Source organism: Bartonella propinqua (genome assembly GCF_047263965.1).
Classification (GTDB): domain Bacteria; phylum Pseudomonadota; class Alphaproteobacteria; order Rhizobiales; family Rhizobiaceae; genus Bartonella.
The window spans coordinates 1-57,671 of sequence record NZ_JBLEBK010000004.1 but is presented as its reverse complement, the minus strand read 5'-3'; the positions used below and the strand labels follow the sequence as shown (position 1 = coordinate 57,671).

The window sequence follows — 57,671 nt, the reverse complement described above, 5'->3', positions numbered from 1 at the left end:
TTGATGAAATGGAATGAGAAACCGTGGATATGGAATGAAGGTTATAGTGCGAATGATGTACATAATTTTCACATTGTCGTAATTAACTATGGTATTAAGCGCAATATTCTCCGTCTTATCGCCGCACACGGTGCGCGTATAACCATCATGCCAGCAGATGCAACTGCAGAAGAAATTCTGGCAAAAAATCCTGATGGTATTTTTCTTTCCAATGGACCAGGAGACCCAGCCGCAACAGCTAATTATGCTGTTCCAACTATTAAAGCGCTCATTGAAAGTAATATACCGATTTTTGGCATATGTCTCGGACACCAGCTTCTAGCTCTTGCTGTAGGAGCCAAAACCATAAAAATGCATCAAGGACATCATGGTGCCAACCATCCTGTTAAAGATATTACCACTGGAAAGGTTGAAATTGTATCAATGAATCACGGTTTTACTGTAGAAACAGCATCTTTGCCGCAATATGTTGAAGAAACACATATTTCCCTCTTTGATAACTCAAATTGCGGTATACGAATTATTGAAAAACCAGTTTTTTCTGTTCAATACCATCCTGAAGCTTCCCCTGGACCACAAGACAGTCACTATTTATTTCAACGTTTTTGCAATCTCATTATGGATTATAAAAAAATAGCTTAGTTGAATAATTTTATCTTTTGAATTTTTCTCAAAAAATCGCTTTTTGTGCACAAACATATTATTTTGTAACAGAGTCGCTCATTCTTTTTATAAAATTATAAGCTTTATTTGTTTTTTGAATTATTTGAGAAAATGTTTTCACCACTTGAAACATTAAGAAGCTAACAAGCCCATAAGACAACTCTCAATGCTCCATATCAATGTCCGAAATAATAAACTCCCACAATTAGTACAAAAGATATCTGATACAAATTTCAAAATGGTAGTTTACTTAATTTATTGCTAAGATAAATCATGAACAGTATTTCAAAAAGTATATACACTTGCGTGCATTATTATAAAATATCACGACCAATTTTGTTGACTATACTCAACCCTTCTTACAATGTCAGCATTTTCAAAAAACTTAGCCAAATTTCAAATATAATGCACAATATCAGAAAATATAAATTATAGAGTTTTAAAGAAACTTCCCTCCTTCCAATATACGAGCACACTTTATAATCAAAGGATGTGTCATCAAAAAAACTTACAATTACAAACAATGAAACAAGCCTGCAAAAAAGATATATCATATAGGTTCTTGATACCACACATTACGTTAATGTTAGCAAAGATTATATTCCACGATGTTTTTTACAATTGATATTGTTACGATAAACGAACCACATCCATCATTTATTTTTAATTTTTAAATATTCAATTTCCCTTTTAATGAACATGCCATTACAATATCATCACCAAAGAAACCACATGAAGAATTTTTACAACTTCAAATAACAAATATCACAACAATGGAAGGCACATCATATTCACAATCGCAATATAAAAAGCATATTCTTATTCAAAAATTTCATTTATCGTAAATAATAGCTTATGTATCTATGTGTCGCTCACCAACTTTTATCTTCTATTGTATGAAAAAAGCATGAATAAAGATATTTTATAAATTACTTTCTTTGTATATTAACCTATAAAGCTATTTTAGCCTCAAAATTTAAACATTCTATCTGCCACAATCACGCACGGATATTTGTCACAGGGAAAAACCATGCCAAAACGCACAGATATAAAATCTATCCTTATTATCGGAGCAGGACCTATCGTTATTGGTCAGGCATGTGAATTTGACTACTCCGGCACACAAGCCTGTAAAGCATTAAAAGAAGAAGGATATCGAATTATTCTGGTCAACTCCAATCCTGCCACAATTATGACAGACCCAGATTTAGCTGATGCAACTTATATTGAACCCATCACTCCTGAAATAGTTGCCCAAATTATTGCCCATGAACGCCCTGATGCTCTCTTACCAACTATGGGAGGACAAACAGCACTCAATACCGCTTTATCATTAAAGCGTATGGGAATTTTAGATCGCTACCATGTTGAGATGATAGGCGCAAATGCCGATGCTATTGATAAAGCTGAAGATCGTGCATTATTCCGCAAAGCAATGGAAAACATTGGTTTAGAAACACCGCGTTCCATGTTAGCCAACGCAACTGAACTCAAAGAAGAAAATCGCCAACTACATGCAAAAAAACGCGATAAACTTAAAGCGCAATTTTCTGGTAATGCACTTGATCAAGCACTGGAAGAACTTGAGAACGATTGGCGCCATACTGAAGCTGACCGTAAACAGCATTATATAGCACATGCTACCGCAAAAGCAGTGCAAGCTCTTGATATTGTGGGGCTCCCAGCCATTATCCGCCCTTCATTTACGCTTGGTGGTACAGGTGGTGGAATTGCTTACAACCGCTCTGAATTTTATGAAATCATTGAACGCGGTCTTGAAGCTTCACCTACAACAGAAGTTTTGATTGAAGAAAGTGTTTTGGGATGGAAAGAATATGAAATGGAAGTTGTTCGTGATAAAAACGACAATTGTATCATCATTTGTTCCATTGAAAATATTGATCCCATGGGTATTCATACTGGCGATTCCATCACCGTAGCTCCCGCCCTCACCTTAACTGATAAAGAATATCAACGTATGCGTAACGCCTCGATAGCTGTACTGCGTGAAATTGGCGTTGAAACTGGGGGCTCTAATGTACAATTTGCTGTCAACCCAGAAAATGGTCGCTTAATTGTTATTGAAATGAATCCGCGTGTTTCCCGCTCTTCAGCACTTGCATCAAAAGCAACAGGTTTTCCCATTGCTAAGGTAGCAGCAAAACTCGCGGTCGGCTACACACTCGATGAGTTAAAAAATGATATTACGGGTGGTGCAACACCAGCATCATTTGAGCCATCGATCGACTATATTGTTACCAAAATTCCTCGCTTTGCCTTTGAAAAATTTCCTGGTTCATCACCTGTTTTAACCACTGCGATGAAATCTGTAGGAGAAGTCATGGCAATTGGTCGCACTTTTCAAGAATCGCTGCAAAAAGCGCTCCGTGGACTTGAAACGGGTCTTACCGGTCTTGATGAAATTATCATTCCCGAACACGCTGAAGGCGATGAAAAAAATTCTATCCGCTCTGCCATTGCAATACCAAGTCCTGACCGTCTACGCTACATCTCTCAGGCAATGCGTATGGGAATGCCTTTAAATGAAATTCACCAAATTAGCAAAATTGATCCATGGTTTTTGGAACAAATAGCCTCCATCATTGAAATGGAACAACGCATCCGCACTTATGGACTGCCCCAAGATGCAGACAATTTACGCATGTTAAAAGCTATGGGCTTTTCGGATGCACGATTAGCCACCCTCACGAAACAAGATCCCGATGATATTGCTGCTTTGCGTAAATCGCTTAATGTCCAGCACACTTTTAAACGTATTGATACTTGTGCTGCTGAATTTTCTTCACCTACAGCGTATATGTATTCAACATATGAAACCCCCTTTGCAGGCGTGGAACACTCAGAAGCACAAATTTCTAAACGAAAAAAGATTGCTATTTTAGGTGGGGGACCAAATCGCATCGGGCAAGGTATTGAGTTTGACTATTGCTGCTGCCATGCTGCTTTTGCCCTGCGTGATGCGGGCTTTGAAGCTATCATGATTAACTGTAATCCTGAAACAGTCTCGACTGACTATGATACATCTGATCGTCTTTATTTTGAATCTTTAACAACAGAAGATGTTTTAGCTGTTTTAGAAACAGAGCAGCAAAAGGGTGAATTGGTTGGAGTGATTGTTCAATTTGGTGGACAGACACCACTAAAATTGGCAAGTACACTAGAAAAACATAACATCCCCATCTTAGGAACCTCACCCGACGCCATCGATTTAGCAGAAGATAGAGACCGCTTTCAAAAATTGCTGTTTAAACTGAATTTAACACAACCAAAAAATGGTATTGCCCATTCGGTTGAACAAGCGCGCCTCATCGCTCATGAATTGGGTTTTCCATTAGTTGTACGCCCTTCTTATGTTTTAGGAGGACGTGCTATGCAAATTATCCGTGATGAGCGTAGCTTGCAAAACTATTTGCTTGAGACAGTTCCTGAATTAATTTCAGAAGAGATCAAAGCCCGTTACCCCAACGATAAAATGGGGCAGATCAATACATTGCTTGGTAAAAATCCACTTTTATTTGATACCTATCTAACAGAAGCGATTGAAGTTGATGTTGACTGTTTATGTGATGGAGAAGAAACGCTGGTCGTTGGCATTATGGAGCACATTGAAGAAGCAGGTATCCATTCTGGTGATTCAGCATGTTCTTTACCAGTACACACACTTTCACATAAATTAGTGACTGAATTAGAGCGTCAAACCAAAGCGTTAGCAAAAGCGCTTTATGTTCGTGGCTTTATGAATGTGCAATATGCCATTAAAGATGACACAATTTATGTCTTAGAGGTCAACCCTCGCGCTTCGCGTACTGTCCCATTCGTTGCAAAGACAATCGGTCGTCCCATTGCTAAAATGGCTGCACGTATTATGGCAGGAGAAACGCTCCAAAGCACTCTTCAAGCTTATGGTGGATTACCTTCTCAGCAACAAAAACAACGTATCGCTGTCAAGGAAGCTGTCTTTCCTTTTGCTCGCTTTTCAGGTGTCGACACACTTCTTGGTCCAGAAATGCGTTCAACTGGTGAAGTAATGGGGCTTGATTATGAATTTGCACTTGCTTTTGCGAAAGCACAGCTTGGAGCTGGCGTTGAACTTCCAAAGGAGGGCACTTTGTTCGTTTCGGTGAGAGATGAAGACAAAAAGCATATCTTAATTCCCGTCAAACGTTTAATCGAGCTTGGCTTTTCTGTTTTAGCAACCAGCGGAACACAAAAATTTCTTTTTGAACATAATGTTAATGCAAAAAAAATTAATAAAGTACTAGAAGGACATCCTCATATTGAGGATGCCATTCGTAATCGGCAAATTCAATTAATTTTTAATACAACCAATACTGCCAGCGCCATCTCAGACTCTAAATCATTACGTCATGCAGCACTTATGCAAAAAGTTCCCTACTACACAACAATGGCTGGTGCCAAATCCGCAGTACAAGCCATAGAAGCACTCAAAAAAAATTACCTTGAAGTGCGCTCACTGCAAAGCTATTTCACTTAAAGTGTTTTTTATACCACAAAACATGCCATTTTCTCTATTTTTTATCAGTTTTTGCTTTGTATAAAAAACATTATGTAGAAAAATATAGATTAAAGCTTGCTTTTTATCCTCAAAACCTTTACACACAACCCTTGTCGAACTTTCGGTTATGTGACTTTCTTTTCCGTGCGATTTGCACTTCTGACAAGACTTCTCCCACCTAATTTCGATCTAAAATCATATTGAAGGCTTTTAGCTTCAGTATACGATAATTGTATATTCTAAGGAGTTTCCTATGTCTACAGGAACAGTTAAGTGGTTTAACACAACAAAAGGTTTTGGATTTATTCAGCCTAGTGATGGAAGTGCAGATGTATTCGTACACATTTCCGCCGTTGAGCGTTCTGGTTTAAGTAACCTGCAAGAAGGGCAAAAAGTTTCTTATGACGTTCTTCAAGATCGTCGTTCAGGAAAATTTGCTGCAGATAACCTCGCAGCCCTTTAATCTTTAAACTTTACTACATTTCATTAAGAAATCTTTGCCTTATCTTTCTAGGTAAGGTTTTTTTTATGGAAGAATCGTTTAACCTTGTAACGGCTTTCTACTTTGCACAAATATTAAGATTCTTCTTTTTCTCTAAAATCTTGCGTAATTATCAAAGAGTGCTTCCTTGTAAAAGACTAAAAAAAAAGATATAAAATCTATATCTGAAGCAAAGTTTCCTAAGAGTTTTTCTGCATTTTCATTGCATACAACGTAATCTCTTATAAAATATCTTCAAATCAATAATCATTTGCTTATGTCGTATAAGGATTAAAATTATGGATTTTATTGCCGATAGGCTTTCTCTGATTAAACCTTCCGCAACAATTGCTGTTTCTCAAAAAGCACGTAATTTGAAAGCATTAGGTCGTGATGTCATTGCTTTAAGCGCTGGAGAACCAGATTTTGATACACCAAACAACATCAAAAATGCTGCCATTGAAGCTATTCAACGTGGAGAAACAAAATACACGCCCATATCTGGTATTCCAGAATTACGCCAAGCGATTGCCGCAAAATTTAAAAGAGAAAACAATCTCATTTATCAACCAGAACAAATCATTGTTGGTACTGGTGGCAAACAAATTCTCTTTAATGCACTGATGGCAACTTTGAATAAAGGAGATGAAGTCATCATTCCATCCCCTTATTGGGTTAGTTATCCAGAAATGGTTACCCTAAACGATGGTACACCTGTCTTTGTGGAAACCAAATCTGAATTTTCTTACAAACTGCAACCACAAGATCTAGAATCTGCCATCACACACAATACAAAATGGTTCATTTTTAACTCTCCTTCAAATCCATCAGGTGCTGCTTATACGCATGATGAATTGAAAAAGTTAACAGATGTCTTAGTGAAATATCCCCATGTACATGTTCTCACCGACGATATATATGAACATCTAACATATGAAAATTTTACTTTTGTTACTCCAGCTCAGGTAGAACCAAAACTTTACGATCGCACACTTACAATGAATGGTGTTTCCAAAGCTTATGCCATGACTGGTTGGCGAATTGGCTATGCAGGTGGACCACAGCAATTAGTGAAAGCCATGGATATCATTCAAGGTCAACAAACATCTGGTACAAGCTCTATTTCACAGTGGGCAGCCGTTGAAGCACTTAATGGCCCACAAGATTTTATCACGCAAAATAAAAGCATTTTCCAAGCACGCCGTGATCTCGTCGTTTCTATGCTAAACAAAGCTCCTGGCATTCACTGTCCAACACCAGAAGGCGCCTTCTATGTTTATCCTTCCTGTGCAAAGTGTATTGGGAAAAAAACTCCCGAAGGTAAAGTGATCGCTAATGATGAAGATTTTGTAATAGCGCTTCTAGAAACAGAATCTGTTGCTGTAGTGCATGGATCCGCTTTTGGGCTTGGACCAGCATTTCGTATTTCTTATGCAACATCAGAAAAATTGCTTGAAGAAGCTTGCTTACGTATCCAGCGCTTTTGCAGTAGTTTACTCTAAAGCTCTCAGCGTTATCCATTGTTACAGTTTTGGTGGAGTGGTCAATTTTTCATAAGATCTTTGGTAATTGAATCGTCGCGCAAAAATAAATGGATTCTATAAAAAATTTATATCAATAAAGCTACTGGGAGCAAAATATATACCCCGATATAAAGAAATAATCCCTTTTGAACTGTTACAGTCATGTTAAATTATTATTACCTAAAAACAGTTACATAGCGAGTAAATCCTACACTTATCAATTAAATTTGCGACGCTAAAATTCTGGTGCCCATAAATATATTTATTATACGCTCAGCAAAACCTTTTTTATTTTACAGCGACTATATTATGGTTAAATTCTCTCCCCAAGCTTCCTTCTCATTGAGCTTTAATACTCGTAAAAAATAGTTGAACATCCATAAAATTTCTGAAATTTCTTCTCATGCCTTTTCAAAATATCTCAATTTTTAGGCATTATTTTAATAAGTAAAAAAAAAGCCGGACATCTTGTCCGGCAAATTTAGAAAAGTGCCAGAGAAAAAATCAATCTGGCAGACTTTCATAAGGGAACACTCAAGAAAATGCAATGGGAGGCAACATAATCAAGAGATAATACTTTATGTCACTTCATATAGAAAAATACAATAAAAACTTAAACATATCTGCTATGCAATAAACACATAACTTCAAAATACTTCATCATTAAAAAGACCATTTACGAGCTTTTAGAAAAATATAATCTCGAAAAGCATTTAGCTTTGCCAAATTTTTTAAAGCATCAGGATAACAAAAAAAGGTATCAAAGGAAGGAATATCAACCATATCAGGGAAAAGACGTACGAATTGCTTATCATTATTTACAATATAATCAGGCAGCACTGCAATACCAAGATCATGCATAACCGCATTCTTAATTGAAATAATATTATTGATTTGTAGTACTGGAACGCGCAAAGATCCATCACTTCTTCCAGCCTTTTCCAACCAATTTAAACCAGATAAATAAAGTGGAACAGGTTTACCAAATGAAATAATGCGATGAGCATCTAATTCAGATAATTTTTTTGGCTTTCCATAATTTGCAATATAATTTTCTGAAGCGTACACATGCATATGAACTGTAAACAACCTCTTTTGTATCAAATCAGGCTGTTGAGGCTTATGTAAACGAACAGCACAATCTGCATGACGCATCGTCAAATCAAGTTCTTTGTCATCAAGCAAGAGTTGAATCTGCATATCTGGATAAAGACTAAGAAATTCAGGCATACACTCCGCAAGCCATCCCGCCCCCATGCCGAAGGTTGATGTAACACGCAAATGCCCCATTGGTTTTTCACTGCTTTCACTCAACTGCGAGCGTGCATTTTCCAATTTCATCAAAACATCATATGTTGCGCGATAAAGAATTTCGCCCTGCTCTGTTAAAATTAAGCCACGTGCATGGCGCTGAAACAGAGACACACCTACATCCTGCTCTAAAGCTGAAACTTGCCTTGAAATCGCTGATTGGGATAAACGGAGCTTTTGCGCTGCACGCGTAAAAGAGCCTGCTTCCGCTGCAGCATGAAAAACCCTCAACTTATCCCAATCTAATGATGGTGTCACAATTTAGCCTCTAATTTTATTTTTTCTTACAGATGTTTATTTTTAAGTGTTTGTGTCTGTAAATCTAAAAACCGTTCTGCTTCCAGTGCTGCCATACACCCTCTTCCTGCAGCTGTGACAGCTTGGCGAAATGTATTATCTGTTACATCCCCTGCAGCAAAAACCCCAGAAATACTTGTCGCTGTTGAGTCGGGTGCCGTCCATAAATAGCCGCCCTCCTTCTGTTTTAGCTGTCCTTCAAACAAAGAGACTGCAGGATCATGTCCGATGGCAATAAATACGCCATCCGCATCCACCGTCATCTTTTGACCAGTTTTCACATTTTGAAGACGTACACCTTTTACAATAGCCCCCATCGACGCCTGAGCTGGCAAACCAACAATTTCTTCTACTACATGATCCCAAATAACGCGTACATTACCGCACGAAAACAGTCTATCCTGTAAAATTTTTTCTGCCCGAAAATGATCCCGCCGATGAACCACGCTTACAGTTTTAGCCAAATGCGATAAATAAAGAGCTTCTTCAACGGCTGTATTTCCACCCCCCACAACAACCACATCCTTATCACGATAAAAAAATCCATCACACGTAGCACAAGCAGAAACACCACCACCCATAAATGCCTGTTCACTCTCCAAGCCAAGCCAGCGAGCCTGTGCTCCTGTTGCAATAATCAGTGCATCACAACAATATTGTGTTCCAGAATCCCCATATAAAACAAAAGGACGCTTTGATAAATCAGCCTTTATAATAATATCATAGATAATTTTCGTGCCCATATATTCAGACTGTTTTGCCATTTGTTCCATCAACCATGGCCCTTGAATTGGATCAGAAAAACCTGGATAATTTTCAACATCAGTTGTAATCGTCAACTGCCCTCCCTGCTGCAATCCAGTAACCAGAACCGGTTCGAGCATTGCTCTCGCCGCATAGATTGCCGCTGTATAACCAGCCGGTCCTGAGCCAATAATAAACAGGCGAATACGCGATTGTACCATAAGATTCCTTTCATTTTTTGTCTCTTAATTATTTTATAGACTATAATGAAACTTTGCCTTTAAAAAAACATTTTTCAACAGCTTAAATTATAGTGTATACGTATTTTTTTAGTTGCGCTAGAAGTGCAGATTCTCAATTTATTAGGATATACTAAATATAAAAATTAGGTTTTACCCTATAGGTATAAAAGCGTAAATTCTCACAGATAAAAAACTGTAACAAAATAAAAAAGAGATAGGAAGTCATCATTTTTCAATTCATTATCAATGTCTGTGCGCGCTTTGCATTAATTATGGGATTAGCAATGCTTTTGCCAATTTTTGTGGATCTGCGCGATAACAACCATGAGGGGACGGGCTTTCTCTATTCTTGTGCTATCACCACTATGTTAGCAACGCTGATTCTTTTGGCAACCAGAGGTGCTACCTGTCGTTTTTCAGCACGACTTGGTTTTACGCTCACTGTTTGCCTTTGGTTAACAGGAAGCGTAGTGGGTGCTCTTCCTCTTTATCTTTCCGCTCTCCCAATTTCTTTAGCAGGAGCAATTTTTGAATCTGTCTCTGGAATTACAACCACAGGCTCTACAGTCATCACTGGTCTTGATCATTTATCGCGAAGTATTTTGTTATGGCGTTCTATCATGTGCTGGATTGGAGGTATTGGCTTTATTGGTCTAGCTCTATTGCTTTTGCCTTCACTGCGTGTTGGGGGAGTCCAGCTTTTTCATATGGAATCATCAGATAAATCTGAAAAAATATTACCCCGCATCAACCAAATCGCCAATGGAATTATCATAGCCTATGTCGGACTAACGCTTGCTTGCATGCTCTCCTATTTTGCTTCTGGCATGACCTTATTTGACTCGATCAATCATGCGATGAGCACAATAGCAACAGCTGGATTCTCAACTCATGATGCCTCTTTTGGCTATTTTTCTGATAAACCAGCCATCTTAATTGTTGCAACAACCTTCATGTTACTCTCTGCCCTACCCTTTGTGCTTTACGTTAAATTAGTGCTTCCTGGTCGCTCAAAACGCTTTATTGATTCGCAAGTAATTGTTTTTCTCAATATTGTTTTTCTCTTTAGCTTTGCTTTAGCAGCATGGCTGCGATTTCATGATCATCGTCCCTTCTACGAAATTTTTCTTGATGTGATTTTTCATCTTTCATCTATCATTACCACCACTGGCTATAGTGCTGAAGATTATCAGCTTTGGGGATCTTTTGCGCTTGGGATTTTTTTCATTGTTTCTTTTACAGGCGGATGTGCTGGTTCTACCTCTGGCGGTATGAAAGTCAATCGCTTAATTATTCTTTGGCGTATTGCACAAACAAGTATAGCAAAGCTGCTTTCTCCTAATGTAGTTGTAAAAACACGTTACGATCATTCAATTATATCAGATGATGTTGCTAAAGCAGTTTTGCTCTTTGCATGTCTTTATATGTTCTGTCTTCTCATCGGCACCGCACTGTTGCTCACAACTGGTCTTGACTTTACTTCTGCCTTTACAGGCGTCTTAACCGCTCTTTCAAATATTGGTCCAGGTTTTGGAGAAATTATTGGTCCTGTTGGCAATTTCTCTACAATTAATGATAGTGCCTTATGGATTTTGAGTTTTTTGATGCTAGCAGGACGTCTTGAAATTATAACTATATTTGTACTTTTTATCCCCGCCTTCTGGCGTGAGCAATTTTAATATTTATAACAATAAGAAATTTAAAAAAGAAAAAGTGAACAATATATATTCCATCTTAATTCAACTGACAGAAGAATTTTTAAAAATCTTCAAAAAAACAATAACGTCAACGATATAAAATTGGCACAAAAAATGAAAATTCTGCATCCTTTTTCTTGAACGCATCAACCATTTAAGATGAGTATAATTCATCAAAGAGTATCACATATCACTCAAAAATTTTTACACAGATCAAAAATTTTATAACACTCTATTTGACAAAATCTTTTCCTCATCAAAAAGGACACTGCCCTCATATAAACAGCACAAAATATCTAAATACACCTATAAATAATTATTGATTGATAAAACATAGATGACTTCTAATAAAGATAGTCCTGATATTAAGCTTTATCATTGAAAATACGTTGCTGCTTCCGACATTGGATCAATACGAACAGCTTTAACACTTCCCTTCATTAAAGGAGTGCTCCTCTGCGTTTTTTAAAAAAGCGTTATTATAGTAAAAAAATAACAAACACATGCTATTTGTCATCACAATACATTACTTTAAAAGTAAAAATTCCAATTTTTCTATAAAATATTTTAATAAATTTAATTTATTTCTTTATCACATCAACAAAATTTTTAAATTTTACGAAACAATATTTTCTTACACTGCAGCTCAATTGAATATTTATTTAGAAATATCTACTTTAAGATAGCTTATTTTACCTGTTTCTTAAAAAGGATTGAGAACATATTTAAAGCGTTTCTTCTGTAATCCCTTTTGTAAACATTGTTTCATAAATATTCCCAATTGCAGCTGCCTCTTTTTCCAGAAAAAAGTGAGTACGAACATGGGCTAAAGCTTTTTCCCCTGCCACCAACGTTTTTTCTAAATCGGCAAGATAAGGCTCAATCGCCGTAGTTAAAGCCAGCACATCTCCTGCTTTGACAACTGTTCCTGTTCCTTCTCCCACTAATTCTTTATAGGCTCCCGCATCACTGGTTACCACAGCGGTCTGAGATGCCATTGCCTCCAATGGTGTTAAACCAAAACCTTCTGTACGAGAAGGTGCCACATAAAGCGATAGACGACGATACCACAGAGGTGTATCCTGTATCTCACCAAGAAAAATAATACGATCGGTTAAGCCAGATTCAGCAATTTTTTTGCGCATTTCTTTTTCAAAATTATAATGCTGCACTGTAGTGCGACCAGCAATAATTGCTGTCCAGTCAGGATAACGTGGCAACAATGCTATCATTGCATCTACAAATAAATCAGTGCCCTTTGAATAACGCACGCGCCCAAAACACCCCACCGCATATTTTCCAGAAAATTTAGACGAAGAAAAACAGTCATCAATAGTCTTTGGTGGTGAAAAACGCTGAACATCCACTCCATGCATGATAACCTCATGAGGCACCTCTAAATAGGTTCCCGTATACACACTGGTCGCAATAACTTGGTTCATACGACGAATTAACCATTTAGTAAAAGACTTATGATGACGTTGAGATGCCGATGTGAAAATGAGCTTAAGCTTCATTCGCAAAATATCGCGCAAAAAAATCCCACACAGCATCTCAATATTGCGCCGAGCATGCCAAATACGAAATGGTTTACCTGCGGGACTTTTCCAAAGTCCGAAAATATCCTTAAAAGCAAGGGCTGGCAAATTTTTTGGCAACCCCACTCCAAAAGTAGATATAGCTACGCCCTGCTTTCGCTGCAACGGAATAAGCTGGATAATCGTAGATGTTACTCCTGAAGAGCGCTTTTTAAAGTGAGGCGCAATAACATCAGTCTGTTTCAAAGATACACGCATAACAAATAAGAGCGTTCACTTCCTCTAGTGAATAATATTTTTCTCACATATCTTTTTATTAAATATACTGAACCTTAATAATTTCATAGTTATGCGCACCACCTGGTGCGTTGACTTCAATTACATCACCTTCTTGCTTGCCAATAAGTGCACGCGCAATAGGTGAAGAAATAGAGATTTTACCAGTTTTTACATCAGCCTCTTGATCGCCAACGATCTGATAAACCTTTTTTTCTTCAGTATCCTCATCCAAAAGCTTGATAGTGGCTCCAAATTTAATTTTATCCCCTGAAAGACGTGCAACATTAATAACTTCCGCCCGCGCAATATAATCTTCAAGCTCATTTATCCGCCCTTCATTATGACTTTGCGCCTCTTTAGCAGCCTGATATTCAGCATTTTCGGATAAATCACCATGTGCCCGAGCTTCAGAAATTGCTTCAATAATGCGAGGACGTTCCTGTTGTTGGCGCCAACGCAGTTCCTCCTTAAGATTTTCAAAACCAGCTGTAGTCATCGGAAATTTTTCCATAGTCCGTCCCTTTCTGTTATACGGAAGGCTGAATAAAAATACAAAAAACGGCTTCCAAAATGACTTTTGGAATCCGAAAACCACAATCTTCTTTATTATATAGTACAGTATACCTGTTTTCCATATAAAAATAAAAAATGGCACAAAACACTTAATCTATTATAAACTACTCCAACATTACAAACCTTAAAATCTTTAACTGAACTCCTGTAATTAGGAATATATGTATAAAAGGAGCAATTGTATTGTTTTCTGTTTTATCATAACCTAAAGCTTGTCTAAGAATAGAAGAGAGGCTTGTATAAGGATAAAAGAAGAAAAAAATCTTCTAAAAAATCTTTTGGAAAAAAATGAAAATATTGGTAATTTTTTTTGTACTTGGCACTCTTTTTTTGACCACGGCAGTAGCTGAAAATGCAAATGTTGTTGTCACAAAAAACCTCAATTTGAGAACAGGACCAAGCACACAGTATGCAATTTGCGGTTTAATCCCTGCAGGGCAACTGATATCTGTCCAAATTTGTAAAGGGAATTGGTGCCACATCAAATATAACGATCAAAAAGGCTGGGTATCCTCTCGTTATCTTTCATTTAAAAATGGAAATGATCTTTATCGCACATATACAGTGCTTTCAACCATAAGTTATAGCTATTATCCGTAGCAATCGTGGTGGATATTACGACAAGTGCATTTTATAAATTATCATCGATGCAAAAAACGATAAACACAAACAACTGCAGTTATCATCACACTCAAAATGTCAAAAGAAACTCTCTCAGAAATTAATCAAATACCCAAAATTAACCAAGCATTCTATGAGATATCAAGAAAGCCGAGAACAAACTACTAAGTAATGCTTTGCTGTTATCTTAATCAAATTGTAAAATTTGGTATTATCTTCAAGCAAAAACACAAGCACTTTTATATCAAAGGATGTAACGATGAAAAATGGTGTCACAGCAACAGTGGAAGCTTTGTCTGCACTCATTGCCTCAGGCAATCCTCTTTTTAAAAACGGCGCATTATGGACACCCCATCGTCCTGTTCGTCCTGAAAAATCTGAAGGTGGCATTCCATTTCAACTCGAAACACCCTTTGAACCTGCCGGAGATCAACCTCAAGCAATTAAAACTTTGGTTGAAGGGATTGAAAAAAATGAGCGTACCCAAGTACTTTTGGGTGTTACTGGCTCAGGCAAAACCTATACAATGGCCAAAATCATTGAAAAAACACAACGCCCAGCTCTGATTTTAGCACCGAATAAGACTCTAGCAGCACAGCTTTACGGAGAATTTAAAAGCTTTTTTCCTTACAATACCGTCGAATATTTTGTTTCTTATTACGACTATTATCAGCCAGAAGCCTATGTTGCACGTTCCGACACTTATATTGAAAAAGAATCCTCTATTAATGAACAAATTGATCGTATGCGCCATGCCGCAACACGTGCTGTACTTGAACGTGATGACGTCATTATCGTTGCATCTGTATCTTGTATCTACGGGATTGGCTCCGTGGAAACTTATACAGCCATGACCTTTCAAATACAAAAAGGTGATAGGCTCAATCAACGACAATTACTGGCTGATTTAGTTGCTCAACAATACCGTAGACAAGACATCAACTTTGTCCGTGGCTCCTTTCGTGTCCGAGGAGATATCATTGAAATTTTCCCTGCTCACCTTGAAGATCGCGCTTGGCGTCTTTCATTATTTGGCGATGAAGTAGAAACAATCACTGAATTTGATCCTCTAACGGGGCAAAAAACAAGTGACCTTCAATCTATTAAAATTTATGCCAACTCACACTACGTCACACCGCGACCAACATTAAACCAAGCAATGAAGTCAATAAAAATGGAATTAGTGCAACGCCTTGACGAGTTAAATGCAGCTGGACGTCTTTTAGAAGCACAACGTTTAGAGCAGCGTACAACTTTTGATTTGGAAATGTTAGAAACAACTGGATCATGTCAAGGAATCGAAAACTATTCACGCTATTTAACAGGACGAAAGCCTGGTGAACCGCCACCAACCTTGTTTGAATATATTCCAAACAATGCTCTTGTTTTTATCGATGAAAGCCATGTCACCATTCCTCAAATTGGTGGCATGTATAGAGGTGACTTTAGACGAAAAGCTACTTTAGCAGAATATGGATTTCGCCTACCTTCCTGTATGGATAATCGTCCTTTACGTTTTGAAGAATGGGATGCTATGCGTCCACAAACTATTGCTGTCTCTGCAACGCCTGGACGCTGGGAAATAGAACAATCTCATGGCATTTTTGCTGAACAAATTATTCGCCCAACAGGGCTTATTGACCCACAAACAGAAATTCGCCCAGCCAGCACTCAAGTCGATGATGTTGTGAATGAAATTCGTAAAACAATTCAAAAAGGCTACCGTACATTGGTGACTGTCCTGACCAAGCGTATGGCTGAAGATTTAACTGAATATCTCCACGAACAAGGTATTCGCGTACGCTATATGCATTCTGACATTGATACATTAGAACGTATTGAAATTCTTCGTGATTTGCGACTTGGCATCTTTGATGTCTTAATTGGTATCAACCTACTTCGAGAAGGTTTAGATATTCCAGAATGCGGTTTTGTTGCCATTTTAGATGCCGATAAAGAGGGATTTTTGCGCTCCGAAACCTCGCTTATACAAACAATTGGACGAGCAGCACGTAACGTAGATGGTCGAGTTATTCTTTATGCAGATATCATCACTGGCTCCATAAAACGAGCTTTGCAAGAGACACAAAGGCGTCGACAAAAACAAATAGCTTACAATAAAGAGCACCATATCACACCGACCAGTATCAAAAAAAATATCGGCGATATTCTTAATTCAGGAAATGAAAATGATCATAATCACACAAATGTTCCTGATTTTATTACGAAAAATAATATGGTTGGAAAAAATTTGGCATCCCATATTCAACATCTCGAAAAATTAATGCATGAAGCAGCCGCTGACCTTAACTTTGAAGAAGCCGCACGATTTCGTGATGAAATGAAACAGCTACAGAAAATAGAATTAACAATCACCGACAATCCTGTAACGCCATAGAAAATAATTCATCTCATAAATCGCCTCTTTTCGCTAAAATAGCCAACAATATGTAAAAATATTATTCAATGTAAAATTTTGCTTTTCTCATAAAAAATAAGGAACTATAATGGGACATTCTAAATTAACGTGAGTAGAATATATTTATTGAAAATAGATCTTCGTTTTAATTTTATTTTGTAATTTAGCTCAACCAAATAGCTCTTTATTCGTTTTGTCAAAATGAAGTCTAAAATCGTTCAGGCTGTATTCAGTTTAGTACGTATAAGATGCAGACAATATTTATAAAAGGAGTGTCGCTATGAGAAAATTTACTGAATTAACAGTGCTATCTGCGATATCAGCGGTAGCTATCTTTGTGCCATTAAATGCAACCTTTGCAGGCACAACATCAACTTTTGATGAGCGCTTTACAAGCAGCACAATAACCAGTCCTTCTTTCGGTAATGGTCAACAAATACAAACACACACACGTCGTGAACGCCACCATACGCGTCGTGAACAAAAAACACATCATTATACTCATGTAGAACGCAACCATCATACACACAAGCATTACGTAGAACGTAACGATTCAGGAGATACTTTAGCGGCTGGCATTCTCGGCCTTGCAGCAGGTGCAATTCTTGGCAATGTCCTCAAACAGCCTGAACAACCGCAAGTTATTTATCAAACAGCTCCACAAAGCCAAGTAGTGTATCAAGAAGTTCCACAAACTCAAATAATTTATGAGGTTCAGCCAGGAACAGTATATCAAAATGCTCAACAGCTAGGAGCAGCTGACTGGCTTCGGTATTGCAAAGCAAAATATCGCTCATTTAACCCTAAAACGGGAACTTATCGAGGACATGATGGCAAGGATCACTTTTGTTATGCTCCGTTAACTTCTGCTCCATCCCGTTAAAGAAGTCTTAAGCGACGCAAAGGAAAAGCTCTAGGTTAATTTTTTTGTTTGTTTATCTGTTAATTGATTCCTTGAAGAAAAGGGTTCCACTGACGCTCATAACCTATTTGGCTTCCTGGACCATGACCACAGATAAAACCAACGTCATCACCTAAGGGGAGAATTTTGTCCTCAAGAGATTTCATCAACTTTTCATGAGAGCAAAATGGAAGATCTGTACGTCCAATGGAACCACGAAAAAGTACATCACCCAATAAGGCGAAGCGTTCCTTTTCATTAAAGTAAATGACATGACCAGGGGAGTGCCCTGGTGTGTGAAGAACATTAAAGACATGTTCAGAAAAATGAACGCTATCGCCATCTTCCAACCATTGATCAGGAACACATATGCGCGTTTCAGCTATGCCATAGATTTTTGCACTTTCATTCACAGCATCCATCACAGGCTTATCATCACGATGTGAACCAATAATTTTAACACCCAACGCTTCTTTAGCTTGCATTGCAGCTCCTACATGATCAATATGACCATGTGTTATCCAAATAGCTTCAATGATAATACCTATCTTTTGGATCATCCCCTGAATTTGAAGCCAATCACCACCTGGATCAACTAAGACGCCTGTTTTACATTCATCATCAAAAAGCAGAGTACAGTTTTGTTGGAAAGGCGTAACGGGGATAATATGTGCACTAAGATTTCCCATAATATCCTTTTCAAAATTAAATTTTCAATCTTATAAATAAAGCTACCCAACTCCTTATAGAGTAAGATAGCCTGCTCGACAGCTTTATGCAACTTATGTAAACTTGAATTGTATGTAAACTGAATTTTATCAAGGTTTTGAAGAATGACCAATCAAGTTCAAGTTTTGCGTGATGACGCGCCTCACCTTCTTGTGATTGATGATGACACCCGCATTCGCGATCTTTTATTTCAATTTCTCGTTAAGAATGGATTTCGTGTTTCAGTCTCTGCCAATGCTGATGAAGCAAGGCGGCAACTTGCCAACTTAGATTTTGACCTTCTTATAGTAGACGTGATGATGCCTGGTGAAAATGGCATTAATCTTACCCACTCATTGCGTCAAACAAAAGATGTTCCCATTTTCATGCTCACAGCTTTATCAGAAACAGACAATCGTATCCATGGATTAGAAGCTGGTGCAGATGACTATCTTGCCAAACCGTTTGACCCTCGTGAACTTCTACTTCGCATCAACGCCATTTTACGACGTGGCTTCTCACCCAACCAGTCCAAAATAGAACAGATTGTCTTTGGACCTTATATGTTTTCAATTTCACGGCGCGAGCTCAAAAAAGGGAAAGAAATTATTAAATTAACAGATAAAGAACAAGAAATGATGGTCATTTTTGCTGAAAATGCAGGCAATACAGTTCCGCGCCATAAGTTTGCAGCCGATGATAGTAACATAGGTGAACGTGCCATTGATGTACAAATCAACCGTCTACGCCGTAAGATCGAAAAAAATCCAGCACTTCCCATATGGCTCCAAACTGTGCGAGGAATAGGGTATAAACTCCTCATTGAATAGGCGTATAATGACCAAACCCTTAAGAAAATTTGTCCTATGGCTCACGAGAAAGATGCCTAAACGGCTTTATGCCCGCTCTTTGATTATCATTATCGCTCCTATGGTTCTTCTACAAACAGTGATTGGCTACGTTTTTATGGAACGCCATTGGCAAATGGTCACCGAGCGTCTTTCAACCACTGTTGTTCATGATATTTCTGCCATTATTGATATCATTGAAACATATCCACAACGAGATAACTACGAAGATATCAAGCGTATTGCACAACAGCGCATGAAATTAAATATTTCTATCTTGCCACCTGCTCCCCTTCCCCATCCTGGACCTAAACCATTTTTTGCAATCCTTGATTATTTCTTAAGTGAAGAAATCACCCGTCAAATTAACCGTCCCTTCTGGATTGATACAGTGGGCGATTCTGATCTTATTGAAATTCGTATCCGCCTTGATGATAATATTTTACGTGTTTTTGCTATGCGCAGCCAAGCTTATGCTTCCAATACTGGTATTTTTCTAAGCTGGATGGTAGGAACCGCTCTTGTTTTATTGCTGATAGCAATTTACTTTTTGCGTAACCAAATCAAACCAATTCAACAATTGGCAGAAGCTGCGGAAAGTTTTGGACGTGGTCGCCCTTTACCAGAAGGATTTCAACCACAAGGAGCTGATGAAATCCGTCGCGCTGGCATCGCTTTTTTGCGTATGCGTGAACGTATTGAGCGCCAAATTGAACAACGCACCATGATGCTCTCAGGTGTGAGTCATGATTTAAGAACCATTCTCACACGTTTTAAGCTGCAACTAGCGTTAGCAAATACTGATTTTGACACCAGCTTGCTAGAGCAAGATGTTAACGATATGCAAAATATGCTAGAAGATTATCTTGCTTTTGCACGTGGCGAAGGCAGCGAAAGTATTAAAACCTTTGACTTAACTGCCCTTATGCAAAAATTTTCTGCCGACGCTCATCTTCACAAGCGTCAATTTTTCTACACCATCGAAGGTCCTACACAAATACAAGCACGTCCCCATGCCTTTACCCGCTTGATTAGCAATCTTGTATCAAACGCGTTTTATCACGCCAACACCGTTAAGCTGACAGCCATATCCCAACAAGAATCTTTCATAATAACTATTGACGACGATGGGCCTGGCATTCATAAAAACATGCGGACAGAAGTATTTAAACCATTCTTTAGGCTTGATAAAGCGCGAAACCAAGATGCGAGCGGAACAGGACTTGGTCTTTCTATTGCCCAAGATATAGCGCGCAGCCATGGAGGCAATATCCAATTAGATGATAGCCCCTTAGGGGGATTACGCGCCATTATTGATATCCCCTTATAAAAATAATTTTTAAATAAATTTTTTGAGTAATTTAGGCATTCCCAACGGTTTCAAACAAAGTGTATTGCAGCGCCTTATAAGCACTTTCACCAGCCCAAGCAACCATTTGAAATGCTGCATAATGGCTTTCACAGACTTTAAGCGCATGTACTAACAATGTTTCAACTTGTACATGCGATGGATGCACCCCACCAGCCAACAGAAGTCCCTGTCGATAAATGACCGTATTATCGCTCTGCCAATAATCAAAATGCCCCAACAATAATTTTTCATTAATTGCTAACAACAAGCGATGTATTTCTGTTGTCTGAGCATTTTTGATAAAAAGGTCAAATGCACAAGACAAATGAAGAGCTTCCTGCGCTTCCATCCATGAAAAAGCAAGACGATAATTTGCCCGCGTTCCTTCCACACAAACACTAATTTCATCTTCTGCACTCCGCTCAAAAGACCAATCATATTTACAAGCAATCCGTTCGATAAAATCAACAGGATGCTCCTCTCTTTCTGTGACGCAAAATGCAAGCTCCATCATTAGCCCTCAATAATATGAACAACGTTATTAAAAAAACATAAAGCGCCAAAACCGTAACAACATTTTGCTACAATCAAAGCCTTTACATCAAACAAATACACATTAAAAACATCAACAGTACACAGTACCGAGAAACACATAACGCTTCCTACGGCAACAAACTTGATAACAATAAAACGAATCATCAAGTTTTTTCAGTGTATTGATACAATTTCATAGCGCCAGCCCCCCTGATTCAAAAAAAAATTTTTTTTATAAAAAGCAGATGAACAATTTTCTCTAACAGATTCAGGATTAAGCATTTTTCAGTTTTAAACATTACATTGAAAAATTGGGGATATTTTTTCCAAGGTTATAATTTTTTACGGAAATCATTTTATTTTTTTGACGTCTGCGTTTTTTCTAAATCATCAAGACGTTTCTTCAAATCAGCATTGTCAGCATGTACCTTCAACACCATCTCCTTAAACGCTTCAAACTCTTCACGTGAAACGAGGTCAAGTTTATTTGCTATTTTTTCAGCCTGTAAACGAACAGCTGTTCCAGCTTCGCGTCGTATACCTTGTGCAACATCGGCTGCATCTGTTGCTAATTTTGCTAATTCATCAAGAATACGGTTCGATCCATTACGCATGTGATTTTCCTTTATTTTTAGTTATTAACCCACGCACTATAGCGTATTTTCATAACATTTAGATATCGTATTTGTTCCCTCTGCTCTATAGATTTTACGTTACTATACAGACCTTATCGGAGTCATTTTACACACCCTTTACCACCATAAATTTTTATCACTCAACAGTAAAAACCTATTAACTCTCCTGACTTGACCATTGTGCATTCATCTGTCATTTCTAACCATCACATAAACCTTACAAATGTAAAGCCCGTGCCCATGAACTCTTGTCCTGCCATTGCTTTTCCTACTTTTCTCGATCCTGTAATTGTTCATTTAGGTCCCATATCTCTCCATTGGTACGGACTTGGTTACGTTGTAGGCATTCTTTTTTCTTGGTGGTATGCGCAAAAATTATTAAAAGAACAATCCCTATGGTATGCCAACAAACCTCCTATGGATAAAGAACAAATAGGAGATTTTGTTGCTTGGTCTGCCATCAGTATCATTGTTGGTGGTCGCTTAGGACAAGTGCTTGTATGGGATCCTGCTTATTACTTTAGCCACCCCAGTGCCATCATTGCAGTATGGAACGGAGGGATGTCTTTTCATGGCGGGCTCATTGGTATCACCATTGCAATGATCTGGTTTGCACATAAAAACAATATTAATATACGAGCAATGTTTGATATAATTGCTGCAGGTGCTCCTATTGGTATCGGCATTGTGCGAATATGCAACTTCATTAATCAAGAATTATGGGGTAAGATGACTTTTGTACCTTGGGCTGTTTGCTTTCCCCAAGATCCCCAATATTTACCACGCCATCCCAGCCAACTTTACGAAGCGCTTATGGAAGGATTTCTTCTCTTCATCATCCTGTTCATGCTTATTTTTGCTTTTAAAGCATTAAAACATTCTGGCGCTGTAGCAGGAACATTTATTACAAGCTATGCAATAGCACGGAGCATTGCAGAAGTTTACCGTGTTCCTCAAGAAGACCCAGAATGGTTTTCTGCTCTTTTTCATTCCACTGGATTTACCTATGGCATGGCATTATCTTTTCCTATGTTTCTTTTTGGTATTTATCTCCTTCTCCAAGCTTTTAGATGTAAATCTGGAAAATAATGACTACCCTCAAAGAGAAAATTAAAGAAATTATTGCCCTCAATGGTTCAATCACTGTCAGTCAATATATGACGTTGGCACTCACAGATCCTCAATTCGGCTATTATCAAACACAAACACCCTTTGGGCACGCTGGTGATTTTATCACCGCACCCGAAGTGAGCCAATTATTTGGAGAAATGATTGGTATTTGGATCCTCGCAAGCTGGAAAGCTCAGAATTGTCCTCATCCTTTCATTCTCGCTGAAATAGGTCCAGGACGCGGAACTCTTATGGACGATATTTTGCGTACCATTCAAAAATTATGCACAACAGCATTCAATGCCGCTGAAATTTTTCTTATTGAAATAAGCCAACGGCTTGCAAAAGAACAAAAAAAACGTCTTTCATCTTATCAAAAACAAATCCATAGCATTGAAAATTTTGATCAACTCCCCTCAGGACATCTTTTTTTAATTGCCAATGAATTTCTCGATACACTTCCCATCAATCAATATATTAAAATCAATGGAGAATGGAGAGAACGTCGTATTACAGTGAATCCAGATGGGGACTTCATGTTTATTTCTGGTTCTCATAAACTTCCTTCTTCTTGCTTACAACCCTACTATTCTGAAATACCCGATGGAACAATTTTTGAGCATGCACCCTTACGGCATCAATTGATGCAACAAATCAGTAACCGCTTAATACAAATGAGTGGTTCTGCTTTACTCATTGATTATGGTGCTTCTGATCTTGCATTCGGTGATACACTGCAAGCTGTCTCAAAACATAGATTTCGTGATATTTTTGATGCTCCTGGTGAACATGATTTGACATCACATGTTAATTTTTCTTTTTTAAAAACAATAGCCCTTGAACAAGGCTGTTTTGCCGAAATTCTAGAACAAGGAGATTTTCTTTTTAAAATGGGTCTTCTGGAACGTGCAAAACAGCTTGGAGCCAACAAAAGTGCTGCACTGCAAGGTAAGATCTGCCAAGATATCGAACGATTAGCTGGATCAGATCAAATGGGAAAACTTTTTAAAGTCTTGCATGTGAGTGATAAAAATATATCACTCCCTCCTCAATTTTGACTGCCAATAATAACACTTATATATTGACAAATATTGGCATCTTACACACCATTCCTACTTTAAAAATAATCATAAAAGGAACTTTGATGAAGCCTGTCCCTACGCCTATTCTTGCAAAAGATCTTTCTGCTTTACACACACATGGAATAAAACATGGCTTTTTTACACGTCAAGGCGGTGTTTCAAAAAACCTTTATCACAGCCTTAATGTCGGGCAAAGCTCAAATGATCACCCTGAACATATTGCACAAAACCGCACTTTAATTGCCAATTATTTTGGTGTTGAAGTACAAAATTTAGTCACACTCCATCAAATACATTCCTGTGAAGTCGTTGTTGTTGACAAAGCTTTTATCGGTAAACCTCCTAAAGCTGACGCTCTTGTTACAACCACACAAGATTTAGTAATCGGCATTCTTACAGCAGATTGTGGACCAGTTTTACTTTCTGATCCGCAAGCAGGCGTTATCGCCGCCGCGCATGCTGGCTGGCGAGGCAGCTTAAGTGGCATTATGGAAAAAACAATTTCTGTTATGGAAAAACAAGGCGCCAAACGACATTCAATAACAGCGGTTCTTGGACCTTGTATTGGTGTTTGCCACTATGAAGTAACAAGCGAATTTTATGACCAATTTGTTGATTCTCATAGCAAATTCCAAAAATATTTTTTAAAAACAGATAAAGTAAATCACTTTAACTTCAACCTATGGGCGTTTATTATGGATCAACTAAAAGAAGCAGGAGTTCATGCTTCTTGTCTAGAACTTTGCACTTACCAAGATGAACAACGCTTTTTTTCTTATCGCCGTGCAATGCACCGTAATGAATCTGATTACGGACGACAAATTTCTGCTATTATGTTGAAAAATGAAAAACTTTTTTGCCTTACAAAGAATACCAAAACTGCAAAATAAAACCTTTCATCCCAATAAAAAGTAAACCCATTTGCACTTTTGCTTTTTCACGCAATGAGCTCTTCACTAATAAAACATGGCAATTTTGATGTTTGATTGGAGTATTTAATGGCAAAATATATCTTTCAACGTACTTTTCTCATTTACCTCAAACTAAGGCATAAAAAATATTAAAGCTATCCTTTTATAAAAAATTGCAAAAAAAGCTCAACCAATACGTGCTCATTCCCTTACTGTTCCCAAATTTTTCTCACAAAATAACAAACAATTTCAAAAAAAGAAAAGAAAGTATCCCCTTCTTTAACGATGATGAATAAAATTGTAATATTGTGGTAATTGTTTCCTTGCAATCTGGCGATAAAAAGTTAAAAACCGTGTCACATTCTACTGTGATTATTTAGAGGTTCTACTATGAAACTTTTCTGTGGCAATTCTAACCCACGTCTTGCTGAAGATGTTGCAAATTATTTAAATATTCCCTTAGGTAAAGCAACAGTGAAACGCTTTGCTGATCAGGAAATTTTTGTAGAATTACATGAAAATGTCCGTGGACAAGATGTGTTTGTTTTGCAATCTTCATCCTATCCTGCAAATGATCATTTGATGGAATTACTCATCATGATTGATGCTCTTCGTCGTTCTTCGGCACGTCGGATCACAGCTGTTATTCCCTATTTTGGTTACGCCCGCCAAGACCGTAAACCTGGACCACGTACCCCTATTTCTGCAAAACTTGTTGCTAACCTAATTACTGAAGCAGGCGCTCATCGGGTTTTGACATTGGATCTTCATGCAGGACAAATCCAAGGTTTTTTTGATATTCCAACAGATAATCTTTATGCTGTTCCAGTCATTTCTCGCGATGTTAAAATGCATTATTCTCTTGAAAATGTTATTGTTGTTTCACCTGATGTTGGTGGCGTAGTGCGCGCACGCTCCTTAGCAAAACGCTTGAACAGTTTACTGGCTATTGTTGATAAACGTCGCGAACGCCCTGGAGAATCAGAAGTTATGAATATCATTGGAGATGTATCTGGAAAAGACTGTCTTTTGTTTGATGATATTGTTGATTCAGGTGGAACCCTCTGCAATGCAGCAAGTGCTCTGCTTAAACACGGTGCGAATAGCGTCACAGCTTACATCACACACGGTGTTCTTTCTGGAAATGCTATCGAACGCATTACCAACTCAGAAATGAAAGAATTGGTTATCACTGACTCAATTATGTCAACAAAAGCAATTGAAAACGCACATAATATCCGCGTTTTGCCAATTGCCGACTTAATTGGAGAAGCAATTGCAAGAACAGCAGCAGAACAATCTGTCTCAAGCTTATTTGGTTAAACTGGTACCTTTGGATCTCCTGGTGCTGTTTCTACACCAAGCTCAGGGAAAGCTATAGTGCGTTGACCGCTAAAATGAGTATGAATAACAACAAGTCCGCGCTCTTCGAAATAGGTTAAAAGTCGACGTGCACGGCTTAAGGAATGGGTTCCGTAAAGACGTGCCAAAAGTGCATCTGACGGACATGGTTTTCCAGTAAGCGCTGCCTGTGCCACATTCAAAAAAACACCTTGGACGTCATCTTCTAAACTTTCCGATATATGTAAAATGCGTTTCCAGCTTTCACTTGCAGCAGTCTCATCGTCAACAGCAGCCTGAGCGATAGCTAATTTACGCCGAAATTGCGAAAGATTAAAAGAAACTCCTGATATACCGTGAATACGGCAACGAACCAAAAAATCTTGATAAAGCACCGCTGTTGAACGATAAGCAGCCTCAGGGTCATCGATAATTTCACGAATAATATGTTCTGCCTGTATGTTATGATTCACAACAGAAAGTTCAGGAAATAAACTGAGCTTTTCTTCTAATAATTCTTGTTTTTCTTGCACAGCTTTTTCTAACATTTCATGAACTGATTTTTCCTTCACAGGTTCTCGAGAATGTTTAAATGGAACTAACATTTCTTCTGGCGAAGCAGTAAAAACGAGTTCTTTGACATCCTCTCTTTCCGTCGGAAGCGGCATAAGTTTTGGACTAGAAGAGCGCGCCAATGTTTCAACAGGACCAATGATGATGGGTAAGGAACGTCGTGATAAAGCGGGCCCTAAAGCTATAAAATGGCCCCGCTCAAGATCTCTAAACATTTCTGCTTGACGGCGCTCTATCCCCAGAAGATCCGCAGCACGAACCATATCAATATCTAAGAAAGTTCGTCCTATTAAAAAATTTGAAGCTTCCGCAGCTACATTTTTTGCAAGCTTAGCCAAACGCTGTGTAGCAATGACACCAGCAAGCCCGCGTTTTCGCCCTCGGCACATAAGGTTGGTCATCGCACTGAGCGAAATTTTACGTGCTTCATCAGAAACCTCTCCCGCAGCAGCTGGGGCAAATAATTGTGCTTCATCAACCACAACAAGCATAGGATACCAATAATCGCGCTCCACATCAAACAATGCACCAAGAAAAGCACCAACAGCACGCATCTGTTGTTCATTATCCAAACCTTCAAGATTAAACACCACAGAAACCCGATGTTGGCGAACTCGGTAGGCAATACGTGCCAATTCTTGTTCACTGCATTGCGCCTCAACAACAACATGACCAAATTTATCTGCCAAAGTTACAAAATCACCCTCTGGATCAATTACACAATGCTGCACCCATGAAGCACTTTGTTCAAGCAAACGTCGAAGAAGATGTGATTTTCCTGAACCAGAATTCCCTTGCACAAGCAAACGTGTTGCCAATAATTCTTCAAGATCAACGAGCGCTGGCATCGCTTTACGCAAAGCACTAGTTTCCGACATCTCCCCCAAGACGATCTCAACTTTCATAATGCCTCCAGCCTCCAATTTTAAATATATTAGCGAATATTTACTGCTTCTCCATCTGTATTATACTTGTAACATTTCCTCTTTCTTAACGGTAAAAATCATGGACTTTTCCCACAACTCTTGCATCTTCAAAAGGTTTGAATTATAGAACAAACTTCTGCGTAGACACCCTTGGAGGCAACGCAGAATGGAGCAATCGCTACTTTACAGCGCATATCTTCATATTCATGCAAAAACTGTTGTTGGTTTTTGGTGAATCTCCAATTATGTAAATAAGGACTTAAATCATGAGCAAAAGCTACACTCTTAAGGCCGAAATACGCGAGCGGGTTGGTAAGGGGTCCTCCCGTGAACTGCGCCGTAACGGTCTCATCCCAGCTGTCATTTATGGTGACAAACAACCCCCTTTAGCAATTGCAGTTTCCTATAAAGAAATTTTCCATAAAATTCATGCTGGTGGTTTTCGTACCACCACTGCAACTATTACAGTTGACAAACAAAAAATTCTAGTTTTAGCAAAAGATTACCAACTTGATCCAGTTCGTGACTTTCCCATTCATATAGATTTTTTACGTATTTCCGCGAAATCCATTGTAGATGTGAGTATTCCTGTACACTTCCTCAATGAAGATACAGCTCCTGGAATTAAACGGGGAGGCGTCTTAAATATTGTTCGCCATGAAATTGAATGTACTGCCCCAGCAAATGCCATCCCTCAAGCGATTGAGATTGACCTTGCCAACTACTCTCTGGGAGATTCTATCCATATTTCAGCAGTACAACTGCCAGAAGGTGTTATCCCTGTTATCCAAGATAGAGACTTTACCATTGCAACCATTGCAGCTCCTGCTGGCATGGATGTTAGTGATGACAGTGCAGAACAAGAAAATAGCGAAAATAACGCAAAAGCTTAATACACTTTAGAAGGTGGGAGAAAACTCCCGCCTTTATTTAAAAAAATTTTTAACTCCTCACACTTTACTGAAGGTGCACATGTGGCTCATTGCTGGTCTTGGCAACCTTGGTTCACACTACCAAAATAACCGCCATAATATTGGTTTCATGGCTGTTGATGCTATTTATCAATCTTTCTCTTTTTCTCCATGGTCAAAGAAATTTCAAGCAGAAATCTCTAATGGGCTTATAAATGGTGAAAAAACTTTTCTTATAAAACCCCAAACTTTCATGAACCTCTCTGGTCAAGCCATTGGTGAAATTTTACGATTTTATAAATTAGAATTGAAGAATTTAATTGTCATCTACGATGAATTAGACTTACCACCTGGAACAGTACGTGTAAAAATTGGTGGGGGAAGTAATGGACATAACGGCATAAAATCTATTGATGCCCATTGCGGTGCTGATTACTGCCGTGTCCGCTTAGGAATCGGACACCCAGGTTCCAAAGAACTTGTTCATCAACATGTTTTAGGAAATTTTACAAAATCCGATCAAGAATGGCTTCTTCCCCTATTAAATACACTTGCAAAAAATATTCCTCTTCTCGTCAAAGGTGACAGTGGTCTCTTTATAAACGAGATTTCACGAGTAATGAAAAACAAAGACTTACAATAAAAAGTCATTTTTCTCGCATATAAGATAGATTAGTCTATCTTGTTAAAGATTTTGTGTACGCACTCTCTTTTTTGAAAGGATTCCTTTTAAGAAAGAAGTGTTTAAATAGAAAGAACTTATCACACGCAACGAGTTAAATCTGTACCCTTTAAAACTAAAACAATTCACCTGAATAGATAGTGGACATTAGTGGATCATTAATATTTTGTTGATCCAAAATACTGGATGGTTCCTCATTTTTCTGCAATACAATCACGCGCGCACCAACAGGAACACGATCATAAAGGTCAATAGCATCTTGATTAAGTAAACGAATACACCCGCTTGAAATAGCTTGACCAATCGACCACGACTCGTGTGAACCATGAATGCGGAAGAGCGTATCTTTCCCATTTTTATAAAGATAAAGTGCTCGCGCACCTAATGGATTATCAGGCCCCGGTGGCATTCCCTTTCCCAAATGACCATAACGCTCTGGTTCTCGAGCCATCATTGCTGCAGTAGGAGCCCAACTTGGCCACTTGCGCTTGCGCTGTATAACTCCTTCACCTTCAAATTCCAATCCCTCCTTACCAACACCAATACCATAACGCAAAGCCTTCCCATTTTCACCTATAAGGTAAAGGAAACGTTCTTGAGTATCCACAACCAATGTACCAGGTGGGTAAGATGTATAATAAATTACTTCTTGGCGCAAAAACTTTGGATCAATTGTCGAAAGATCAATAGCGGGTAATGAATAAGATTCATTTGTTACAGGCCCATATAAAGCCCGTATTTCTTCTGGAACGTGCAAAACTTGTTGAGATACATTTGATTGACGAGTAACACATGCAACCAAAGCCAAAGGTGCTGCAATTACAGTTGCAATTAAAAAGGCTCGACGAGACAACACTCTCATATTTTCTCCGATTGATTCATACGCAGACTTGCATATTATAAAAAACTTAGCACACTGTTAATATTAAGTGAGAATTTCTTATGACTAAAATTTTTATGATTGAAATAGGAAATATTTAGAACGTGACATTCAAAATTACACTTTCTTCCAGAATAACTTTTTTTATCCCTTCCTAAAAACCAGAGACTATAACTTTTCTCAAAATATGCTATAGAAAATATTCAAAAATATTTATTCTGATTATAAAATCAACAGAAAAGAAGGCAATTCATGGGCTTTAAATGCGGTATTGTAGGATTACCTAATGTTGGCAAATCAACTCTTTTTAATGCATTAACGAAAACAGCCACAGCACAAGCTGCCAATTATCCTTTTTGCACAATCGAACCCAATACTGGTGAAGTTGCCGTCCCAGATTTTCGGATGGAGAAAGTTGCATCTATCGCTGGTTCAAAAGAAATCGTTCCTACACGCATCAGTTTTGTTGATATTGCTGGGCTTGTACGTGGCGCTTCAAAAGGTGAAGGGCTAGGCAATAAATTTTTAGCCAATATTCGCGAAGTTGATGCCATTATTCACGTTTTACGCTGTTTTAAAGATGAAGATATTACCCACGTAGAAGGGCGTATTGATCCTGTTTCTGATGCGACAACTGTTGAAACAGAACTCATGCTTGCCGATCTTGAAAGTCTTGAACGACGAATCGTACAAATCCGTAAACGTGCAACTGGAAAAGATAAAGAAGCTTTGACAATTCTTCCTATGATGGAAGCAGCATTAAATTTGTTACAGAAAGGAAGTCCTGTCCGATTATTACTCAAAGACATCTCTTCCGATGAACGCTATATTCTTAACGGTTTGAATCTTTTAACTTCAAAACCAGTACTTTATGTTTGTAATGTAAGTGAAAATGACGCCGCTCATGGGAATAGCTTTACCCAAACAGTTGAAAAAATGGCAACAGAACAAAATGCCCAAAGCATTATTATTTCTGCTGCTATCGAAGCTGAAATCACTCAACTTAATGAAGAAGAAGCTACAGAATATCTTAATGCTCTCAACCTTTGTGAACCGAGTTTGAATCGGCTCATTCGTGCTGGCTACCACTTGCTTGACTTAATCACTTATTTCACATGTGGTCCTAAAGAAACACGAGCATGGACAATTGTACGCGGGACAAAAGCACCTCAAGCAGCTGGCGTCATCCACTCTGATTTTGAACGTGGTTTCATTCGTGCTCAGACCATCAGCTACGAGGACTATATTGCTCTAGGCGGGGAAAATGGAGCAAAAGAAGCAGGCAAAGCCCGCGATGAAGGAAAAGAATATATTGTGCAAGATGGCGATATCATGTTGTTTAAGCACAACACTTAACGCGCTTCGTTTACACAATCTTCCTACATCTCTCAGACAAACGAACATTGCTTCCTGTAATTGTTTTAAAAACATTCACAAGAAACTCTTTATTTAAAAAAAAACAGCGCTACCCTCTCTCTAGTAGCGGCTGTTTTTCCATAGAAAAAGAAACGTGCTCAATGTTTTTCATATTTAAATGTTGGAGCTTCCTTCAAAGAATCTTTTGTCGCATTTGTAATAAGCTTCCATTTTCCATAATCATTTGTCATTTGGATTGTTTCTGGAGAAATGACTACATAGCTTTCCCCTATCCCAAGAAAACCACCAACAGCAATAACAATCCCCGCAATACTGTTTTCACGTAAAATAATATCCTTTACTTCGCCAATATGCTTATCCTCTATATTGTATACATTTGCACCAATAAGACTTGAAGCAACGAAATCAGTCGCTGTAGGCGTAACATAACGCGCAGACATATCTGAACCTACCTGTACAGTCCCCGTTGAAAAAACGACTTCAGGTTCAGGAGATACCGCGAAAGATTGGGCATAAGCACTAGAAGCCACAAAAACTGACATAAGAGTAGTAAATGCAATTTTCTTCATTTTAAATCTCCGTTTTTACTTTACAACTCTCAATGCCTCATAGTTAAATTTGTTCCCTCTATTTTTTCAGAATCAATAACCTTGATCTTTTTAAATTTTCAATTTTTTCTCAATTTTTTTCCCTTAAACTGCATCAGATCTAACTTTTTTAAATAAAAAACAATCCTTTACCGAAGTGATTAAAATAAGAAAAAACGAATTTTCTGAACTCCCTGTATGAAGCACTTCCTTGACATCAGCAAAGACACCACACACAATGATATTCAATTATCTTCCCCGTTCTGTTCTCATACGAGCATACCCATTGCCCTAAGGTAACATCACAATCAAAAGCATTGCTCGCAATAAATTACAAACTACCCTCAAAACCATAAAAATTTTTATGGTTTCTGCTACTTTCTGATCCCTTGCGTAAAAAAGCTGCCATACAATCTGACTCAGCAATACTATAATACAAGCTAAGGGATTAAAATAAAAATAAAAAACGGCAAACATACGGCACACATACACACCATCAATAATAAATTTTTCTCCGTATTCGCTAACAAAGGTAGGGAAAAACCATAAGACAAAAATATCTTTAATAAGCAATATATAACGAAAAAAACATTTTCTTTATCTGCCTGTATTTCAAAAGCGTTTAGATTTGCCTGCCTAATTTAATAAATTGCCAAAATGAACCCCCACAAAAACAAAAGAAATGGAAAACATACAACACTCAAAAGTCAACTTTCTCACATTATAGCCATCAAAAAATATTGCATGTAACCATATCCCCAATCAAAGAAATCTTTCAAAAAATAGTCCTCCAATGAAAATATTTTTTCAATAAAATATATTGTCATAATTGCCAAAATCCCTATGAAATATTCATTATCGTCTTTGTCATCTTTCACAAATGTCATTTATGAAAATTTTTACCAAAAAGCGTTGGTCTCTATAGTAATGGAAGTTTTTCTTACCTTAAACTTTAAATGGCTTACCATTATCAAACTTAGCGAATTCTTCAGAAAAATTTCCTCCTGAATTTTTCAATCAACAAGTTTGAGTTATTACTTCTTGCCACGATGATTATAGATACTGCAACGACAATTAAAACCAGCGCGTGAAATCTTGTATGATACTATAGAGCTCCCCATAAAACAGGTAATGCTACCTAGATCATAGAGTATTTTTTCTACAACAATTTCTGAATATTTTATTTGCTTTCAATACTCAATCACAACACAGTCTTGAAAATTATATTGCTCTATTCTTGAGAGTACGCACAATATTTTTGAAGATATGCTTTTGCGTGTCTCATAATAAGCTTAATGCACATAACTTTCCCTCGAAAATCCAAATGTCTGTAACACATAAATGTAAAAACCACATGCTTTTCAATTATATTTCTGGAATAAACCATAGAGCTTCTTTATAAATCATAGAGAAAAAACATAAGGGATGGTGTATGACACTTCACATTGCTCTTTTTCAACCTGATATTGCTGGTAATACAGGAACGATTTTGCGCCTTAGTGCCTGCTTTGGTTTGCATGTACATATTATTGAACCTGCTGGTTTTAATCTATCAGATCGCAACCTTAAGAGAGCAGGCTTAGATTACCTTGAATATGCCTCCTTAGAACGACACATCGATTGGCAACATTTTATGAACACCATTAAGCGCTCTAATCGCCGTCTTTTACTTTTAAGTACAAAAGCAGAAACATGCTATACAGAGATATGTTATCAGAAAAATGATGTTTTACTTTTTGGTCGTGAATCAGCAGGAGTTCCCGATTATGTCTATAAAACCGTTGACTACGTATTGAAAATTCCTATGCAACCACATGCACGCTCTCTCAATCTCGCAATGAGTGTGGCTATAACGACAGGAGAAGCACTTCGCCAAATTGGTTATAATGAACAAAGCAAAACTCTATGAAAAAAATGACAAAATTTCCATCAAGATTTTCACTATATAACAAACATGCTCATGCGCTGCACATAACTAACAGTTTTTAAAAAAGTGAAATCAGCACATCAATAAAAATTTTTACATCATTGCCACTACTAGCAGCTCTAAAAATGGTACCGCTAAAAACTTAACAATAGTGAAAATTATAATAAATAAAATAAAAGCACTAAGCTATCAAAAAAATTTAATATTATAAATTAATTTTTTCTAATAACTCATTGCGATCTATTAAAAATCCACTTTCAATCCATATTGTTTCTAGCTCTTTGAGCTTTTGTCCTAAAAGCACTCCTTTAGGTAAGCCTTTTTTCATCAAGTCCTTGCCACTTACAGGAAAAGTCGGAATTTGCCATTTTTGAGCAAGCTGATAAAATCTAATATATTTTTCTGCTTTTTGTGAAACCCCACTTCCTTCCTGAGCGTCAGCATGTGCTGCAGCCACGGATAAGGATAATTGATCTAAAACTGGCTGTCGATCATGAAAATAAATCAGTTTTTGCACAAAATTATCTGAACAATTCTGGCTTATCAGTTTTAGCTCTGCCCACTTCTTTAACCGTATTGTTTCTTTGTTAGATAAACGCAAGCGATGCGCCATTTCATGAAGACGTACAGGATCAGGAGGGAGAAGACTTTCCAGCCGCAATAGCGGATCTATTTTCCAACCAAAAGCTTGTTCTGCCTTCACAAGTGAATGAATCGCATCAATGCCCCACTTTTCTGTTTCAGGAAAAATAAGTGTCAAAATTCCACTTTGGCGCATCCATAAAAGAGCACGTGTTGGATCTGTAGCAGAAAGAAGTTTTTTCATTTCTCCCCAAATACGCTCAGATGAAAGTTTTTGCAGACCATCTTTTAAACGAACACATGCTTTCAATCCCTCTACATCAGGTCGTCCTGCCCCATACCAAGCAAAAAAACGAAAGAATCGCAAAATACGTAAATAATCCTCACAAATACGATTTTCTGCAATTCCGATAAAACGTACTGTTCGGCTTGCAATATCATTCAAACCTTTTACTGCATCATAAAGCTGCCCAGTAGCATCACAATAAAGCGCATTAATAGTAAAATCCCGCCGCTCAGCATCTTTTTGCCAATCACGACCAAATGCTACTTTTGCATGACGACCATCTGTTTCAATATCAGAACGAAGGGTTGTAACCTCATAAGAGCATGACTCGGCAACCACCGTCACTGTACCAAATGCAACACCTGTAGGAATAGCTTTAAATCCTGCTTCTTCTGCACGTACTATAACCTGTTGCGGCAAACAGGTTGTAGCAATATCAATATCACTAATAGGCTGCCCCAACAGCTGATTGCGCACTGCTCCTCCTACAATACGTGCTTCTTCACCACCCAAAGACAAAACACGCAGAAGTGTTTGGACATGCTCATGCTGTAACCAATCAACATGTTTGAAATTTTGTATTATATTCACCCCTTAACCTTTCAAACAATTGCCATCATTCCTTTAGACAGACACCTTTATAGGGTCACACTCTAATCCTCCACCCCTGATAAAATAACTCCATTTACCCAAAATTGATTCCTCCATCTGTGCACGAATATTAAAAAAAAACAGCCCACGATACTTCTTTTCTCTTCATTTTCTGCTACAAATCATAAAATATTCATTATCATGCAGAAAAAATTATCAATTTTACGACAAATGCCTTAAGGAAATAATATGAGTCAAAGCGATACGTTATCTAATTCTATTAAGAATGCCAATATCAGTAACGAAGCTCAAATAATCATTAATGATATTGATACAGTGCACAAAGAATTGGATGTTTTACAACGAGAAATTGATAAAGTTATTTTTGGTCAAAAGCATGTAATTGAATACGCCTTAACAGCCATTTTGGCTGGTGGTCACGCTCTTCTCGTTGGTGCTCCAGGTTTAGCAAAAACGCGTCTTGTTGAAACATTGGGAACAGTATTGGGGCTTAATGGAAAGCGCATCCAATTTACGCCCGACTTGATGCCATCAGACATTATCGGTTCTGAGATTATGGATTCAGACGAAAATGGTAAGCGCTCTTTCCGTTACATCAAAGGTCCTATTTTTACCCAACTTCTCATGGCTGATGAAATTAATCGTGCCTCTCCACGCACGCAATCAGCCCTTCTACAAGCTATGCAAGAATATCATGTCACTGTTGCCGGAGCCCATTACGACTTGCCACAACCTTTTCACGTGCTTGCAACCCAAAACCCTCTTGAACAGGAAGGAACTTATCCACTCCCTGAAGCGCAACTTGATCGCTTTTTAATGCAAATTGACATTGATTATCCCGATCTTACAACAGAACGACGTATCATTTTAGAAACAACAATAGAAAAAACACAAAGTGCACAACCAATTTTATCGGCAGAAAAATTGCAAAAAATTCAAAAAATTGTCCGTAAAATGCCCATCTCCGAAAATGTTGTCGATGCCATTTTAAAGCTAGTCCGTTCAGCCCGCCCTGATAAAGATAACACCTTTGCAAACAATTATATTGCTTGGGGACCTGGACCTCGGGCATCACAAGCACTTTCACTTTGTGCCCGCGCCCGCGCTCTTTATTATGGGCGTTTAGCCCCCTCACTTGATGATGTTGCAACATTGGCTCATCCTGTCTTACAACATCGCATGGCACTCAATTTTTCTGCACGAGCTGAAGATGTAACCATAAAAAATATTATCGACACTCTTGTGAAAGACGCCCTCTAATGGCCATTGGCAAAAAAGTTTTAAAAAAATCTCCGCTGTCACTTGCGACCCAGCTATATAAAGATGCTGAAAAGATGCCGTATTGTCTTTTACAAGCACGTCTTATTGCCAATACATTGATAACTGGATGGCACGGACGGCGTAAACGCGGGAACGGAGAAAATTTTTGGCAATTTCGCCCTTATGTTGCAGGAGAATCCATTACACACATTGACTGGCGCCGCTCAGCACGCGATGAACATACTTACCTACGTGAACACGAATGGGAAATGGCACAAACAGTGTGGATTTGGCCTGATCAGAGTGCTTCTATGCATTATTGTTCGCGCTTTTCTCAAATCTCTAAGGGGAACCACGCCATTATTCTTTCTCTTGCATTGGCAACACTTCTTGCCCGCAGCGGTGAATATATTGCTATCCCCAATTTAATGCCCCCCACAATGACATCCAATGTCATAGAACGCATGGCACTCGCTTTAACAAATTATCAAGCAGAAAATTCATTTCCAGATTTTTCAACCATTACGCATTTTTCACATATCATCATAATAAGCGACTTTCTTGATTATCCTGAAAAAATTATCCAACACTTAGCAGCTTTGTCTACAAAACAAGTGACTGCCCATTTAATTGAAATTGCTGATCCCGCAGAAGAGCACTTTCCTTATAAAGGTCGTACAGAATTTTTTGATCCTGAAACAAAAGAAAAGTGCGTTTTAGGAAAAGCAGAAAACCTCCGTGAACATTATTGCAAACTGTATCAAGAAAGACGACAAGAATTAACAAATTTTTGCTCACGCCAAGGGTGGAGCTATCATGTGAGTACAACCGATCGCCCCTTAACAGAAGTTATTTTACAGCTTGCAAACAAAATAGGCAGCTCTCCATCTTATGCAAGGAGGTCACTTTGAGTTTTGGTGCTCCTCTCCTTTTATTAGGACTTTTATCCTTACCAATCATTTGGTGGTTATTACGGATAACCCCTCCCAGTCCGCGGAAAGAACTCTTTCCTCCTTTACGTCTTTTGCCTAAAGTTGCGCATCAGCAAGAAGCTGCCCACCATACACCTTGGTGGTTATTACTGTTACGATTAACCATGGCAACAGTGATTATTATTGCTTTGGCGCAACCTATTTGGAATCAAAAGCCAATTACACTTTCTGGAACTCAACCACTTGCACTCATTATCGATAATGGATGGGCATCTGCGAAAGAATGGAGAAAACGTATTACGGTTGCCGAAGCTCTTCTTTCTCAAGCAGAAAAACATCAAAAAAATATTTATTTGCTTGCTACAGCTGAAAATGACACCTCTCATATTGGTCCTTTCCCCGCGCAAGTTGTAAAACAACATTTAATGAATTTGCAACCCCAACCTTGGCCTGTTAGCCGCGTGCGTGCACTCAAAAAACTTATTGAAATAAACAAAGGAAAATCTCTTGACATTGCTTACTTAAGCGATGGTTTACAAACGAGCGAAGATGATCAGGCTTTTGCCCTCATTGAACAGTTAAAACCCAAAACGCTCTTGTGGTATTTGGCTGATATTTCCGACTTAATGGGTATAACAGCTATAGAAAATAATAATGGAAACATCGCCGCGCGCACCATTCGTGCAACCATGCACGGTGAAGCCACAATCAATTTAAGCCTTTATGATTTAAACAATCAACTTCTTGGTCACTTTACAACAAGCTTTCACGAAGGAGAAACAGCAGCTCTTGTTCCTTTTCATTTACCACTTGAGTTACGCAATGATATCGCATGGATAAAAATCGAAAACCACGCCCACGCCGCTGCAACTTTCTTAGTTGATAGCCATAATCGCATAAACCGTGTTGCTCTTCTCTCTCCAAGTATCAATGAAATGGCACAACCCTTGCTTTCACCATTTTACTATATTATCAAGGCGTTACAAGATCATACACAGCTTATAACAGCGGGAGGAAGAGAACTCTCAGTTGATATTGATAATTTACTCAAACAAAATCCGTCTGTTTTCATTATGGGTGACATTGTCAATATGTCAAAAGAAGCAGAAAAAAAGCTCTCTGATTTTGTAAATAAAGGAGGGACACTCATTCGCTTTGCAGGAGAAAATCTAAGTACTACAGAACAGCATGATACCTTATTGCCAGTACCGCTGCGTCTTGGAAAACGCCTGCTTGGAAGTGTTATGTCTTGGGCTAAACCACAAAAATTAGCACCTTTTGCAAAAAATAGCTTCTTCTCTGATCTTCCGTTCCCAGAAGATGTGACTGTTTCACGCCAAATTTTAGCTGAACCAAGCTCGGATCTTTTTGAAAAAACATGGCTTAGTCTTGCTGATGGAACCCCTCTTATTACAGCAGCTAGTCGTGGCAAAGGCACACTCATTTTTGTTCATATTGCGCCAGATCTCACATGGTCAAATCTTCCTCTTTCTGGTTTTTTTGCACAAATGTTGCAAAAATTAATCACATTCAGTGCTTATGAAAATAAAAGCCACACACACATCAATACAGCAACAGTACAACATCCTTGGCAGACATTGACCGCTGAGGGCATACTGCAAACTCCCCCCTCTCATGTTGTTCCACTCGTTATTGATGCGCAAAACCCACCTTTGCCCTCTTATCGTACTCCACCTGGGCTTTATGGCTTTAAAAATAATCTTTATGCACTCAATCTCTTAAATCATTCATCACATTTAATGAAACAATCGTCATTGCCTACCTCTTTGGGTGAGAGTCCTTTATCCTACGATACAAAAGAAAAACATCTCACTGGTATATTTTTAGGATTAGCGACTGTATTATTCGCCTTTGATAGTTTTTTAGCTTTATGGATGGGAGGCGCTTTTTTTCTCAATCGACGAAACAATATGCTCTTTATTTTCTCTCTCACAATAGGTTTCATCACCTTATTTTCACATGTTCCAACCGTTCATGCACAAGAAACAGAAAATTATGATAAAACTATAGTACAAGCAGCAGGCGCCACACATCTTGCTTATGTTATAACCAACAATCATGAAATTGATGCAACAAGTAAAAGCGGACTAGAAACACTAAGCCAGTTCATAGCAGAACGTACAATGCTTTCGCCCAGCTCTGTGATAGCACTTGATCTTGATAAAGATGAACTTGCTTTCTACCCTCTCATTTATTGGCCCATAGATTCTAACAGTCCTGTACCAACACAAAAAAGCCTTGAAAAAATAAATACCTTTATGAAACATGGAGGTACAGTTTTATTTGACACGCGCGATCAGATAAATGCCAATCTTAGCCTTGAAGAAACAGCCACCCCAGCCACCCAAAGATTACAAACTATTTTAAAAGGATTAAATATTCCAGCCCTTGAACCAGCATCAAAAGATCATGTTGTTGCGCGTTCTTTTTATATTATGCCAGATTTTCCTGGTCTCTACCGTGGATCACCTTTATGGGTTGAAGCATCATCAATGAATAAAAAAAGTAAGAATCCTCTTACCACTGGTGATAATGTAAGTTCTCTCTTTATCACCGCAAATGACTTCGCTAGTGCTTGGGCACTAGATGCAAAAGGCACGTGGAAATATCCCCTTATTTCCGATGACCCGATGCAACGTCTGTGGGCATTTCGTGCAGGATTGAATATTGTTATCTATGTGCTTACAGGAAACTATAAAGCTGATCAAGTTCATGTCCCTGCGCTATTGGAACGTTTTAACAGAGAAAGAAGGCAATGATCTCATTCATCACTTTTCAACCTTTTTTGCCTATCTCTTGGATTCTATTATTAGGGGGGGGAGCAGCTCTTTTTGTAATTATCGGCTTGGTTATGCACCGTCGAGGCTCTTTATTACGTCTTATGGCATTGGCTTCGCTTATCTTGACTTTGCTTAACCCAATGATAGTAACAGAACAACATGAACCACTTAAAAGCACTGTAGGCATTGTTGTTGATCAGAGTGAAAGCCAAACTTTTGGCACACGTATCAATGATACCAATGAAGCACGCGCACAATTAACAAATCTATTGGCTCGTTATCCACAATTTGAGCCACGCTTTATCGATGCTGGAAGACTTTCTCATAATCAATATGCACCCGCAACGAATTTATTTACTGCTTTAACCCAAGCTATATCTGATATACCGCCATCTCGTTACGCTGGTACAATTTTGATTACCGATGGGCAAGTGCATGATGTTCCACTATTAGCAGATCTTCACCACAAAGCCCCTATCAATGCTCTCATAACAGGAAAATCGGACGAATTTGATCGCCAAGTCAAATTTGTTTCTCCCCCCCGCTTTGCTCTTATCAATAAGCCACAAAAGCTCTCCATTTTGGTAGAAGATAAAGGCAAACCCCAAGGATCTTTACCAGCGCAAGCAAACATTACTGTAAGCGTTAACGACCAAGAAGTTGGTCGTTATTCTGTAACCCCAGGGATCATTTTTCAAACTGAAATTACGCTTCCTCATGCTGAAAAAAATATCATTCAAGTTGCAACCGATACGCATAAAGGTGAATTAAGCTTTCAAAACAACCGTGCCATAACTGTTATTGAAGGGATCAGAGAAAATCTGCGTGTTCTTCTCATTTCAGGTGCACCTTACAATGGTGAACGGACATGGCGTGATCTTTTAAAAGGCGATTCCAATATTGACCTTGTTCATTTTACTATTTTGCGCCCCCCCAACAAAGCGGATAATACGCCATTAAACCAATTGTCACTTGTGGTATTTCCTACAACAAAATTGTTTGTCGAAGAGATTAATAATTTCGATCTCATTATCCTTGATGGCTACCAACATTCCGCTGTTCTTCCACTCATTTATTATGATTATATCGCCCAATATGTCAAAAATGGTGGTGCATTGTTGATGATAACGGGACCTGAGTTTACGCAACAATATTCGCTTGCCCAAACCCCTTTGATAAGTATTCTGCCTGCATTACCAAATGGTATTATTATTCAAAAACCTTTTCGTCCTACCATCACACGCGAAGGTGAACGTCACCCTGTTACGCGAGATCTTGCAACGCCCACTTACCCAGCCTCTCAATGGGGACGATGGCTACGACAAATTGCAATTCAAAACGCAGAGAAAACGACTGCTCTTATGAAAGGCGCTGACGAGCAACCACTTTTACTTCTTTCCCATGTTGATAAAGGACGTGTAGGCATGTTGCTTTCTGACGAAAGCTGGCTTTGGGCACGAGGTTTTGAAGGTGGAGGTCCTTATGCAGCTCTTTATCGTCGAATTTTTCATTGGCTTATGAAAGAGCCAGAGCTTGAGGAAGAAAAATTAAGCACCACAAGTGACCATCATCGTTTAACGATTCGTCGCCAAACGCTTAAAGATCATCCAGAACCAGTCGAAGTGACTTTCCCCTCTGGAAAGAAAAAAAATGTCACTCTTACGAAAGAGAAAGAAGGTGTATTTACAGCAACTGTTCATACCGATGAAACAGGAATTTTTACCATCCGAAACAAGGATATAACAGTACTTTCTTCTGTGGGTGTGCTCGATAATCTTGAATTGTCTGACCTCATTTCAACAGAAGAAAAATTAGCCCCCATTAGTAAACACACTGGCGGGCACATTATGCGGTTACACCATAGGGAAGAAAAAAATATTAGCTTTCCCCCTATCAAATTGACTCGATCACAAACAGAACAAACATCTCCTTTTGTGCGTTCAATTATTCTGAAAGAAGCAACTGAAACGCGTTTAATCAGTGCCTTTTATTTTTCGATTTTTTCTGGATTTCTTGCACTGCTTGCTTGTCTTTTACTGTTTAACAGTGTGTGGTATCGTGAAAGCCGTTAAACAATCTTGAAAACTTGTATAGCCACTTTAAAATGCCGTTGTCCTATAAGAAATATACACTGCTAATCATGCAACAATAATTGCACACACTCATTTTTTATAACTCAAAAACCAATGGAATATAAATTTCTCAGAGAACTTTTTCATATTTTCAATAAATCCTTTTTCATTTAACAGTTTTCTTTTGTCTCAAATATGCACTAGCTTCTCTTCTTTTTTATTGCCTAAATCGTTTTCAGCGCTATGCTAACATCTATGTTTTATCTTATCCACATATCGGATGTGCATCTTTCACCTTTACCGCAACCTTCCTTATTTGAACTTTTCGGGAAGCGCCTTACTGGCTATCTTAATTGGCAAAAAAAACGCAAAAACCAAATGGCAACAAATGTCCTAGAAACTTTGATGGACACCTTAAAAAAGAAAAATCCTGACCACCTTGTAATCTCTGGAGACCTTGTCAATCTTTCTCTCAATAAGGAATTTGAACAAGCTCGTCATTGGTTGTTTAACCAAGGGCAACCTCAAAACATTTCTTTAACATTTGGGAATCATGATGCTTATGTCCGCGGAGCATTCCAAAAGGCATGTCTTCTCCTGCAACCTTGGATTAAAGGTGATTTTCCTCAAAAAACCGCCTCTCCCTTTCCTTATATGCGCATTCGCAATAATGTAGCCATCATAGGTGCTTCTTCTGCCATTGCTACACCACCTTTTCAAGCTTCTGGCTATTTTGGAAAAATGCAGGCACAAACTTTATCGCAACTTTTAGATGAAGCTGCAGCACGCAATCTCTTTCGTGTGGTAATGATACATCACCCTCCCTTTTACCGTGCAACCTCTTGGCATAAAAAATTATGGGGCATAAAACGTTTTCAAGAAGTTATCAAACATCACGGCTGCGAACTCATTCTTCACGGACATACTCATCTACCCACATTAAATATCATTGAAGGAAGCATGAGAAAAATTCCTGTTGTCGGGGTTGCTTCCGCATCGCAAAATTTTGGTGACAAAAAACCTCCTGCTGGCTTCAACTTGTTTGCCATTGAACGCTTGCATCATGAATGGCACTGTCAACTGCAACGTTATAGTATTATCAATCAAAAAAATGAAATAACGTGCACTGAAAAAATTGATTTTTAACTCTTGGCACTTAAATGACAAACAAAAATGCTATTTGTTTCATGCTCTTTTAAACAGTGATATTATTTGGCAAACACTCTTATAAAAATTCTTTATACAAAAGGGACAACTGTCGTCCCAAGAGGGAGTTTAGCCTCATCTTCAGGTTCTACATGGATAGAAATCTGCACATTATCCACTTCTTTTTCAAGAACACTTTTAATTTTGTTGCAAATTTGATGGGCTTCTCCTACCTGCATTGCAGCTGGCACAACCAAATGAAACTCTATAAAAGTAGCTCTGCCTGCAACGCGCGTACGTAAATCATGCACTTCAAGCGCACCATGTGCATTTGCAGAAATTAGATCACGAATCCGTATAGTCTCATTTAACTCAATTCCAGCATCCATTAACCCCTGAATGGCATTGTTAATCACTTTTCCTCCCTGTAAAAGAATATTAATAGCAATGATTATTGCCAAAATTGGATCCAAAAGAGCCCATCCACCTACAAAAGCAGCAGTCAGACCAATTAAAATGCCAAGCGAAGTAAAAACATCTGTTATGAAATGCATCCCATCAGCTTGCAGAGCTGGGGAGCGATGAACTTTCCCCTGCTGAATAAGAACCCGCCCCCATATATAATTTATAGCATTGGCTACAAGATGAATAACAAGCCATATTCCAGGCTCCTGTACTAATTCAACAGTGGAAAGAGATATCCATGCTTCTCTTACAATCACAACTGCTGCAATAATGATCAGTATACCTTCAAGAATAGCAGAAAAATATTCCACTTTATAATGTCCGAAAGGATGCTCTTGATCCGCTGGCTTCATACTTACTTTAACAGCCCACCACGCTGCCAATGTTGCAAGTATATTTACAATTGATTCTAATGCATCAGAATAAAGTGCAACCGAATCAGTAATGCGATATGTCCAATATTTCAAAGAAAAGACAATACAAGCAATAAAAATAGAGCGTAGAGCTAAGCTTTGTATATTGACTTTTATATCCATAACATCTCCCCCCCTTCTTCTTCACTCAATAAGTAATAACACTTTTAACCATACTCCCTTATGATATTTTTTACCTGTCAGGACAATATTTCTCATATCACAGCAGCTTCAACATACAATCAAAGGTCTTCCACGGCTTGCTATTATCATTTGCAACAACGTCTCTGTTTTATACACTATAACGCAATGAATATAAAAAGGCATTAGTAATGCGGATATGATGAAAAAAGAAACAAATCAGTCTCCTCAAGAAAAATTCAATACATCTCATCCTGATTATCAATAATTTCTTGCGTCACTGAACGTTATTGTTGCCTGATTAAAAAAAGCACCGTTTTATTTTGCTCAAATTCCTCATGCTAACGCACCGTCTCTATCAATTTTTAAACATCGTACCAATTAAAATAATTGCACAAAGCACAAAAAGGGTTGCTCAGCGTTTTGCTGGCAACCTTACTTTTATATGTAACAAAACATTATGACTCCCAAACAATCTTAAAAATCATTTTCAAGATAAGGAAAACTGAGAACTGAGAACTGAGAACTGAGAACTGAGAACTGAGAACTTTCATCCTCCCCAAAAAAAGAATCTGGGCATTGGGGACCCAGATTCTTTTCCCTTAGCAATTAAGGGTATACAGAGCTTAGGAAATAGCGGGGACCTAAAGCCCTGCACCCGATACGGAAACAATACATTGCACCGCACTCGGTATTTTCATACTATACCTATAGTTGTATTATGTCAACATAGATTCTACCTTAAGTTTAAAATAATGCAATTTTTTACCTCTCTATTCACAAATAAAGTAGTAAATATTTAACATCTGAAAACTTAGAAAAAATAACGCTAAAATCTTCGTATAAATTTGAATATCACAACAATCCACGAAGCTGATAATTCGTACCTGAATACTTTATCGTAACATTCATGAAAAAATTTTGTCAGGCAATAACATCAATTCACCACTGAAAGCAGTCATATATTATCCACATTGCTGCATTCAAAAGAGCTTTCCACTCTATAGTTGCTCATAGTGACAAAATGCCTCTCGCCCCATACCCACTTACAAGCAACATAATTAACATGTTCTATTTAGCCTATCTCATCTATTGTATTTTGCAAAAAAGCATATGTAATATTACAGGCTTCCATATTTACCGTGGTATACTCAGTATCAACCAACACAGAATGCTCTTATCATTAAAAATTTTTTTTAAAACAAACCTTGGCTTTGGTTTTATGCAGTATCTTTAACTGTAATAATATAGCTATCATTTTTCACAATGCACCCACCTTTATTGGCACCCACCTTTATTACTTATGATGGCATTATCATTGTAGAAAACCTCATACGGCTTACTTACTAAAAACCAACCAAACTCTCTATTGAGATAACTTTAAAAATATCTTCTATACAAGATACTGATACAAGCAGCATTATAAAAACTTCAAACAATCAAAATTTTCATCTTCATGCGCGTTCTTCCTCTCTGCTCCACACTCCTCAGAAAAAACAACTTTAAAAACAAAGAATAAATAATGGCTTACTCACACACCTTTGCAAAAATAAAAATCTTGCACATTTTTATAGCCTACAGCTTCTCTTTGGTTTACAGACTCGATAACTGCAATGTTGCTACAATATTAGATTTTGCATAAGCATATTTACCGATTTTGATTAGCTCTGCTAAAGGCGATAATATTTAAACTATAGCAAAGCATTCCATAATAGGTATATATTTTACTTACAAAGAGATTGTCTAAGAAGCCGTTGTTTTACATTCAGAAGAAAGAGGCACTTTTGTTTCCAGATTGCACAAAATGCGCTTCAACATCACTTCAGTACCAGCAGCACGCTCTGAATGCGTCACAAAACCACCTCCAAGAACACGTGCTTCATCACTCTTATCGTCATAAATAACACAGGCTTGTCCTGGTGCTACACCACTTTCACGCTCTAGCAAATCAACAGAAAAAATTCCCTCTTGATAATGCAAACGTGCCAAATGTGGAGAGCAAGTTGAGCGAACTTTTACCGCAACCTCAACACCATCGGAAGGGAAACTGTCCAACTGTTCATCACCAAGCCAATTTACATCACGCAAAAAAAGCTTATGTGTTTCCAACATTTCACGTGGACCAACAATAACACGCGCATTCTCCACATCGAGATAAACGACATAAAGCGCTTCACCCGTCGCAACACCAATGCCACGACGCTGACCAACAGTATAATTGACAATTCCTGAATGTTTTCCCAAAACCTGCCCATTAATATGTACAATAGCTCCAGGATTAGCAGCTTCTGGTCGCAATTTTGTGATAACATCGGAATATTTCCCTTGCGGAACAAAGCAAATATCCTGACTGTCATGCTTATTGGCAACAACAAAACCCATTTCTGCCGCGACTTCACGAACACGTGCTTTTGAAAGATCCCCTAGTGGAAAACGCAAATAATCAATCTGTTCTTGTGTCGTTGCAAAAAGAAAATAACTCTGATCACGTTCAGAATCGAGAGGACGAAAGAGTGCTCGATGTTCGCCACGGGGGCGGCTGCGAATATAATGTCCCGTTGCCAAAGCATCTGCACCCAAATCTCGTGCAGTCTCTAATAAATCAGCAAACTTAACGCTCTGATTGCACGCTATACATGGCACGGGAGTCTCTCCGTGTGCATAACTTTCTGCAAAAGGATCAATCACAGCCTCACGAAATCGTTTCTCATAATCAAGAACATAATGCGGGATCCCCAACATTTCTGCTACGCGACGTGCATCTTCAATATCTTGCCCAGCGCAACATGCACCCACACGATGTGTAGCAGCACCATGATCATACAGCTGCAATGTAATCCCGACTACATCATAACCTTCTTTTTTCAAGAGACCTGCAACAACCGATGAATCAACTCCTCCAGACATTGCAACAACAACGCGGAAATCTTCAGGTTGTCCTAGAAAATCAAGACTATTCAAAAACATATTTTATTCTCTACTTAAAGTGTATCATTCACTGATATTCTTGTGCACGCTATATATCGTTTTTATATTGCTTTTTTATCCTTTTCTACAATCAATAACATCACTTTTTTAAAAAGCAGCTGAAAATGCACATAAGGCACAATGAAAATCTTCCTCACTCTGTGAATCAAAATACAACTAAAGCATTATATAATAGACTGTTCCACTTACTTTTTGTGATATTTTTAGACTATTGGCTTATTTTATTAATTTTTTTCCTACAAATTTAGCTTTTTTTTAAAACTCATATTTTACATAACAAGTCGAGTCTTTAAGCAGTAATAGAAGAAATAATGACCAATTTGACAAAAACACAAATAAAATATGTTACTGGACCGGACGGAAGTCCGCTCACAATTGCTGACCTTCCACCGAAAACAACAAGGCGCTGGGTCATCCGTCGCAAAGCTGAAGTTGTTGCAGCAGTTAGAGGTGGATTGTTAAGTCTTGACGAAGCGTGTCAACGTTATACTTTGACCGTAGAAGAATTTCTTTCATGGCAGAGTTTAATCGATGAGCACGGCTTAGCGGGACTACGAGTAACGAGGATTCAACACTATAGGTATTAATTACCATTGATAATGATTGGGTCTCAATTTCAAAATACGATTCAAAACAGCCAAATGTTTATTCAATTTGGCTGTTTTTTGTTTTTAACATGTCAATATTAAAGAGTTTCTCTGAGAGCTGCAGCTTATATTATCCAGTCATGGAGTTAGATTGCATCAAGACACAGCCATCATCTGTTGCTGCCTCGTTTCCTCGTACCTCAAGGCGCTGTGCACGTTGCAACTCTGTTTTGACTTCACGCAGAGCAATTGCAGCATTTTCTTTCTGAAGCCGCAAATCACGAATCGAATTTATAAGATTATCACGCCTTTGCCGCGCCGCACGCGCAAAAGCGGAATAAGCAAAATGATGAATATCATTATTTCCAGATTTACATTCTTCATTTTCAATTTGTGCTTCTAGCTCTAACACCATTCGCTCAAATTCTGTAATCATCATCTCAAGCTGTGCAATTTCACGACGTTTTCCACGCACTTGAAACATCTTTAATCGCACCATACTTTCCCGCGACTTCATACTCACTACTCCTCAAACGTGCCAACTCAAAATTTGCATTCACATCATTAACGTATACTCTTCATTGCTCTCTTTTTACGAAAAATAAACATTCCTTTTCACTGGAAACTATAGCTTTTTCAACTTCCCTAAAGTATCTACAAACATAACCCACTTTAAAGAGAGATAACTATTTTTTTACTTTTCATCTTCACTATAAGATCAAAGAAGTTTCAAAATCAGTAAATAATAATAAATTATAAAAAAGTAATTAAAAAATAATATATTATAATGATTTTTTAAGGTTAAAATTTAATAAAAATTACAACGCATTTTTCCATTAAATAAAAAATATATAATTTTTTAAAAAAATTTTGTTAACCTCTTTTAAAAATAAAAACATTTTGTTAACCACTATCATAGATAGTGGAGAATTCAGTAGTGATTGTTACGCGTACTGCTGAAATATTCATAAACACTTTTTTGAAAAGTGTTTGTTTTTATGAATCATTTTTTATAAACAGCTGTTTCACTAACTGTTTATAAAACAAAATAACTCCTCTCAATGTGAGAAGAGTAAGATGAGGGATCTAAAATGCGCGTATTATTAATTGAAGATGATAAAGCAACAACTCAAAGTATTGAGTTAATGCTCAAATCAGAAAATTTTAATGTCTACATCACTGATCTAGGTGAAGAAGGTGTCGATTTAGGTAAGCTTTATGATTATGATATCATTCTGCTTGATCTGAACTTACCTGATATGTCAGGTTACGATGTCTTGCGAACCTTAAGATTAGCAAAAATAAAGACTCCTGTCCTCATTCTTTCTGGTATGGGCGCTATTGAAGATAAAGTGCGTGGTTTTGGCTTTGGTGCCGATGATTACATGACAAAACCTTTTCACAAAGATGAGTTAATTGCACGTATTCACGCAGTTGTACGTCGCTCTAAAGGTCATGCACAATCAATTATTGTTACTGGCGATCTCGTTGTTAACCTTGATGCTAAAACAGTTGAAATTGCAGGACATCCTGTCCATTTGACGGGTAAAGAATACCAGATGCTAGAGCTTCTTTCTTTACGTAAAGGTACCACACTCACCAAAGAAATGTTTCTGAATCATCTCTATGGTGGAATGGATGAACCAGAACTTAAAATTATTGATGTCTTTATCTGTAAACTGCGGAAAAAACTGGAAGCTGTATCTTCTAGTGCAGACTACATTGATACCGTTTGGGGACGCGGCTATGTGTTACGTGATCCAATTGAAGAAAACGTACGCAAAACCGCTTAAGCAATAATACACATTGTAAAATCTCGGAGTAGCGGGCCGAGGTTTTTCGCTCCATTATTAAACACAAGAACCCTTTCATAAAGAAAATATTTTGCAAATTAAGAGGGTTGAACGCTACCTATACCATCACTTCAGTCTAAGTTATCTTTTTTCGATACCACTTAAGCGCTTTTATTTTTCTTAAAGATTCTTCATACTTTCTAAAATAATACGACTGTCAGTTTCCTCTATATTTATTTTCATGGCTGTCATATCAGCAAGTAACACTGTATAATAAAACTGAATAACATGAGCATCAATAAACTCTTCCTGCACTTTCCCATTATATAAGTCCATAAAATGAGAAGGGATACGTAAAATTTTACCGCAAATCTCAAATCGAAAAGAACGCTTATTCTCATTTTGCAAAATTATAACAACTATTTCACCACCACGAGAAACTGTTGCATTTGCAATCAATAAGAGATTGAGCAAAAGTTTCACTTCATCTTTTGGTAAAAGCAGAGCAGGAGCTTTCCATTCTAAAATTGCTTTTTCTTCTTTCATATATTGTTGAGCGACCTGCTCAGCGGAACGCGTATCTATTTCACACCCCACAGATCCAGCAAAACCAAAAGCCAATCGTGCAAATTGTAGACGTGCAGAGGCACTTGCAACAGAACAACGCACCAATTGCAAAGCATCTTCTTCAGCTCCTCCTTCATCGTAGAGTTCCATCGCATTTTGAATGGCGCCAACAGGTGAAATCAAATCATGGCAAATACGGCTACAAAGCAAAGCAGCAAGATCAGTAGATTTCAAGGAAACAGCTAACGTCATAATTATTGATAACTCCCAGATTTACAAACAAGAATTTCACTTTAACGCAAAACTCTTAACATCTCATACATACATATATGGAATTTTAATAATTATGCTATTTTTTGAGAAACAAATTCAATAATTTAAACAACCTTGTAGCTTATTTTATTTAAATTAGGTGAAAATCCTCATATTATCTTTTTGTTTGTAACTCATAAAAGGAAAAATCTCATGGCTTTCTCTCTTCTGTTACGTTGGCACAAAAACATTATATCTTTGATATTCCTTTTATTCGTAGCTATAAGCGCTGCACATACTCAACCCCGATTAATAGAACAAAATGAGCCACGTTACTCGTTGCAAGAAATTATCGACTCTGGTCACGCTTTTTTTGGAAAAACTGCAAGCGGAATAGCGGTCGCAATTGAAAATATATTTTCACAATATGGCTATCCTAATGCCTATATTTTAGGCGAAGAAGCTTCTGGCGCCTTTTTTGCTGGATTAACCTATGGCGAGGGAAAAGTTTTTACCAAAAGCTACGGTCAGCATAAAATTTTTTGGCAAGGACCTTCTGTCGGATGGGATTTTGGTGGTCAAGGTTCTCGTTTAATGATCTTAATTTATAATCTTAATAATATAAATAATTTATGGGGACGCTATGGCGGTATTTCAGGTTCGGCCTATTTAGTTGCAGGTATTGGCTTTCACGTCCTTAAACGGGACAATATCCTGTTGGTTCCAATACGTACAGGAATTGGTGCACGTCTTGGTATTAATGTAGGATATTTAAAATTAACACCCAAACCGACATGGAACCCGTTTTAAACGGACTCTCATTACAAAGGGGATTTTATGTTTATCCAATCGTTTCTTTTCTTTGTTCTTGGAATCGCCTTCACCTCTTGGCTATTAGTGCTTTTTGCCCCCCTTATTTGGCGCAGAGCTCTTCACTTTGCACGCCAATTTGTTTCTGCACAAATTCCATTATCACTCACGGAAATACAAGCAAATTACGATTTTCTTCGAGCTCAACATGCTGTGGAATTAGTGCGCAATGAACAAAAATACGACTCTTTGCAAAAAAAATACGCTCAACAAAAAATACAACTGAGCCAAGCAATAGAACAGCTCTATCAATCATGTCTGCCCATACAATGCACGTCCCATGCTCCTCACCAGAAAAAATCTATTAAAATAAAAAATGAACAAAGCACTCTCACAACAAATACTTTCATAATGGAAACCAAAACTATGCGTGAAAAAATCGCACACTATCAACAACGGTTACAAGAAATTCAAATCGATGATCTTGACACGACTTCTCATCACCAACTTCTAAATAAACTGCGTGAAGAAACGAAAGAATTGGCTGCAACATTAACTGCTCAAATAGCTCTGCAAAATGGCGAAACTTCACCCATCAACACGCTTGTCAAAAAATCTAAAAGCAAAAATGACCTAGCATCTCGTATTCGCGAAAAAATAATCTGCCCCCCAAAAAAACCCTTTACGTAGGCTATCTTTTAAAGTCGCTCAATATAAATATTTAAAATTCACATTGTATCTTATGTCACACAAAAATTCTTTGCTGAAACATAAGAGGTGATCTTTATATATGAGCCGCCCCTACTTAAGAGAACACCTTCTCATATCATTCTGCTTTTCTTAATCATAACCCAACAAAACGTTTGCCAAGACGTAATCGAAATAAAACCTGCAGTTAAATAGTTTTCAAGATAAAGACATTTTTTCACGAATGATAAAAATCTCTTATTCGTTGGATAATCATATCCTGCTCACTTTTCATCAAATAAGGATGCATAGGTAAACTTAAAACATAATTTCCCAAAGATTCAGAAACAGAAAGAGAGTCCTTTACATAAGGAAAGTGTTTATAAGCAGGCTGTTGATGCAATGGAGTGTTGTAATAAATCATTGTGGGAATAGAATTTTTCTGTAAATAATCCTTTAAGCTATCGCGATTTTCCACCTTAATGGTATATTGTGCATAAGCACAACGAACCCCATTTTCCACTTCTGGAACTGTCACAATATCTCTCAAATGATCAGAATAATATTGAGCAATTTCCACACGCTTTTCCATCTCATCTTCAAAAATAGCAAGCTTTTCTAGCAAAATTGCAGCTTGAATTGTATCCAAACGTGAATTCAACCCGATACGCACATTGTCATATTGCGTTTTACCCTTACCATGAAATAAAATAGAGCGTAAAAGTACTGCTAAATCATCATCATTGGTCATCATAGCCCCCCCATCACCATAACACCCCAATGGTTTTGCAGGATAAAAGCTAGTTGCAGCCACATCACCAAAAGCACCGCACATAACATTACCACTTTTGCCACCCATCGATTGAGCACTATCTTCAATAATAAAAAGATTCTCCTTCTCAGCTACTTCAGTAATTTGGGGATAATCAGCAGGAAGCCCAAACAAATCAACAGAAATGATTGCCTTTGGTTTGAGACGCCCCTCTTTTTTAATCATTTCGATTGCTTCACAAAGTTTTTCAACATCGATATTGAACGTATCAGGCATAACATCAACAAAAACAGGCTCAGCACCTACCAAAGCAACAACTTCAGCAGTTGCAGAAAACGTGAAGCTAGGACAAAAAACAGCATCACCTATGCCAATATTTTTAGCCATAAGAGGCATCTTCAACGCATCAGTTCCATTAGCACACGCAATTACATGTTTAACACCAAGATAGTCTGCCAATCGCTCTTCAAACTCTGTTACTTTTGGCCCCAAAATATATTGACCACTAGCAATAACATGTGCAATCGCAGCATTAATTTTATCTCCAATGCGTGCACGCTGCGCCCCAAGGTTAATGAATTGCATATTAACTCCATTGATAATCACAATAATGCAAAAGAAGCACTACTTATTTTCTTTTATCTCTCTGATAATTGACACTAGCAGCAGTTAAAATCCGTAAAACAGCAACAGCATCATCGCCATTTGTACGAGGCGATTGACGCGTTTTAATACAGTGAAGGAAATGTTGCAATTCGCAAGTAAGTGGCAAATCTTCATCAATATCAATATAACGCAACTTATCAGTGTCAAAAGCCCATTCTTTATTTTCTTTCCAAACAGTAAAACGATGAAATGCTAATTTACGATTCCAAGGTTGCATATCATCAAAAACAAGCATAGCCTTTGTACCAACAACCGTTAAACGTCTTTCGCGATAAGGACTAAGACGTGAAGTAAAAAGATGACTACGTACCCCATTTGGAAAATTCATATGAATATGAGCAAAATCAGAAAGTTGCTCAATTACAGCAGCCCCTTCTCCCCGAACTTCAAAAGGTTCACATTTTGTCAAAGCCAAAATCATTGAAAGATCATGAGGAGCAAGATCCCATAAAGCATCGCTTTGTGTATGAAATTTTCCAAAGCCTAGTCGATGAGAATAAATATAACGTACATCCCCCAATTCTCCTGCTGTCACTAATTCATACATTTTTTCAAAAGCAGGATGAAACCGCAAAATATGACCTACCATAAAAATCCGCCCATATTCATCAGCAGCTTGCACTTGGCACTCAGCATCCGATACATTCAAGGCAATTGGTTTTTCAACCAATACATCTTTATCATTTTTAATAGCGCGTAGTGCATTTTCCGTATGAAATTGTGGAGGTAAAGCTAACACTAGTGCATCAATATCTTCATGAATAAAAAGATTATTTGGTGCAATAGCTTCAACACCATACATGCGCGCAAAATTCTTTGCACGCTCAATATTAACATCAGAAACCGCTACTAAAGCTCCAAGACTTTGAAGCGTGCGCACATGATTACTCCCCCAATAACCACACCCTAAAACCGCTATACGTGGCAACATTTTTATGCCTTACCCTGCTAATCATATAAAAAACATACTTTTATATACTCCATATCGGGGATAAAATAGAATGACAAGAGAAAAGCTTAAAAACGATGCTTGACATCACGCTATTCTACCTCTTATATCCGCAAAAGATAAAATAACTTACAATATCACCTTGGCGGAGTAGCTCAGTAGGTTAGAGCAGAGGAATCATAATCCTTGTGTCGGGGGTTCAAATCCCTCCTCCGCTACCGTTATATTTTTTAGAAAATCCTATACTTTCTTTACATGGGTGTAGCTCGCCGTTAAATTTTGCATAATTTGACACGAGATTTTGCACCGATCGTTTTTTTCAAAAAGTTTTTAAAGGGCTTTCAAGGGATTTTCACAGGTGTTTTTAAAGACCCCTCAAAGAGCATTGTTTTCTTTTGCATTGTAAGTTGCTATTCGAATTGAAATCGCCGGTAAAAGCAGACACGTCTACTCAAAAGTGCTCCGCGAGCAATCATATCACCTAAAAAACTGGTAGATAAAACTGCGAGTAAGTGCGATAACATGTTAATCATTAGATAAAATTCAATGAGATACACACACCGACCGCGCACAAAATACCTACCCCTTGAATAACGATTTGTTGAAAATGTTTCTCTCGAAAACGAAGTAATAGGTTGTAAAATTTAGAAGCAAAAAGTTACAAGTAGTTCTGGATGTTTCTTACTGTAAATACTTCTTTTTCATAACCAGTGATTATGCCGACGATTGTTAAGACGATTATTGATAAAAGTATTTTTGATCTTATGAATCTTAAGATTTTTGAGCATCTTTTAAATTATCAATACCATATTTTGATTTTGTAGTAATGATGAATGGTTTGAACTCTCTTTTTAAGTTACTTGCTTAACAAGTAATGTATGGTAGCCTAAATATACAACATATCTATTGTGCCTTTAACTAACTCCAATTCATACATAATGGATGACCGACTTAGAGAATATTATTCGGATAAATCCCTAGCTGATTAAAAACTAAATCGTTTTCAGTTAACACTTCGCGTAAAACAATTTTAATGCACCCAAGTTCACGTTTGCGAACTTCTGTATTATGGCTGGTAACAAACGCTTTTCCCAGCCCAATTTGTCGATAATTAGAGTCGATTGTCATATAGCAGAAGGTAAAAAAATACTCTTCCTTAAATGCCATGGTGCAGACAATAAGCTTTCTATCTAAAATTGCTACTCACCAAACTGAAAGTAAAGATTGAATGCAATGAAGCGTCAATTTGAGTGCAGAAGGAGAAAAACTGTTCAAACGTCTTTCAAACCCACGCCTTAATAATACGTAAATTTTCTGTACATCATCTGCTTCCACATGCCAAAAATTAGCAAAGATACCCATATATGTAAGATTATCCTGCATACATATAGAGTTCATTTTGACACGAAAGCTCCACATTTCCCTGCACTTTATATTGCTTTACTAAAGGCTGATTTAATATAAAAATAAGAGTTTTTTAATTATTTTTATTTGTTATCAATTAAATGACATAGTAAATCCTGCACCTAGTCCCCAGTGTCTTCCAGAATTGATTACAGATAAATTGGATCGAGTATTACCATTCTCAGATGTATAACCAGCCCCAAAAGCAAGAGCAGACTGACTGCGCCATATACCACCAGCAATTCCAAAACTTAATGTCCCAGGCGTATCATCGTAACGTAAGTTAGATACTGCCAAACCGATAGCTGCAGCTTGTCTTGCCTCTTGCCGAACATGCTCAATTTCATAACTTAATGCCGCAAATTTCATATCAGTGTGTGAATTAACTTGATTGATAGCATCACCGATTTTTTCATCCGTGTATTTTTCTGCATTACCAAGAACTGTCTTCATCTTATCATGTAGCTGACCACCATTCACTGCTTCTTTTGAACCTGCTTCAACATAACCATTAGCAAGGTTATCAATCACAACTGGCTCACTTCCATTCCCACCAGTTAAAGTGATTTGATTGCTTTTGTTTCCATCGTCACCTGTATCATAAGAAACCACACCATCTATATTCATACCTGCAGCATTGTTTAACTTTTCTTCAAGACTATCTACTTTATTTCCAAGATTATCCAACTGATTGCTCATATTCCAAAGCTGCCCACCATTTACCGTATCAGTAGAGCCTCTCTCAACTTCACCATCAACTACATTCATAATATTAGCAGCTTGATCATTATAACTTGCGTGATAAGCTTCTTTGTCTTTATTCCAACTTAAACCGCCAGAGCTAGAAGGCACATAATTTTGAAGATCATTAAGACGCTTGTTGAGATCTAACAAACCCTGATCAACAGCAGCAAAAGCACCAGAAACACTATTATAATTCATCTTTTCCGCACGACTGCCAATAAATTGAGAAATATTAAAGCTAGGAGCTATCCATTCACCATTTTCATATTTAGCTCCACCACCCAAATAAGAAGCAAGTTGTTTACTCATAAAATAAAGCTGTGAACCACTCACCGCTTCTGTGGAGCTCTCAGAAACTTCTCCATTGGCAACACCTGTAAAGATGCGAGGCTTGCCATCTTTATTGGCAATACTCACTTTTTTGCCATCACTCCTGCCACCAATGCTAATGACACCATCGGCACTTTTTATCAAACCATTGCTCGATATATGTGAAATCTGACCGTAAATATCTGTCAGAGATTGATCAACTG

45 protein-coding genes and 1 tRNA gene (1 of these 46 running past the window's edge) are annotated in these 57,671 nt (G+C 37.9%); 28 read left to right on the top strand and 18 right to left on the bottom strand.

The features are described from left to right. The 4 genes from carA to ACMFKV_RS04210 all read left to right on the top strand — a co-directional run. Positions 1 to 642, top strand: partial view of a glutamine-hydrolyzing carbamoyl-phosphate synthase small subunit gene (gene carA, locus ACMFKV_RS04225; RefSeq protein ID WP_336288224.1) — the 3' portion only. It extends 555 nt beyond the left edge of the window; the window shows 642 of its 1,197 coding nt (coding positions 556-1,197); its start codon lies beyond the left edge, outside the window; the stop codon is at positions 640 to 642. A gap of 1,051 nt (positions 643 to 1,693) precedes the next feature. Further along, complete coding sequence (carB, locus tag ACMFKV_RS04220; RefSeq protein WP_413154581.1) at positions 1,694 to 5,179, top strand: carbamoyl-phosphate synthase large subunit; 3,486 nt, start codon at positions 1,694 to 1,696, stop codon at positions 5,177 to 5,179. 274 nt (positions 5,180 to 5,453) lie between these two features. Next, entirely contained in the window at positions 5,454 to 5,663 is a 210-nt protein-coding gene (locus tag ACMFKV_RS04215) for a cold-shock protein (RefSeq protein ID WP_332060502.1), read from the top strand. Positions 5,664 to 5,980: 317 nt separating this feature from the next. Further along, positions 5,981 to 7,183: a pyridoxal phosphate-dependent aminotransferase gene (locus tag ACMFKV_RS04210; protein ID WP_336288222.1), complete on the top strand. Its 1,203-nt coding sequence runs from the start codon at positions 5,981 to 5,983 to the stop codon at positions 7,181 to 7,183. A gap of 684 nt (positions 7,184 to 7,867) precedes the next feature. Here ACMFKV_RS04210 and ACMFKV_RS04205 read toward each other — a convergent pair. Beyond that, a complete protein-coding gene (locus ACMFKV_RS04205; RefSeq protein WP_336288221.1) occupies positions 7,868 to 8,773 on the bottom strand; it encodes a LysR family transcriptional regulator in 906 nt (301 codons plus the stop codon). Between the two features lie 26 nt (positions 8,774 to 8,799). Next, positions 8,800 to 9,777 carry a thioredoxin-disulfide reductase gene (gene trxB, locus ACMFKV_RS04200; RefSeq protein WP_336288220.1) on the bottom strand — a complete coding sequence of 326 codons (978 nt, stop codon included), beginning with the start codon at positions 9,775 to 9,777 and terminating at the stop codon, positions 8,800 to 8,802. Positions 9,778 to 10,082: 305 nt separating this feature from the next. Between trxB and ACMFKV_RS04195 the strand changes: the two genes are divergently transcribed. Next, positions 10,083 to 11,477 carry a TrkH family potassium uptake protein gene (locus ACMFKV_RS04195; RefSeq protein ID WP_413154580.1) on the top strand — a complete coding sequence of 465 codons (1,395 nt, stop codon included), beginning with the start codon at positions 10,083 to 10,085 and terminating at the stop codon, positions 11,475 to 11,477. 743 nt (positions 11,478 to 12,220) lie between these two features. Here ACMFKV_RS04195 and ACMFKV_RS04190 read toward each other — a convergent pair. After that, positions 12,221 to 13,291, bottom strand: coding sequence for a glycosyltransferase family 4 protein (locus ACMFKV_RS04190; protein ID WP_336288218.1), 1,071 nt, complete (start codon positions 13,289 to 13,291; stop codon positions 12,221 to 12,223). A gap of 58 nt (positions 13,292 to 13,349) precedes the next feature. Then, entirely contained in the window at positions 13,350 to 13,823 is a 474-nt protein-coding gene (greA, locus tag ACMFKV_RS04185; RefSeq protein WP_336288217.1) for a transcription elongation factor GreA, read from the bottom strand. A gap of 350 nt (positions 13,824 to 14,173) precedes the next feature. Between greA and ACMFKV_RS04180 the strand changes: the two genes are divergently transcribed. The 3 genes from ACMFKV_RS04180 to ACMFKV_RS04170 all read left to right on the top strand — a co-directional run bounded on the left by ACMFKV_RS04180 (position 14,174) and on the right by ACMFKV_RS04170 (position 17,808). Next, positions 14,174 to 14,485, top strand: a complete 312-nt coding sequence (locus tag ACMFKV_RS04180) for an SH3 domain-containing protein (RefSeq protein ID WP_336288216.1) — start codon at positions 14,174 to 14,176, stop codon at positions 14,483 to 14,485. Positions 14,486 to 14,765: 280 nt separating this feature from the next. Further along, on the top strand, positions 14,766 to 16,904 hold the full coding sequence (gene uvrB, locus ACMFKV_RS04175) for an excinuclease ABC subunit UvrB (RefSeq protein ID WP_413154579.1): 2,139 nt from the start codon (positions 14,766 to 14,768) through the stop codon (positions 16,902 to 16,904). Between the two features lie 301 nt (positions 16,905 to 17,205). Beyond that, a complete protein-coding gene (locus ACMFKV_RS04170) occupies positions 17,206 to 17,808 on the top strand; it encodes a BA14K family protein (RefSeq protein ID WP_336288214.1) in 603 nt (200 codons plus the stop codon). A 59-nt stretch (positions 17,809 to 17,867) separates the two neighbouring features. On the opposite strand, the gene ACMFKV_RS04165 is transcribed toward ACMFKV_RS04170, so the two are convergent. After that, positions 17,868 to 18,515 (bottom strand): MBL fold metallo-hydrolase, encoded by a 648-nt coding sequence (locus ACMFKV_RS04165; RefSeq protein ID WP_413154578.1) that lies wholly within the window; start codon positions 18,513 to 18,515, stop codon positions 17,868 to 17,870. Positions 18,516 to 18,659: 144 nt separating this feature from the next. Between ACMFKV_RS04165 and ACMFKV_RS04160 the strand changes: the two genes are divergently transcribed. Together ACMFKV_RS04160 and ACMFKV_RS04155 are read left to right on the top strand one after the other, a co-directional pair. Then, the gene (locus tag ACMFKV_RS04160) at positions 18,660 to 19,364 is read left to right on the top strand and encodes a response regulator transcription factor (protein WP_336288212.1); all 705 of its coding nucleotides are present in this window, start codon (positions 18,660 to 18,662) and stop codon (positions 19,362 to 19,364) included. A gap of 7 nt (positions 19,365 to 19,371) precedes the next feature. After that, positions 19,372 to 20,712 carry an ATP-binding protein gene (locus tag ACMFKV_RS04155; RefSeq protein ID WP_336288211.1) on the top strand — a complete coding sequence of 447 codons (1,341 nt, stop codon included), beginning with the start codon at positions 19,372 to 19,374 and terminating at the stop codon, positions 20,710 to 20,712. Between the two features lie 31 nt (positions 20,713 to 20,743). Here ACMFKV_RS04155 and ACMFKV_RS04150 read toward each other — a convergent pair whose 3' ends face one another. Next, positions 20,744 to 21,244 (bottom strand): type III secretion system chaperone family protein, encoded by a 501-nt coding sequence (locus tag ACMFKV_RS04150; protein WP_336288301.1) that lies wholly within the window; start codon positions 21,242 to 21,244, stop codon positions 20,744 to 20,746. 379 nt (positions 21,245 to 21,623) lie between these two features. Then, complete coding sequence (locus ACMFKV_RS04145; protein WP_332060515.1) at positions 21,624 to 21,881, bottom strand: accessory factor UbiK family protein; 258 nt, start codon at positions 21,879 to 21,881, stop codon at positions 21,624 to 21,626. A 261-nt stretch (positions 21,882 to 22,142) separates the two neighbouring features. On the opposite strand from ACMFKV_RS04145, the gene lgt reads away from it, so the two are divergent. From lgt to ACMFKV_RS04125, 4 genes are all read left to right on the top strand, one after another. Continuing rightward, positions 22,143 to 22,991 (top strand): prolipoprotein diacylglyceryl transferase, encoded by an 849-nt coding sequence (lgt, locus tag ACMFKV_RS04140; protein WP_336288210.1) that lies wholly within the window; start codon positions 22,143 to 22,145, stop codon positions 22,989 to 22,991. After that, positions 22,991 to 24,070, top strand: coding sequence for a class I SAM-dependent methyltransferase (locus ACMFKV_RS04135; protein ID WP_413154577.1), 1,080 nt, complete (start codon positions 22,991 to 22,993; stop codon positions 24,068 to 24,070). Before lgt ends, ACMFKV_RS04135 begins: the two co-directional genes overlap by 1 nt. 86 nt (positions 24,071 to 24,156) lie before the next feature. Then, the gene (gene pgeF, locus ACMFKV_RS04130; RefSeq protein WP_413154576.1) at positions 24,157 to 24,984 is read left to right on the top strand and encodes a peptidoglycan editing factor PgeF; all 828 of its coding nucleotides are present in this window, start codon (positions 24,157 to 24,159) and stop codon (positions 24,982 to 24,984) included. Positions 24,985 to 25,395: 411 nt separating this feature from the next. Beyond that, a complete protein-coding gene (locus ACMFKV_RS04125; RefSeq protein ID WP_336288207.1) occupies positions 25,396 to 26,328 on the top strand; it encodes a ribose-phosphate pyrophosphokinase in 933 nt (310 codons plus the stop codon). Here ACMFKV_RS04125 and ACMFKV_RS04120 read toward each other — a convergent pair. Continuing rightward, the gene (locus tag ACMFKV_RS04120; protein ID WP_413154575.1) at positions 26,325 to 27,824 is read right to left on the bottom strand and encodes a helicase HerA domain-containing protein; all 1,500 of its coding nucleotides are present in this window, start codon (positions 27,822 to 27,824) and stop codon (positions 26,325 to 26,327) included. The genes ACMFKV_RS04125 and ACMFKV_RS04120 overlap by 4 nt on opposite strands. A gap of 287 nt (positions 27,825 to 28,111) precedes the next feature. Here ACMFKV_RS04120 and ACMFKV_RS04115 point away from each other — a divergent pair, with 287 nt between their 5' ends. Together ACMFKV_RS04115 and pth are read left to right on the top strand one after the other, a co-directional pair. Further along, positions 28,112 to 28,738, top strand: coding sequence for a 50S ribosomal protein L25/general stress protein Ctc (locus ACMFKV_RS04115; RefSeq protein ID WP_336288205.1), 627 nt, complete (start codon positions 28,112 to 28,114; stop codon positions 28,736 to 28,738). 79 nt (positions 28,739 to 28,817) lie between these two features. Further along, the gene (gene pth / locus ACMFKV_RS04110; RefSeq protein ID WP_336288204.1) at positions 28,818 to 29,399 is read left to right on the top strand and encodes an aminoacyl-tRNA hydrolase; all 582 of its coding nucleotides are present in this window, start codon (positions 28,818 to 28,820) and stop codon (positions 29,397 to 29,399) included. A gap of 154 nt (positions 29,400 to 29,553) precedes the next feature. Here the strand turns inward: pth and ACMFKV_RS04105 are convergent, their stop codons facing one another. Next, positions 29,554 to 30,294, bottom strand: coding sequence for a L,D-transpeptidase (locus ACMFKV_RS04105; RefSeq protein ID WP_336288300.1), 741 nt, complete (start codon positions 30,292 to 30,294; stop codon positions 29,554 to 29,556). Positions 30,295 to 30,570: 276 nt separating this feature from the next. Here ACMFKV_RS04105 and ychF point away from each other — a divergent pair, with 276 nt between their 5' ends. Continuing rightward, positions 30,571 to 31,674, top strand: coding sequence for a redox-regulated ATPase YchF (gene ychF / locus ACMFKV_RS04100; protein ID WP_336288203.1), 1,104 nt, complete (start codon positions 30,571 to 30,573; stop codon positions 31,672 to 31,674). A 158-nt stretch (positions 31,675 to 31,832) separates the two neighbouring features. Here the strand turns inward: ychF and ACMFKV_RS04095 are convergent, their stop codons facing one another. After that, complete coding sequence (locus tag ACMFKV_RS04095) at positions 31,833 to 32,264, bottom strand: PRC-barrel domain-containing protein (protein ID WP_336288202.1); 432 nt, start codon at positions 32,262 to 32,264, stop codon at positions 31,833 to 31,835. A 1,450-nt stretch (positions 32,265 to 33,714) separates the two neighbouring features. On the opposite strand from ACMFKV_RS04095, the gene ACMFKV_RS04090 reads away from it, so the two are divergent. Continuing rightward, a complete protein-coding gene (locus tag ACMFKV_RS04090; RefSeq protein WP_336288201.1) occupies positions 33,715 to 34,191 on the top strand; it encodes a tRNA (cytidine(34)-2'-O)-methyltransferase in 477 nt (158 codons plus the stop codon). 223 nt (positions 34,192 to 34,414) lie between these two features. On the opposite strand, the gene ACMFKV_RS04085 is transcribed toward ACMFKV_RS04090, so the two are convergent. After that, positions 34,415 to 35,668 (bottom strand): CCA tRNA nucleotidyltransferase, encoded by a 1,254-nt coding sequence (locus ACMFKV_RS04085; RefSeq protein ID WP_336288200.1) that lies wholly within the window; start codon positions 35,666 to 35,668, stop codon positions 34,415 to 34,417. Positions 35,669 to 35,917: 249 nt separating this feature from the next. On the opposite strand from ACMFKV_RS04085, the gene ACMFKV_RS04080 reads away from it, so the two are divergent. The 5 genes from ACMFKV_RS04080 (at position 35,918) to ACMFKV_RS04060 (ending at position 43,900) form a co-directional block, all read left to right on the top strand. After that, positions 35,918 to 36,949, top strand: coding sequence for an AAA family ATPase (locus ACMFKV_RS04080; protein WP_336288199.1), 1,032 nt, complete (start codon positions 35,918 to 35,920; stop codon positions 36,947 to 36,949). Further along, entirely contained in the window at positions 36,949 to 37,860 is a 912-nt protein-coding gene (locus tag ACMFKV_RS04075) for a DUF58 domain-containing protein (RefSeq protein WP_336288198.1), read from the top strand. Before ACMFKV_RS04080 ends, ACMFKV_RS04075 begins: the two co-directional genes overlap by 1 nt. Next, on the top strand, positions 37,857 to 40,661 hold the full coding sequence (locus tag ACMFKV_RS04070; RefSeq protein ID WP_413154574.1) for a DUF4159 domain-containing protein: 2,805 nt from the start codon (positions 37,857 to 37,859) through the stop codon (positions 40,659 to 40,661). Before ACMFKV_RS04075 ends, ACMFKV_RS04070 begins: the two co-directional genes overlap by 4 nt. Further along, complete coding sequence (locus ACMFKV_RS04065; protein ID WP_413154573.1) at positions 40,658 to 42,754, top strand: hypothetical protein; 2,097 nt, start codon at positions 40,658 to 40,660, stop codon at positions 42,752 to 42,754. The genes ACMFKV_RS04070 and ACMFKV_RS04065 overlap by 4 nt, the downstream gene beginning before the upstream one ends. A 243-nt stretch (positions 42,755 to 42,997) precedes the next feature. Further along, positions 42,998 to 43,900, top strand: coding sequence for a metallophosphoesterase family protein (locus tag ACMFKV_RS04060; RefSeq protein WP_413154572.1), 903 nt, complete (start codon positions 42,998 to 43,000; stop codon positions 43,898 to 43,900). Between the two features lie 92 nt (positions 43,901 to 43,992). Here ACMFKV_RS04060 and ACMFKV_RS04055 read toward each other — a convergent pair whose 3' ends face one another. After that, positions 43,993 to 44,901, bottom strand: a complete 909-nt coding sequence (locus ACMFKV_RS04055) for a cation diffusion facilitator family transporter (protein ID WP_336288194.1) — start codon at positions 44,899 to 44,901, stop codon at positions 43,993 to 43,995. A gap of 1,761 nt (positions 44,902 to 46,662) precedes the next feature. Continuing rightward, on the bottom strand, positions 46,663 to 47,886 hold the full coding sequence (mnmA, locus tag ACMFKV_RS04050; protein WP_413154571.1) for a tRNA 2-thiouridine(34) synthase MnmA: 1,224 nt from the start codon (positions 47,884 to 47,886) through the stop codon (positions 46,663 to 46,665). 332 nt (positions 47,887 to 48,218) lie between these two features. On the opposite strand from mnmA, the gene sciP reads away from it, so the two are divergent. Further along, positions 48,219 to 48,494, top strand: coding sequence for a CtrA inhibitor SciP (sciP, locus tag ACMFKV_RS04045; RefSeq protein WP_332060535.1), 276 nt, complete (start codon positions 48,219 to 48,221; stop codon positions 48,492 to 48,494). Positions 48,495 to 48,624: 130 nt separating this feature from the next. Here sciP and ACMFKV_RS04040 read toward each other — a convergent pair whose 3' ends face one another. Further along, positions 48,625 to 49,011, bottom strand: a complete 387-nt coding sequence (locus tag ACMFKV_RS04040) for a flagellar export protein FliJ (RefSeq protein WP_413154570.1) — start codon at positions 49,009 to 49,011, stop codon at positions 48,625 to 48,627. 574 nt (positions 49,012 to 49,585) lie between these two features. On the opposite strand from ACMFKV_RS04040, the gene ctrA reads away from it, so the two are divergent. Next, positions 49,586 to 50,287, top strand: a complete 702-nt coding sequence (gene ctrA, locus ACMFKV_RS04035) for a response regulator transcription factor CtrA (RefSeq protein WP_336288191.1) — start codon at positions 49,586 to 49,588, stop codon at positions 50,285 to 50,287. A 180-nt stretch (positions 50,288 to 50,467) separates the two neighbouring features. Here the strand turns inward: ctrA and chpT are convergent, their stop codons facing one another. Beyond that, positions 50,468 to 51,106 carry a histidine phosphotransferase ChpT gene (gene chpT, locus ACMFKV_RS04030; RefSeq protein ID WP_336288190.1) on the bottom strand — a complete coding sequence of 213 codons (639 nt, stop codon included), beginning with the start codon at positions 51,104 to 51,106 and terminating at the stop codon, positions 50,468 to 50,470. Positions 51,107 to 51,319: 213 nt separating this feature from the next. On the opposite strand from chpT, the gene ACMFKV_RS04025 reads away from it, so the two are divergent. Together ACMFKV_RS04025 and ACMFKV_RS04020 are read left to right on the top strand one after the other, a co-directional pair. Beyond that, positions 51,320 to 51,916, top strand: a complete 597-nt coding sequence (locus ACMFKV_RS04025; RefSeq protein WP_336288189.1) for a DUF1134 domain-containing protein — start codon at positions 51,320 to 51,322, stop codon at positions 51,914 to 51,916. A gap of 27 nt (positions 51,917 to 51,943) precedes the next feature. Next, positions 51,944 to 52,606 (top strand): hypothetical protein, encoded by a 663-nt coding sequence (locus ACMFKV_RS04020; RefSeq protein ID WP_413154569.1) that lies wholly within the window; start codon positions 51,944 to 51,946, stop codon positions 52,604 to 52,606. Between the two features lie 235 nt (positions 52,607 to 52,841). On the opposite strand, the gene ACMFKV_RS04015 is transcribed toward ACMFKV_RS04020, so the two are convergent. Beyond that, complete coding sequence (locus ACMFKV_RS04015) at positions 52,842 to 53,960, bottom strand: DegT/DnrJ/EryC1/StrS family aminotransferase (protein WP_413154568.1); 1,119 nt, start codon at positions 53,958 to 53,960, stop codon at positions 52,842 to 52,844. Positions 53,961 to 54,003: 43 nt separating this feature from the next. Further along, a complete protein-coding gene (locus ACMFKV_RS04010) occupies positions 54,004 to 54,972 on the bottom strand; it encodes a Gfo/Idh/MocA family protein (protein ID WP_336288186.1) in 969 nt (322 codons plus the stop codon). Between the two features lie 162 nt (positions 54,973 to 55,134). On the opposite strand from ACMFKV_RS04010, the gene ACMFKV_RS04005 reads away from it, so the two are divergent. Further along, positions 55,135 to 55,208, top strand: a tRNA-Met gene (locus ACMFKV_RS04005). 1,279 nt (positions 55,209 to 56,487) lie between these two features. Here the strand turns inward: ACMFKV_RS04005 and ACMFKV_RS04000 are convergent. Continuing rightward, a partial coding sequence (locus ACMFKV_RS04000; RefSeq protein WP_413154566.1) for a YadA-like family protein occupies positions 56,488 to 57,671 on the bottom strand: 1,184 nt, incomplete at its 5' end.

Bases quoted from the DNA above. Each gene is read 5' to 3' on its own strand.
- trxB (WP_336288220.1), bottom strand. From the start codon at position 9,777: ATGGTACAATCGCGTATTCGCCTGTTTATTATTGGCTCAGGACCGGCT.
- ACMFKV_RS04125 (WP_336288207.1), top strand. From the start codon at position 25,396: ATGAAACTTTTCTGTGGCAATTCTAACCCACGTCTTGCTGAAGATGTT.
- ACMFKV_RS04010 (WP_336288186.1), bottom strand. From the start codon at position 54,972: ATGTTGCCACGTATAGCGGTTTTAGGGTGTGGTTATTGGGGGAGTAAT.
- ACMFKV_RS04155 (WP_336288211.1), top strand. From the start codon at position 19,372: ATGACCAAACCCTTAAGAAAATTTGTCCTATGGCTCACGAGAAAGATG.
- ACMFKV_RS04065 (WP_413154573.1), top strand. From the start codon at position 40,658: ATGATCTCATTCATCACTTTTCAACCTTTTTTGCCTATCTCTTGGATT.
- chpT (WP_336288190.1), bottom strand. From the start codon at position 51,106: ATGACGTTAGCTGTTTCCTTGAAATCTACTGATCTTGCTGCTTTGCTT.
- ACMFKV_RS04120 (WP_413154575.1), bottom strand. From the start codon at position 27,824: ATGAAAGTTGAGATCGTCTTGGGGGAGATGTCGGAAACTAGTGCTTTG.
- ACMFKV_RS04090 (WP_336288201.1), top strand. From the start codon at position 33,715: ATGACACTTCACATTGCTCTTTTTCAACCTGATATTGCTGGTAATACA.
- ACMFKV_RS04160 (WP_336288212.1), top strand. From the start codon at position 18,660: ATGACCAATCAAGTTCAAGTTTTGCGTGATGACGCGCCTCACCTTCTT.
- ACMFKV_RS04075 (WP_336288198.1), top strand. From the start codon at position 36,949: ATGGCCATTGGCAAAAAAGTTTTAAAAAAATCTCCGCTGTCACTTGCG.
- ACMFKV_RS04055 (WP_336288194.1), bottom strand. From the start codon at position 44,901: ATGGATATAAAAGTCAATATACAAAGCTTAGCTCTACGCTCTATTTTT.
- ctrA (WP_336288191.1), top strand. From the start codon at position 49,586: ATGCGCGTATTATTAATTGAAGATGATAAAGCAACAACTCAAAGTATT.
- ACMFKV_RS04095 (WP_336288202.1), bottom strand. From the start codon at position 32,264: ATGAAGAAAATTGCATTTACTACTCTTATGTCAGTTTTTGTGGCTTCT.
- greA (WP_336288217.1), bottom strand. From the start codon at position 13,823: ATGGAAAAATTTCCGATGACTACAGCTGGTTTTGAAAATCTTAAGGAG.
- ACMFKV_RS04025 (WP_336288189.1), top strand. From the start codon at position 51,320: ATGGCTTTCTCTCTTCTGTTACGTTGGCACAAAAACATTATATCTTTG.
- ACMFKV_RS04060 (WP_413154572.1), top strand. From the start codon at position 42,998: ATGCTAACATCTATGTTTTATCTTATCCACATATCGGATGTGCATCTT.
- ACMFKV_RS04165 (WP_413154578.1), bottom strand. From the start codon at position 18,515: ATGGGAAATCTTAGTGCACATATTATCCCCGTTACGCCTTTCCAACAA.
- ACMFKV_RS04115 (WP_336288205.1), top strand. From the start codon at position 28,112: ATGAGCAAAAGCTACACTCTTAAGGCCGAAATACGCGAGCGGGTTGGT.
- ACMFKV_RS04170 (WP_336288214.1), top strand. From the start codon at position 17,206: ATGAGAAAATTTACTGAATTAACAGTGCTATCTGCGATATCAGCGGTA.
- ACMFKV_RS04210 (WP_336288222.1), top strand. From the start codon at position 5,981: ATGGATTTTATTGCCGATAGGCTTTCTCTGATTAAACCTTCCGCAACA.
- ACMFKV_RS04145 (WP_332060515.1), bottom strand. From the start codon at position 21,881: ATGCGTAATGGATCGAACCGTATTCTTGATGAATTAGCAAAATTAGCA.
- sciP (WP_332060535.1), top strand. From the start codon at position 48,219: ATGACCAATTTGACAAAAACACAAATAAAATATGTTACTGGACCGGAC.
- carB (WP_413154581.1), top strand. From the start codon at position 1,694: ATGCCAAAACGCACAGATATAAAATCTATCCTTATTATCGGAGCAGGA.
- ACMFKV_RS04180 (WP_336288216.1), top strand. From the start codon at position 14,174: ATGAAAATATTGGTAATTTTTTTTGTACTTGGCACTCTTTTTTTGACC.
- ACMFKV_RS04215 (WP_332060502.1), top strand. From the start codon at position 5,454: ATGTCTACAGGAACAGTTAAGTGGTTTAACACAACAAAAGGTTTTGGA.
- ychF (WP_336288203.1), top strand. From the start codon at position 30,571: ATGGGCTTTAAATGCGGTATTGTAGGATTACCTAATGTTGGCAAATCA.
- ACMFKV_RS04195 (WP_413154580.1), top strand. From the start codon at position 10,083: ATGCTTTTGCCAATTTTTGTGGATCTGCGCGATAACAACCATGAGGGG.
- mnmA (WP_413154571.1), bottom strand. From the start codon at position 47,886: ATGTTTTTGAATAGTCTTGATTTTCTAGGACAACCTGAAGATTTCCGC.
- ACMFKV_RS04015 (WP_413154568.1), bottom strand. From the start codon at position 53,960: ATGCAATTCATTAACCTTGGGGCGCAGCGTGCACGCATTGGAGATAAA.
- ACMFKV_RS04080 (WP_336288199.1), top strand. From the start codon at position 35,918: ATGAGTCAAAGCGATACGTTATCTAATTCTATTAAGAATGCCAATATC.
- pth (WP_336288204.1), top strand. From the start codon at position 28,818: ATGTGGCTCATTGCTGGTCTTGGCAACCTTGGTTCACACTACCAAAAT.
- ACMFKV_RS04150 (WP_336288301.1), bottom strand. From the start codon at position 21,244: ATGGAGCTTGCATTTTGCGTCACAGAAAGAGAGGAGCATCCTGTTGAT.
- ACMFKV_RS04020 (WP_413154569.1), top strand. From the start codon at position 51,944: ATGTTTATCCAATCGTTTCTTTTCTTTGTTCTTGGAATCGCCTTCACC.
- ACMFKV_RS04190 (WP_336288218.1), bottom strand. From the start codon at position 13,291: ATGCGTGTATCTTTGAAACAGACTGATGTTATTGCGCCTCACTTTAAA.
- ACMFKV_RS04040 (WP_413154570.1), bottom strand. From the start codon at position 49,011: ATGAAGTCGCGGGAAAGTATGGTGCGATTAAAGATGTTTCAAGTGCGT.
- ACMFKV_RS04135 (WP_413154577.1), top strand. From the start codon at position 22,991: ATGACTACCCTCAAAGAGAAAATTAAAGAAATTATTGCCCTCAATGGT.
- lgt (WP_336288210.1), top strand. From the start codon at position 22,143: ATGAACTCTTGTCCTGCCATTGCTTTTCCTACTTTTCTCGATCCTGTA.
- uvrB (WP_413154579.1), top strand. From the start codon at position 14,766: ATGAAAAATGGTGTCACAGCAACAGTGGAAGCTTTGTCTGCACTCATT.
- pgeF (WP_413154576.1), top strand. From the start codon at position 24,157: ATGAAGCCTGTCCCTACGCCTATTCTTGCAAAAGATCTTTCTGCTTTA.